The sequence below is a fragment of the Rhodococcus sp. PvR044 genome (genome assembly GCF_040548995.1).
GTDB lineage: Bacteria > Actinomycetota > Actinomycetes > Mycobacteriales > Mycobacteriaceae > Rhodococcus_G > Rhodococcus_G oryzae.
In genome coordinates this window covers 228,197-284,474 of sequence record NZ_JBEPSX010000004.1, presented here as the reverse complement: position 1 = coordinate 284,474, position 56,278 = coordinate 228,197, and the positions used below count along the sequence as shown (strand labels likewise).

General features: G+C 69.3%; 55 protein-coding genes and 2 pseudogenes (2 of these 57 cut by a window edge). 26 read left to right on the top strand and 31 right to left on the bottom strand.

Annotation, left to right across the window (positions count from 1 at the left end; translation table 11 throughout):
* From ABIC28_RS12245 to ABIC28_RS12230, 4 genes are all read left to right on the top strand, one after another.
* Positions 1-1,087, top strand: the 3' portion of a protein-coding gene (locus tag ABIC28_RS12245; RefSeq protein WP_354579208.1) for a PH domain-containing protein. Its footprint begins 374 nt before the window's first position; 1,087 of the gene's 1,461 nt are visible here — the last part of the coding sequence; its start codon lies beyond the left edge, outside the window; its stop codon occupies positions 1,085-1,087.
* A gap of 33 nt (positions 1,088-1,120) precedes the next feature.
* Positions 1,121-4,132, top strand: coding sequence for an alpha-mannosidase (locus tag ABIC28_RS12240; protein WP_354579054.1), 3,012 nt, complete (start codon positions 1,121-1,123; stop codon positions 4,130-4,132).
* 98 nt (positions 4,133-4,230) lie between these two features.
* Positions 4,231-5,229 carry an esterase/lipase family protein gene (locus tag ABIC28_RS12235; protein WP_307861277.1) on the top strand — a complete coding sequence of 333 codons (999 nt, stop codon included), beginning with the start codon at positions 4,231-4,233 and terminating at the stop codon, positions 5,227-5,229.
* Between the two features lie 61 nt (positions 5,230-5,290).
* Positions 5,291-5,983 (top strand): uracil-DNA glycosylase, encoded by a 693-nt coding sequence (locus ABIC28_RS12230; RefSeq protein ID WP_245221638.1) that lies wholly within the window; start codon positions 5,291-5,293, stop codon positions 5,981-5,983.
* 28 nt (positions 5,984-6,011) lie between these two features.
* Here the strand turns inward: ABIC28_RS12230 and ABIC28_RS12225 are convergent, their stop codons facing one another.
* The 6 genes from ABIC28_RS12225 to typA form a co-directional block, all read right to left on the bottom strand.
* Entirely contained in the window at positions 6,012-6,431 is a 420-nt protein-coding gene (locus ABIC28_RS12225; protein WP_354579052.1) for a hypothetical protein, read from the bottom strand.
* 23 nt (positions 6,432-6,454) lie between these two features.
* Positions 6,455-6,613 (bottom strand): hypothetical protein, encoded by a 159-nt coding sequence (locus tag ABIC28_RS12220; protein ID WP_179800604.1) that lies wholly within the window; start codon positions 6,611-6,613, stop codon positions 6,455-6,457.
* 108 nt (positions 6,614-6,721) lie between these two features.
* Complete coding sequence (gene gad, locus ABIC28_RS12215; protein ID WP_269589390.1) at positions 6,722-8,098, bottom strand: glutamate decarboxylase; 1,377 nt, start codon at positions 8,096-8,098, stop codon at positions 6,722-6,724.
* Positions 8,099-8,245: 147 nt separating this feature from the next.
* Positions 8,246-9,124 (bottom strand): N-acetyl-1-D-myo-inositol-2-amino-2-deoxy-alpha-D-glucopyranoside deacetylase, encoded by an 879-nt coding sequence (gene mshB, locus ABIC28_RS12210; protein WP_354579049.1) that lies wholly within the window; start codon positions 9,122-9,124, stop codon positions 8,246-8,248.
* A complete protein-coding gene (locus ABIC28_RS12205; RefSeq protein ID WP_097212628.1) occupies positions 9,121-10,827 on the bottom strand; it encodes an ABC transporter family substrate-binding protein in 1,707 nt (568 codons plus the stop codon). The genes mshB and ABIC28_RS12205 overlap by 4 nt, the downstream gene beginning before the upstream one ends.
* Before the next feature lie 159 nt (positions 10,828-10,986).
* On the bottom strand, positions 10,987-12,894 hold the full coding sequence (typA, locus tag ABIC28_RS12200; RefSeq protein WP_097212562.1) for a translational GTPase TypA: 1,908 nt from the start codon (positions 12,892-12,894) through the stop codon (positions 10,987-10,989).
* 329 nt (positions 12,895-13,223) lie between these two features.
* Between typA and ABIC28_RS12195 the strand changes: the two genes are divergently transcribed.
* On the top strand, positions 13,224-13,400 hold the full coding sequence (locus ABIC28_RS12195) for a hypothetical protein (RefSeq protein ID WP_097212563.1): 177 nt from the start codon (positions 13,224-13,226) through the stop codon (positions 13,398-13,400).
* A gap of 27 nt (positions 13,401-13,427) precedes the next feature.
* Here ABIC28_RS12195 and ABIC28_RS12190 read toward each other — a convergent pair whose 3' ends face one another.
* A complete protein-coding gene (locus ABIC28_RS12190; RefSeq protein WP_354579046.1) occupies positions 13,428-14,621 on the bottom strand; it encodes a lipase family protein in 1,194 nt (397 codons plus the stop codon).
* Between the two features lie 118 nt (positions 14,622-14,739).
* A complete protein-coding gene (locus tag ABIC28_RS12185; RefSeq protein WP_097212565.1) occupies positions 14,740-15,156 on the bottom strand; it encodes a (deoxy)nucleoside triphosphate pyrophosphohydrolase in 417 nt (138 codons plus the stop codon).
* A 15-nt stretch (positions 15,157-15,171) separates the two neighbouring features.
* Here ABIC28_RS12185 and ABIC28_RS12180 point away from each other — a divergent pair, with 15 nt between their 5' ends.
* The gene (locus ABIC28_RS12180) at positions 15,172-15,462 is read left to right on the top strand and encodes a 4a-hydroxytetrahydrobiopterin dehydratase (RefSeq protein WP_097212630.1); all 291 of its coding nucleotides are present in this window, start codon (positions 15,172-15,174) and stop codon (positions 15,460-15,462) included.
* On the opposite strand, the gene ABIC28_RS12175 is transcribed toward ABIC28_RS12180, so the two are convergent.
* On the bottom strand, positions 15,404-16,666 hold the full coding sequence (locus ABIC28_RS12175) for a mannosyltransferase (RefSeq protein ID WP_097212629.1): 1,263 nt from the start codon (positions 16,664-16,666) through the stop codon (positions 15,404-15,406). The genes ABIC28_RS12180 and ABIC28_RS12175 overlap by 59 nt on opposite strands.
* 361 nt (positions 16,667-17,027) lie before the next feature.
* Here ABIC28_RS12175 and ABIC28_RS12170 point away from each other — a divergent pair, with 361 nt between their 5' ends.
* From ABIC28_RS12170 to ABIC28_RS12160, 3 genes are all read left to right on the top strand, one after another.
* Positions 17,028-17,786, top strand: coding sequence for an Rv1157c family protein (locus ABIC28_RS12170; RefSeq protein ID WP_097212566.1), 759 nt, complete (start codon positions 17,028-17,030; stop codon positions 17,784-17,786).
* An 81-nt stretch (positions 17,787-17,867) separates the two neighbouring features.
* Positions 17,868-18,203, top strand: coding sequence for a hypothetical protein (locus tag ABIC28_RS12165; protein WP_097212567.1), 336 nt, complete (start codon positions 17,868-17,870; stop codon positions 18,201-18,203).
* 48 nt (positions 18,204-18,251) lie between these two features.
* A complete protein-coding gene (locus ABIC28_RS12160; RefSeq protein WP_420030242.1) occupies positions 18,252-18,779 on the top strand; it encodes a nuclear transport factor 2 family protein in 528 nt (175 codons plus the stop codon).
* 172 nt (positions 18,780-18,951) lie between these two features.
* On the opposite strand, the gene ABIC28_RS12155 is transcribed toward ABIC28_RS12160, so the two are convergent.
* Entirely contained in the window at positions 18,952-20,193 is a 1,242-nt protein-coding gene (locus tag ABIC28_RS12155) for an MFS transporter (RefSeq protein WP_354579042.1), read from the bottom strand.
* Positions 20,194-20,275: 82 nt separating this feature from the next.
* On the opposite strand from ABIC28_RS12155, the gene ABIC28_RS12150 reads away from it, so the two are divergent.
* A complete protein-coding gene (locus ABIC28_RS12150; protein ID WP_143548482.1) occupies positions 20,276-20,761 on the top strand; it encodes a hypothetical protein in 486 nt (161 codons plus the stop codon).
* Between the two features lie 49 nt (positions 20,762-20,810).
* Here the strand turns inward: ABIC28_RS12150 and ABIC28_RS12145 are convergent, their stop codons facing one another.
* Complete coding sequence (locus ABIC28_RS12145) at positions 20,811-21,536, bottom strand: DUF1906 domain-containing protein (RefSeq protein ID WP_097212571.1); 726 nt, start codon at positions 21,534-21,536, stop codon at positions 20,811-20,813.
* Positions 21,537-21,780: 244 nt separating this feature from the next.
* On the opposite strand from ABIC28_RS12145, the gene ABIC28_RS12140 reads away from it, so the two are divergent.
* The 3 genes from ABIC28_RS12140 (at position 21,781) to ABIC28_RS12130 (ending at position 23,736) form a co-directional block, all read left to right on the top strand.
* Positions 21,781-22,023 carry a maltose regulon activator MalT gene (locus ABIC28_RS12140; RefSeq protein ID WP_269589396.1) on the top strand — a complete coding sequence of 81 codons (243 nt, stop codon included), beginning with the start codon at positions 21,781-21,783 and terminating at the stop codon, positions 22,021-22,023.
* Between the two features lie 149 nt (positions 22,024-22,172).
* The gene (locus ABIC28_RS12135; RefSeq protein WP_269589397.1) at positions 22,173-22,544 is read left to right on the top strand and encodes a PLD nuclease N-terminal domain-containing protein; all 372 of its coding nucleotides are present in this window, start codon (positions 22,173-22,175) and stop codon (positions 22,542-22,544) included.
* 55 nt (positions 22,545-22,599) lie between these two features.
* Positions 22,600-23,736 carry an NADH:flavin oxidoreductase gene (locus tag ABIC28_RS12130; protein WP_354579039.1) on the top strand — a complete coding sequence of 379 codons (1,137 nt, stop codon included), beginning with the start codon at positions 22,600-22,602 and terminating at the stop codon, positions 23,734-23,736.
* A 77-nt stretch (positions 23,737-23,813) separates the two neighbouring features.
* On the opposite strand, the gene ABIC28_RS12125 is transcribed toward ABIC28_RS12130, so the two are convergent.
* From ABIC28_RS12125 to ABIC28_RS12110, 4 genes and pseudogenes are all read right to left on the bottom strand, one after another.
* Positions 23,814-24,761: a putative antibiotic biosynthesis monooxygenase gene (locus ABIC28_RS12125; RefSeq protein WP_097212574.1), complete on the bottom strand. Its 948-nt coding sequence runs from the start codon at positions 24,759-24,761 to the stop codon at positions 23,814-23,816.
* Positions 24,758-25,375, bottom strand: a complete 618-nt coding sequence (locus ABIC28_RS12120) for a CBS domain-containing protein (RefSeq protein WP_354579205.1) — start codon at positions 25,373-25,375, stop codon at positions 24,758-24,760. Before ABIC28_RS12120 ends, ABIC28_RS12125 begins: the two co-directional genes overlap by 4 nt.
* A gap of 51 nt (positions 25,376-25,426) precedes the next feature.
* Positions 25,427-26,830, bottom strand: a pseudogene (locus ABIC28_RS12115) (chloride channel protein); the annotation flags it as partial.
* Positions 26,831-26,895: 65 nt separating this feature from the next.
* On the bottom strand, positions 26,896-27,612 hold the full coding sequence (locus ABIC28_RS12110) for a CPBP family intramembrane glutamic endopeptidase (RefSeq protein ID WP_269589399.1): 717 nt from the start codon (positions 27,610-27,612) through the stop codon (positions 26,896-26,898).
* Positions 27,613-27,731: 119 nt separating this feature from the next.
* Here ABIC28_RS12110 and ABIC28_RS12105 point away from each other — a divergent pair, with 119 nt between their 5' ends.
* Both ABIC28_RS12105 and ABIC28_RS12100 read left to right on the top strand, forming a co-directional pair.
* Positions 27,732-29,429, top strand: a complete 1,698-nt coding sequence (locus ABIC28_RS12105) for a fumarate hydratase (protein ID WP_354579203.1) — start codon at positions 27,732-27,734, stop codon at positions 29,427-29,429.
* A gap of 165 nt (positions 29,430-29,594) precedes the next feature.
* On the top strand, positions 29,595-30,215 hold the full coding sequence (locus ABIC28_RS12100; protein WP_354579036.1) for a hypothetical protein: 621 nt from the start codon (positions 29,595-29,597) through the stop codon (positions 30,213-30,215).
* 16 nt (positions 30,216-30,231) lie between these two features.
* Here the strand turns inward: ABIC28_RS12100 and ABIC28_RS12095 are convergent, their stop codons facing one another.
* From ABIC28_RS12095 to ABIC28_RS12075, 5 genes are all read right to left on the bottom strand, one after another.
* Positions 30,232-31,587, bottom strand: a complete 1,356-nt coding sequence (locus tag ABIC28_RS12095; protein ID WP_097212577.1) for an MFS transporter — start codon at positions 31,585-31,587, stop codon at positions 30,232-30,234.
* 34 nt (positions 31,588-31,621) lie between these two features.
* Positions 31,622-31,972, bottom strand: coding sequence for a hypothetical protein (locus ABIC28_RS12090; RefSeq protein ID WP_097212578.1), 351 nt, complete (start codon positions 31,970-31,972; stop codon positions 31,622-31,624).
* An 86-nt stretch (positions 31,973-32,058) separates the two neighbouring features.
* The gene (gene htpG, locus ABIC28_RS12085; protein WP_097212634.1) at positions 32,059-33,987 is read right to left on the bottom strand and encodes a molecular chaperone HtpG; all 1,929 of its coding nucleotides are present in this window, start codon (positions 33,985-33,987) and stop codon (positions 32,059-32,061) included.
* A 308-nt stretch (positions 33,988-34,295) separates the two neighbouring features.
* A complete protein-coding gene (locus ABIC28_RS12080; protein ID WP_097212579.1) occupies positions 34,296-35,696 on the bottom strand; it encodes a WS/DGAT domain-containing protein in 1,401 nt (466 codons plus the stop codon).
* 68 nt (positions 35,697-35,764) lie between these two features.
* Positions 35,765-36,241 carry an SRPBCC family protein gene (locus ABIC28_RS12075; RefSeq protein WP_354579033.1) on the bottom strand — a complete coding sequence of 159 codons (477 nt, stop codon included), beginning with the start codon at positions 36,239-36,241 and terminating at the stop codon, positions 35,765-35,767.
* A gap of 167 nt (positions 36,242-36,408) precedes the next feature.
* On the opposite strand from ABIC28_RS12075, the gene ABIC28_RS12070 reads away from it, so the two are divergent.
* Positions 36,409-36,783, top strand: coding sequence for a helix-turn-helix domain-containing protein (locus ABIC28_RS12070; RefSeq protein WP_354579031.1), 375 nt, complete (start codon positions 36,409-36,411; stop codon positions 36,781-36,783).
* 16 nt (positions 36,784-36,799) lie between these two features.
* On the opposite strand, the gene ABIC28_RS12065 is transcribed toward ABIC28_RS12070, so the two are convergent.
* The 4 genes from ABIC28_RS12065 to ABIC28_RS12050 all read right to left on the bottom strand — a co-directional run bounded on the left by ABIC28_RS12065 (position 36,800) and on the right by ABIC28_RS12050 (position 38,912).
* The gene (locus ABIC28_RS12065) at positions 36,800-37,396 is read right to left on the bottom strand and encodes an ATP-dependent Clp protease proteolytic subunit (protein WP_354579029.1); all 597 of its coding nucleotides are present in this window, start codon (positions 37,394-37,396) and stop codon (positions 36,800-36,802) included.
* Positions 37,397-37,398: 2 nt separating this feature from the next.
* Entirely contained in the window at positions 37,399-38,001 is a 603-nt protein-coding gene (locus tag ABIC28_RS12060; protein ID WP_097212582.1) for a ClpP family protease, read from the bottom strand.
* Positions 38,002-38,075: 74 nt separating this feature from the next.
* Complete coding sequence (locus tag ABIC28_RS12055) at positions 38,076-38,663, bottom strand: methyltransferase family protein (RefSeq protein ID WP_354579027.1); 588 nt, start codon at positions 38,661-38,663, stop codon at positions 38,076-38,078.
* Positions 38,664-38,699: 36 nt separating this feature from the next.
* The gene (locus ABIC28_RS12050) at positions 38,700-38,912 is read right to left on the bottom strand and encodes a DUF4287 domain-containing protein (protein ID WP_097212584.1); all 213 of its coding nucleotides are present in this window, start codon (positions 38,910-38,912) and stop codon (positions 38,700-38,702) included.
* Positions 38,913-38,988: 76 nt separating this feature from the next.
* Between ABIC28_RS12050 and ABIC28_RS12045 the strand changes: the two genes are divergently transcribed.
* Together ABIC28_RS12045 and ABIC28_RS12040 are read left to right on the top strand one after the other, a co-directional pair.
* Complete coding sequence (locus ABIC28_RS12045) at positions 38,989-39,315, top strand: ArsR/SmtB family transcription factor (RefSeq protein ID WP_097212585.1); 327 nt, start codon at positions 38,989-38,991, stop codon at positions 39,313-39,315.
* 2 nt (positions 39,316-39,317) lie between these two features.
* Positions 39,318-39,803: an SRPBCC domain-containing protein gene (locus tag ABIC28_RS12040; RefSeq protein ID WP_097212586.1), complete on the top strand. Its 486-nt coding sequence runs from the start codon at positions 39,318-39,320 to the stop codon at positions 39,801-39,803.
* Between the two features lie 10 nt (positions 39,804-39,813).
* Here the strand turns inward: ABIC28_RS12040 and ABIC28_RS12035 are convergent, their stop codons facing one another.
* Positions 39,814-40,179: a VOC family protein gene (locus ABIC28_RS12035; protein ID WP_269589404.1), complete on the bottom strand. Its 366-nt coding sequence runs from the start codon at positions 40,177-40,179 to the stop codon at positions 39,814-39,816.
* Positions 40,180-40,272: 93 nt separating this feature from the next.
* Here ABIC28_RS12035 and ABIC28_RS12030 point away from each other — a divergent pair, with 93 nt between their 5' ends.
* Positions 40,273-41,145 carry a PE-PPE domain-containing protein gene (locus ABIC28_RS12030; RefSeq protein WP_097212588.1) on the top strand — a complete coding sequence of 291 codons (873 nt, stop codon included), beginning with the start codon at positions 40,273-40,275 and terminating at the stop codon, positions 41,143-41,145.
* Between the two features lie 25 nt (positions 41,146-41,170).
* On the opposite strand, the gene ABIC28_RS12025 is transcribed toward ABIC28_RS12030, so the two are convergent.
* On the bottom strand, positions 41,171-41,425 hold the full coding sequence (locus tag ABIC28_RS12025; protein WP_179800606.1) for a hypothetical protein: 255 nt from the start codon (positions 41,423-41,425) through the stop codon (positions 41,171-41,173).
* Between the two features lie 177 nt (positions 41,426-41,602).
* On the opposite strand from ABIC28_RS12025, the gene ABIC28_RS12020 reads away from it, so the two are divergent.
* Positions 41,603-42,001 carry a hypothetical protein gene (locus ABIC28_RS12020; protein ID WP_179800612.1) on the top strand — a complete coding sequence of 133 codons (399 nt, stop codon included), beginning with the start codon at positions 41,603-41,605 and terminating at the stop codon, positions 41,999-42,001.
* A 130-nt stretch (positions 42,002-42,131) separates the two neighbouring features.
* On the top strand, positions 42,132-42,266 hold the full coding sequence (locus ABIC28_RS12015) for a hypothetical protein (protein ID WP_257017544.1): 135 nt from the start codon (positions 42,132-42,134) through the stop codon (positions 42,264-42,266).
* A 112-nt stretch (positions 42,267-42,378) separates the two neighbouring features.
* Here the strand turns inward: ABIC28_RS12015 and ABIC28_RS12010 are convergent, their stop codons facing one another.
* A complete protein-coding gene (locus tag ABIC28_RS12010) occupies positions 42,379-44,076 on the bottom strand; it encodes an alkaline phosphatase D family protein (protein ID WP_269589407.1) in 1,698 nt (565 codons plus the stop codon).
* A 136-nt stretch (positions 44,077-44,212) separates the two neighbouring features.
* On the opposite strand from ABIC28_RS12010, the gene ABIC28_RS12005 reads away from it, so the two are divergent.
* Both ABIC28_RS12005 and ABIC28_RS12000 read left to right on the top strand, forming a co-directional pair.
* Positions 44,213-45,013: an IclR family transcriptional regulator gene (locus ABIC28_RS12005; RefSeq protein ID WP_097212592.1), complete on the top strand. Its 801-nt coding sequence runs from the start codon at positions 44,213-44,215 to the stop codon at positions 45,011-45,013.
* A 100-nt stretch (positions 45,014-45,113) separates the two neighbouring features.
* Positions 45,114-48,455 (top strand): annotated as a pseudogene (locus ABIC28_RS12000) (NAD-glutamate dehydrogenase); the annotation flags it as partial.
* A 51-nt stretch (positions 48,456-48,506) separates the two neighbouring features.
* On the opposite strand, the gene hutC reads toward ABIC28_RS12000, so the two are convergent.
* On the bottom strand, positions 48,507-49,280 hold the full coding sequence (gene hutC / locus ABIC28_RS11995) for a histidine utilization transcriptional repressor HutC (protein ID WP_097212594.1): 774 nt from the start codon (positions 49,278-49,280) through the stop codon (positions 48,507-48,509).
* 175 nt (positions 49,281-49,455) lie between these two features.
* Between hutC and hutU the strand changes: the two genes are divergently transcribed.
* The 3 genes from hutU to hutG are packed head-to-tail and all read left to right on the top strand — an operon-like array spanning position 49,456 to position 53,284.
* The gene (gene hutU, locus ABIC28_RS11990) at positions 49,456-51,126 is read left to right on the top strand and encodes a urocanate hydratase (RefSeq protein ID WP_097212595.1); all 1,671 of its coding nucleotides are present in this window, start codon (positions 49,456-49,458) and stop codon (positions 51,124-51,126) included.
* A 2-nt stretch (positions 51,127-51,128) separates the two neighbouring features.
* Positions 51,129-52,325, top strand: coding sequence for an imidazolonepropionase (gene hutI, locus ABIC28_RS11985; protein WP_097212596.1), 1,197 nt, complete (start codon positions 51,129-51,131; stop codon positions 52,323-52,325).
* Positions 52,322-53,284, top strand: a complete 963-nt coding sequence (hutG, locus tag ABIC28_RS11980; protein ID WP_354579020.1) for a formimidoylglutamase — start codon at positions 52,322-52,324, stop codon at positions 53,282-53,284. Before hutI ends, hutG begins: the two co-directional genes overlap by 4 nt.
* A 96-nt stretch (positions 53,285-53,380) precedes the next feature.
* Here the strand turns inward: hutG and ABIC28_RS11975 are convergent, their stop codons facing one another.
* The 3 genes from ABIC28_RS11975 to ABIC28_RS11965 form a co-directional block, all read right to left on the bottom strand.
* Complete coding sequence (locus ABIC28_RS11975; protein ID WP_354579018.1) at positions 53,381-53,896, bottom strand: HutD family protein; 516 nt, start codon at positions 53,894-53,896, stop codon at positions 53,381-53,383.
* Between the two features lie 68 nt (positions 53,897-53,964).
* A complete protein-coding gene (gene hutH, locus ABIC28_RS11970; RefSeq protein WP_354579016.1) occupies positions 53,965-55,551 on the bottom strand; it encodes a histidine ammonia-lyase in 1,587 nt (528 codons plus the stop codon).
* A gap of 49 nt (positions 55,552-55,600) precedes the next feature.
* A protein-coding gene (locus ABIC28_RS11965) for an amino acid permease (protein WP_097212600.1) crosses the window boundary here: on the bottom strand, positions 55,601-56,278 show its end. Its footprint extends 717 nt past the window's final position; 678 of the gene's 1,395 nt are visible here — the last part of the coding sequence; its start codon lies off the right edge, out of view; the stop codon is at positions 55,601-55,603.

Sequence of the window (56,278 nt, the reverse complement as noted above, 5' to 3'; positions counted from 1 at the left end):
CGCCCTGCGCGCGGCCCTGCTGGCCGGCCACCGGGAACCGGCGGCGCCCGTCGATGCCGAGGCGGCGCAGCTGGGAGCGGACGCGGGTACCCCGCGCCGAGAAACGGAGATCGCGCACTGGACACCCGCCTGGGTCCGCTACGCACCGTTCTCCGTCACCGGGGTGCTGACGGTGGCCGCCGCGATCGGCCTCGCCTTCCAATACGGGCTCGGCAAGCGGATCGCCGATTCCTCGGCGGTGAGTCGAGGAGTCGACTCCATGCAGCACCTGGGCATCGCCGCCGCCGTCGCGCTCGGGCTGGTCGCGCTCATCGTCGTGGCGAGCGGGCTCTCCTGCGTGCGCTACCTCATCGCGTTCGGCAACCTCCGGGTCACCGACAACGGCAAGGTGCTGCACGTCAGCCACGGCCTGCTCAAGATCAGGCAGACCACCCTGGACAGGGCCCGGCTGCGCGGGACCTCGCTGCGCGAGCCGCTGCTGCTGCGGGCCGCGGGCGGCGCCCACCTCGACGCGATCATGACCGGGATCAGCTCCGGCAAGGGACAGTCCACCCTGCTGATGCCGCAGGCGCCGCGGGCCGAGGCCGAGCGGGTGGCGGCCGTCGTCCTTGGTGGCGACCACTCCCCCGTGGAACTCGCCCCACACGGCCCGGCCGCCAGACGCCGCCGGCACACCCGGGCACTGCTCCCGGTGGCAGCGCTGGCCGTTGCGACCGCGGTCGCGACGGCGATGGGGGTGCCGCTGGGGTGGCAGGCGTGGGCCGGCCTCGCGGCCCTGGCCGCGGCCGCCACCGCGCTGGCCTGGGACCGCTATCGGGGCCTCGGTCACGCCACGCCGCCCGGATGGCTCATCACCCGCAGCGGCTCGCTGGACCGCAGTCGGGCCAGCCTCGAGGCCGACGGCATCATCGGATGGACCGTGCGGCAGAGCTGGTTCCAGCGGCGCGCCGGCGTCGCCACCGTGGTGGCGGCCACCCCGGCCGGGGCAGGCCACTACGAGGTCCTCGATCTGCCCGCCGACCGCGCCTGGGCCCTGATCGAGACGGTGACCCCTGGCGCGGGGGACATCTGGACCCGCGACACCTGAGCCGATCCCCTCATCGACGCACGGAGGACACCGATGCACGACGATCGCGAAATCGTGGAGGAGCGGCTGCGGCGGTTCGTCGATCAGCGGCTCGGCGGGGCGCTCTACCGGGACACCGTCCCGGCCGAGCTCACGGCGTGGCAGGTGCCGGGCGAGCCGGTGCCTGTCACGGAGGCACTGAGGCAGGAGTTCGCGCCCATCGCGATCGGGACCCGCTGGGGCAGGCCGTGGGGGACGATGTGGCTCCACGTGACCGGGCGCGTGCCGGATCGCTGGCGGGGCCTGGGCGACGACGTCGAGGTGGAGCTGGTGGTCGACCCCGGCTTCACTGGCGGCCCCGGCTTCAACGCCGAGGCGCTCGCCTACCGCCCCGACGGCACCGTCATCAAGGCGATCTCCCCGTTCAACACCCATCTTCCGGTTGATCCGCACCGGCCGGTCGACCTCTACCTCGAGCTGGCCGCGAATCCCGATGTGGCACGGAGTTTCGGCTTCCAGCCCACCACCCTCGGCGACCTGGACACCGCGGGCGAGGAACCGATCTACCAGCTCCGCCAGGTCGACTTCGCGCTTCGCGACCGCACGGTGTGGGAGCTGACCCAGGACATCGCGGCGCTCAGCGGCCTGATGCATGCGCTGCCGTTCGACCTGCCACGCAGGCACGAGATCCTGCGCGCCCTCGAGCGGATGCTCGACACCGTCGACCCGGACGACATCGCGAGCACCGCCGCCGCCGGCCGCGAGCAACTGCGCGAGGTGCTGGCGCGACCGGCCTACGCCAGCGCGCACAACCTGATCGCCGTCGGGCACGCGCACATCGACTCGGCCTGGCTGTGGCCGGTGCGCGAGACCATCCGAAAGTGCGCCCGCACCTTCTCCAATGTCGTTGCGCTGATGGACGATCACCCGGACTTCCGGTTCGCCTGCTCGTCCGCGCAGCAGCTCGCCTGGGTCAGGGACGGCTATCCGGAGCTGTTCGAACGGATCCGAGACAAGGTCGCGGCCGGCCAGTTCGTCCCGGTCGGCGGCATGTGGGTGGAGGCCGACACCAACATGCCCGGCGGCGAGGCCATGGCGCGGCAGTTCGTTGCGGGCAAGCGGTTCTTCCTCGACGAGTTCGGCGTCGACACCCGAGAGGTCTGGCTGCCCGATTCGTTCGGCTATTCGGCCGCGCTGCCCCAGTTGGTCCGCCTGTCGGGGTCGCAGTACTTCCTCACCCAGAAGATCTCCTGGAACAAGACGAACCGGATGCCGCACCACACCTTTCGATGGGAGGGCATCGACGGCACCCAGGTCTTCACCCACTTCCCCCCGGTGGACAAGTACAACTCGGACCTGTCCGGACACGACCTCGGTCACGCCCAGCGCAACTACCGGGAGCAGGGCGCGGGGACGGTGTCCCTTGTCCCGTTCGGGTGGGGCGACGGCGGCGGCGGGCCGACCCGCGAGATGCTGGCCGCGGCCGAGCGGACCCGTTCGCTCGAGGGCTCACCCACCGTCACGCTGGACTCGCCCGCGAACTTCTTCCGCCGGGCGGAGGCCGAGTACCCCACTCCGCCCGTGTGGTCCGGCGAGCTGTATCTGGAGCTGCACCGCGGGACCTACACCTCGCAGGCCAGGACCAAGCAGGGCAACCGGCGCAGCGAGCACCTCCTGCGCGAGGCGGAACTGTGGGCGACCACGGCCGCCGTGCGGGCCGGCGCGCACTATCCGTACGACGAGCTCGAGCGGCTCTGGCATCTGGTGCTGCTGCAACAGTTCCACGACATCCTGCCGGGCAGCTCCATCGCGTGGGTGCACCGCGACGCCGAACGCAACTACGCCGCCGTCGCGGCCGGTCTGGAGGAGATCATCGCCGACGCGGCGGGAGCACTGACCGGAGCGGGCTCGGCGACCCTCACCCTCAACGCGAGCCCCCAGGCGCGCGACGGTGTGCCCGCGCTCGGCATCGCGACCGCCGTCCCCGAGGCCGCCCCCACCCGGATCACCGGGCGCGGCAAGGGTTTTGTCCTCGACAACGGCCTCGTCCGGGTCACGATCGACCGCGACGGCCTGATCACCTCGCTGACCGATGCCGACACCGGACGCGACGCCATCGCGCCCGGCGCGGTCGGCAACCTGCTCCAGCTGCACCGGGACGTGCCGAACCAGTGGGACGCCTGGGACATCGACGAGTTCTATCGCCACACGGTGACCGACCTGCGGGATCCCGACTCCGTCGATCGTGACGGCGACTCCGTTGTGGTGCGCAGGTCGTTCGGGGACTCGACAATCGTGCAGCGGCTCGAGCTCGCCGCAGGCGCCCGCGCGCTGGAGATCAGCAACGAGATCGACTGGCACGAACGGCAGAAGCTGCTCAAGCTGGCCTTCCCGTTCGACGTGCACGCCGACCGCAGCGCCGCGGAGACACAGTTCGGCCACGTCTTCCGGCCGACGCACTCCAACACGTCCTGGGACTTCGCGAAGTTCGAGATCTGCGCGCACCGCTGGGTGCACGTCGGTGAGCCCGGGTACGGCGTCGCGGTGGCCAACGACGCCACCTACGGCCACGACATCGGACGCTCCGCCCGGCAGGACGGCGGCAGCACCACGACGGTGCGTCTGTCGCTAGTGCGCGCGCCGCTGTACCCCGACCCGACCTCCGATCAGGGCGCACACACGTTGCGGGTCTCCGTCCGGCCGGGTGCCACGATCGGCGACGCCGTCGCCGAGGGCTATCGGATCAACCTGCCGCCGCGCACGATCACGGGCGGCGCGCCGGTCGAACCGCTCCTGCGGGTGTCGAATCCCGCGGTGGTGGTGGAGGCCGTCAAGCTCGCCGAGGACCGCGGCGGCGACGTCGTGGTCCGGCTGTACGAATCCACCGGCGCCAGATCGACCGCGCTGATCGACGTGGACTTCCCGCACGCGGGCGTCGAGACGGTCGACCTGCTCGAACGGCCGGTGGCCGCCCCCACCGGCGCGACGGTCGACGGCGACGCGATCACGGTGACGCTGAGGCCGTTCCAGGTGCTGACGCTCAGAGTGCGAGCGGCGGCAGACTGACCGAAGAGGGCATTCTCCTGCGCCGACCCCGTCGGGGGTGTTACAGATGACGGCTGCACTGTCTCGCATTTCCCGCACCCAGCCCCAGGAGTACTCATGTGAACGACCGGCTCCGCGCGGTCGCGACGAGCGTCGCAACCGTCGCACTGTTCGCCCTCACCACCGCGATCCTCCCGTCGGCGACGGCGTCCGCCCAGTCCTCGATGACGGGTTCGGCCGCGGAGCCCGAACAGGGACTGCTCGCGGGCGCGAACGACTGGGAATGTGAGCCGTCGCCGGAGCACCCTCGACCGGTCGTGCTCGTGCACGGCACCGGCAGGAGCATGCAGGAGAGCTGGGGCAACACGGAGAACCCGAGCGACCAGGGCCCGCTGATCAAGCCGCTCAAGGACGATGGGTACTGCGTCTTCGCGCTGAACTACGGCTTCGCCCCCTCACTCTTCCTCGGCCCGACCCCCATCCCGGCGGGCCGGGACTGGTGGGGACACGCGGCGATCGAGGACGCGGCCGTCGAACTGGCCGAGTTCGTCGACAAGGTTCGGACGGAAACCGGTTCCGCGCAGGTCGACGTCGTCGGGCACTCGCAGGGCGGCACCGTGACCCGGCAGTACCTCCGGTTCGCCGGCGGGGCGGACCAGCAGAACCCCGCGAACAGCAAGGTTCACACCCTGGTCATGCTCGCGCCGTCCACCCACGGGACGAGCTACCGCGACCAGTACCCGACCGTGGAGGCGGCCAGGGCAGCGGGCGCCTCGAAGTCCTCGCAGCAGCAGATCATCGGATCGGAATTCCTGGCCACACTCAACGCAGGCCAGGAGACGTTCCCGGGGATCGACTACACCGTCATCGCATCGAAAACGGACCGGACCATCACCCCGTACACGGGGTCGTTCCTCGACGCCGCCCCCGGACCGTCCCTCCGCAATGTGTACGTGCAGGACGAGTGCCAGAACCAGGACCTCTTTGTCGGGCACTCCAGGAAGAGCTTCGACACCGGCCCGAATCCGCAGGTCGGGCTCCTCGAACACCCCGCTCCGGTCTTCCTCGCGCGCAAGGCGCTCGATCCGAACCTCCAGGGCACGATTCCCTGCTCCTGACGGGCCCGGACCACGCGCGGGTACCGTCGGATCTGTGGAAGCCCATGCCACCCTCGCCGAGATGGACGGTGAGCTCGTCAACTGCAGACGCTGCCCGCGGCTCGTCGAGTGGCGCGAGCGCGTGGCCGTCGAGAAGCGGGCCGCGTTCCGCGACGAGACCTACTGGGGCAGGCCCGTTCCCGGGTTCGGGCCGGCCGATGCCGCGCTGTTGATCGTCGGGCTCGCCCCCGCCGCGCACGGCGGGAACCGGACCGGTCGGATGTTCACCGGTGACCGCAGTGGCGACGTGCTGTACGCGGCGCTGCACGCGGTCGGGCTGGCGAACCAACCGACCGCGGTCAGCCGCGACGACGGCCTGCGGCTGCGTGGGGTCAGGGTCACCGCACCCGTGCACTGCGCTCCCCCGGACAACAAGCCGACGCCCACCGAGCGGGACACCTGCCGCCGCTGGATCGACGAGGAACTGCGGCTGCTCTCGCCGACCCTGCGGTCGGTGGTCGTGCTCGGCGGATTCGGTTGGCAGGCACTGTTTCCCGCACTGACCGACGCCGGCTGGGCGGTACCGCGGCCGCGGCCGAAGTTCGGCCACGGCGCCCACATTGTCCTGCCCCCGACCGGTGACGGCAGCGCGCTGGAGGTGTTCGGATGCTTCCACGTCAGCCAGCAGAACACCTTCACCGGCAGGCTCACGCAGGCGATGGTCGAGGCGATGTTGTCCGACGCCGGTCGGGCTGCGGGGTTGCTGCCCCCGTAGCCGACACCCTCCTATTCGCCCGCCGCTCCTAGGCCCGGCGGGCGGAGTTGCCGCGCGCGACGGCGTCCTCGGAGGCGAACCTCAGCAGGAGCAGCCCGGCGGGCACCACCGCGAGTCCGAACAGCACCAGGGTCAGCGGGCTCGCGAGCAACAGGGCGTCCCCACCCGGACCGCCGAACATGCACAGCACGAAGCCGAGGAACCAGCCGACCAGCGGCAGCGCCGCCATCGATGCCCGGTCGGTGACGGTGCGGGCCCCGAGCACCAGCAACACGTTGACGACACCCGCGGCGAGCGCGCTGATCGGAAACGCCACCGAACCCAGGTAGGTGGGCAGGAAGAGCACGGCCAGCACGGCCGTGAGCGCGCCGTCGAACATCAGCAGGCCGAGAATCGCCGAGTCGAGGATGCGGCGCCCGGTCGGTGCGGGGCTGGTGCCGGATGTCATGGCACCAATCGTAGGCGGGGGCTTCAGCCCACCGGCGGGTAGCCGAGGAGCGTGAGCAGGTGACTCTGCATGTCGACGAAGTTGTACAGCGCGTTCATGTACATCTCGTGATGCTGTTCCGAGTAGGGGCGCAGCGAATCCACGAATGCCACGATCGCGTTCTGAACACTCCAGTTGTACATCGACATCCTTCCGTCAGCCCGACCCGGCTATGACCCACATCACAGTCTAATCGGATTGGGGTCGGCCGTCACAGCCGACCCCATGCCTCGGGAGGAACCCGAACCCCGTCAGTGATGGAACCCTTCCCGCGCCTCGTCGGACGGCGTGCCCCCGGCCAGCCGCGCCAGCGATCGACGGATGTCCTCGGCCAGCAGGGAGATCACATCGCGGGAGATCCCGTGCCGAACCAGGACCCGCTGGATGACTGTCTCCTGCCGGTTCGCGGGCAACGGGTACGAGGGCACCTGCCAGCCGCGCCTCCGCAGCTCATCGCTGAGGTCGTACAGCGAGAAGCCCGCCGTCGCCGGGTCGGTCAGGGTGTAGGACACCGCGGGCAGCCCGCCGGTCCCGTCGTAGAGCAGGGTGAACGGCCCCATCGTCTTGATCTCCTCGGCGAGGGCCTGGGCGGTTTCGGCACACGTCTGCTGGATCATGCGATAGCCCTCGCGGCCGAGGCGCAGCAACAGGTAGTACTGGGCGACGATCTCGCCGCCCGGCCGGGAGAAGTTGAGCGCGAAGGTCGGCATGTCGCCGCCGAGATAACTCACCCGGAACACCAGGTCCTCGGGCAGCAGGTCCGCCGACCGCCACACCACCCAGCCGACCCCCAGCGGGGCCAGTCCGTACTTGTGACCGGAGGTGTTGATGGAGGCCACTCGCGGGATACGGAAGTCCCACACCAACTCCGGCTGCACGAACGGGGCGATGAATCCCCCGCTGGCCGCGTCGACGTGAACGGGCACATCCAGCCCGGTGTCCGCCATGATCGCGTCCAGCTCCGCCGCGATCTCCTCGACGGGCTCGTAGTCGCAGGTGTAGGTCACGCCGAGGATCGCGACGACACCGATGGTGTTCTCGTCGACGTACTCCCGCAATTGGTGCGGACGTATCCCCGTCGCGCCGGGCTCGAGCGGGATCTGGCGCAGTTCCACGTCGAAGTACCGGGCGAACTTGTCCCAGCAGATCTGCACCGGCCCGCACACCAGGTTCGGGCGGTCGGTGGGCTTGCCCTCCGCCTGCCGCCGCTCGCGCCAGCGCCATTTGAGGGCCAGCCCACCGAGCATGGCGGCCTCGCTCGATCCGGTCGTGGAGCAGCCCATGGTGTCGCGTCCGGAGGGTGAGTTCCAGAGGTCCGCCAGCATGTGCACACACCGGGACTCGATCTCCGCGGTCTGCGGGTACTCGTCCTTGTCGATCATGTTCTTGTCGAGGCAGTCGTTCATCAGCCGGTGGACCTCGTCCTCCGACCAGGTCGAGCAGAACGTCGCGAGGTTCTGCGAGGAGTTGCCGTCCAGCTGGAGTTCGCTGTGGATCAGTGCGTAGGCGATCCGCGGGTCCGACGCTTCTTTCGGCATCTGGTACTTCGGCAACACTTCTCGGCTGAGCGGCGTCGAGTAGATGTCTTGGGCGTCCCCGCCCCTGTCGGTGACCCTGTGCAACGCCATCGGGCTGATCCCTTCGTGATCCGGAAATCGACAATCGATCTGGATACAACGTGCGAGAAACTCAGGTACGACTGATGAAGCACACCGAGGGTAACCCGGATCGGGTCACCCCGTGGGGCGACTGGAAGCCTTCGGGGCGGCCGCGTGCTAGAAAGCGATGCTGGAGAACAGGTCCCGCTCGCGCCCGTCGGCGTCGACCGCACCGCGGGCGCCGCGCGCCAGAACGTAGTGTTCCTCGGCCAGGATCGGCTGCGCCACGTTGTTCGACAGCGCGTACTCCGAGCCGGTCTCCGACACCGTCACCTGCGTCGCGTGCGCGGTCAGCGCCGACCGCTTGGCCTCGAGCACAGCCCGCACGTCCACCGCGGCGGTCACCGTCTCGTCGAGCACACAGGGCAACTCCCCCGGCTCCGGAATCCGCCACGACGACGGGATCTCGGTGATGCACTCGATCCCCTGTGCCAACGAGTTCGCCTCGGTGACAGTCCAATACACCTTCGTCGGCTCCCAGGGCCGACCCGCAGCCGGATACATATCGGTGCCCGCGGCCAACGCCGCTGCCATCGTGAAGCGGTGCGCCTGGATGTGATCGGGGTGGCCGTAGCCGCCGTCCGGGTCGTAGCAGACCACCACGTGCGGACGGACCTCCCGGATCACCGCGACCAGAGCCTCGACCGCCTCCTCGGGGTCCGCGTTCACGAACGCGCGCGGGTTGGCGGCTGACGGGGTGCCGATCATGCCGGAATCCCGCCAGCGACCCGCCCCGCCCAGGAACCTGGGGCCGTCGACGCCCAGCGCCGCGAGCGCCTCGGTCAACTCGAGGATGCGGTAGCCGCCGAGCTGATCGGCCCGGTCCGCGACGAGGCCCGCCCACCGCTCACCGATCACCTCGCCCTCCTCGCCGAGCGTGCAGGTCAGCACGGTCACCCGCGCGCCCTCGGCGGCGTACCGCGCGATGGTGCCCCCGGTGGTGAGGGTCTCGTCGTCGGGATGGGCGTGCACCAGCAGCAGTCGACGTTCGCTCACTGCGGGCTCCTTGACCAGCCGGCGGCATCGGCGAAGATGCCGACCTGGATCGCGCCGGTCAGCGAAACACCCTGGACGCCCGGCCCGGCCGCGACCACGGTCGTGTCCTGCAGGACGGGCAGCACGGCGGCGAGATCCCACAGCTTCGGCTCGGCCTGAGCGATCACGTGTCCGACGTCCGCGGTTCCGCGGAGCGCCTCGTCGATGCCCGCCTGCAGGGCCGCGTCACAGAGTCCCGACAGATTGCTCGGGGCAAGCGGATCGGGCACGACGTCGGGCTCGGCGTCCGTCGACTCGCCTGCGCCGGACGGTGCCGGGGCCGCAGGCGGGGGGCAGGCGAACCGGGAGGCCATCGAGGTCGCCGGGTCGGAGCCCGCGCGCGCCCAGCCGACCACGGCGTCGACCTCGCCCTCGACGAGCGACTTGCCGTACAGCTCGTCCGGCCTCATCGTCGTCACCGAGGCATCGACCCCGGCGCCGCGGAGCTGGTCGGCCGCCGTGTTCGCGACCGCGATGGCGGAGTCGTCGCCCTCCGGCGCACCGATCACCAGGGCCAGCTGATCGCCGTCCTTCGCGGTCCTGGCCGTCGCCGTCTCACCGGGGCCGTCGACGAGGGTGTGAACCCAGCCCGCCTCGGCGAGCAACCCGAGCGCCTGCTCGCGGCTCGGCGCGGGCGGCGCGGTCGGGACGTAGCCCGGATCGGACGGCGCCAGCACCTGGGCCCGGGCCGGCGTCGCGTTCGCGCCGGTCGGGGTGCCTACGGAGGCCAGCAGGTCGGGGCTGAGCAGCCCCATCAGACCGCGACGCAGCCGCTGGTCGGCGAGCGCGGGGACCCTGCCGTTCAAGGTCAGCTCCAGTACCCGGGGCGCGGGGGTGACGGCGGCGCGCACCGAGGGGATCGCGGCCAACTGAGCCTGCAGCGGGCCGCTGCCCCGCACCTGCGCGACCTGGGCGTCACCGGAACGGATCGAGTCCGCCAACTGCGCGGACGAACCACCGCGACGCATGAGGATCTGGTCGGGGGTCGCGGGCTTGCCCCAGAACCGGTCGTTGCGTTCGAGCAGGATCTCGTCGCGGCCGCGGTCGATGGACTTGATGTGGAAGTCGGCGCCGGACACCGGGATGTTCTCCGCCAGTCCGCGGGTGAACCCGCCCGGCGAGTCCTTCACCAGGTGCGAGGGCAGCAGGTCCGTGAACAACTCCCGCCACGCCGGATACGGCGAGCTCATCGTGACGGTGACGGTCTTGCCGCCGCCCGAGGAGCCGATGTCGGTGATGAGGCCGTAGCCGGCCGGGTCGACGACGCCGGGCTGGCTGATCATCTGCCGCCACAGGTAGCGGAAGTCCTCGGCGGCGATCGGCGCGCTGTCGGACCACTGCGCCTCGTTGCGGAGCTGGTACGTGACCGTGAAGGGATTCTGGGAGGTGACGTCCGCGGAGATCAGCAGGGACTCGTCGGGGAGCCAGTCCGTGCCGCCGGGCCGGGTCGGGCTGGGGACCGGACGGAAGGCGCTCGGCAACACCATCGAGCTGACCGCCGACGTGACCGGCGACTGGTCGGAGAGCAGGTGCGGATTGAAGCCGAGGCCCACGTCGTCGATCGCGACAACGACGGTGTTCTTGGTGGGCACCGCCGTCGTCGGCTTGGGACTGTCGGTGCTCTCCACCGGCGGCGGCGGGTTCGCGGTGCAGCCCGCCAGCATCAGGCCGGCGACAAGGGCTGTCGCGATCGGCAGGATCTGTCGGGTTCGTCGTCCCGCTCGATGCACTCGCACGTCCCTTTCGATCTACGGCTGTAAACGCCTGTGCGCGGCTGACGGGTCCGCAGACTCGTCAACCGCGCACAGGCGCGAAGCGCAACTCTACAGCGCGGCCTTGTCGCGGGACTTGCTGCGCGAGCGCTCGCGGGCGCGGTCGGTCTGCGACAGGTGCACCTTGCGGACGCGGACCACCTCGGGGGTGACCTCGACGCACTCGTCGCCTGCACAGAACTCCATGGCGCCCTCGAGCTCGAGCTTGATCGGCTTGGCCAGGGTCTCCATCACGTCGGCGGAGGACTGACGCATATTGGTCAGCTTCTTCTCGCGGGTGACGTTGATGTCGAGGTCTTCCTGACGCGGGTTGATGCCCACGACCATGCCCTCGTAGGTGTCCGCGCCGGGCTCGACGAAGAAGGTGCCGCGGTCGGCGAGCTGGATCATCGCGAACGGGGTCACCGAGCCGGTGCGGTCGGAGACGAGCGAACCGGTGTGGCGCGCGCGGATCTCTCCCGCCCACGGCGCGTAGCCGTGGAAGACGGCGTTGGCGATGCCGGTGCCGCGGGTCTCGGTGAGGAAGTCGGTGCGGAAACCGATCAGGCCACGCGAGGGGACGATGAACTCCATGCGGACCCAGCCGGCACCGTGGTTGGCCATCTGGACCATCTTGCCCTTGCGGTTCGCCAGGAGCTGGGTGATGGCGCCGAGGTACTCCTCGGGGCTGTCGATGGTGAGCTCCTCGAAGGGCTCGTGCACCTTGCCGTCGACCTGGCGGGTGACCACCTGCGGCTTGCCGACGGTCATCTCGAAGCCCTCGCGGCGCATCTGCTCGACCAGGATGGCCAGCGCGAGCTCACCACGACCCTGCACCTCCCATGCGTCCGGGCGACCGATGTCGAGGACCTTGAGCGAGACGTTGCCGACGAGCTCCTGATCGAGACGCGACTTGATCATGCGGGCGGTCAGCTTGTGGCCGCTGACCCGGCCGACGAGCGGCGAGGTGTTGGTGCCGATGGTGACCGAGATGGCGGGCTGGTCGACGGTGATCCGCGGCAGCGCGACCGGGTTCTCCAGGTCGGCGAGGGTGTCGCCGATCATGATGTCGGGGAAGCCGGCGACCGCGACGATGTCACCGGCGACGGCGACCTCTCCGGGCTGACGCTCGACGCCGACGGTCTGCAGCAGCTCGGTGATCTTGGTCTTGGTGACGACGGGCTCGCCGTCGACCTCGCGCATCCAGGAGACGGTCTGGCCCTTGCGGAGCTCGCCGTTGTGGATGCGGACCAGGGCCAGGCGGCCGAGGAAGGCGGAGGCGTCGAGGTTGGTGACGTGCGCCTGCAGCGGCGCGTCGACGGTGCCCTTGGGTGCCGGGACGTTCTCCATCAGGACCTCGAACAGCGCGTCGAGGTTCTCGGCGTCGGGGGCCTGGCCGTTCTCGGGCTGGACCTTGCTGGCCTTGCCCTCACGGCCGGAGGCGTAGAGCACCGGCAGGTCGAGGGCGAGCTCGGCTGCCTCGGCGGCCTCGTCGTCCAGATCGGACGCCAGGTCGAGGAGCAGGTCGTGGCTCTCGGAGACGACCTCCTCGATGCGGGCGTCGGGACGGTCGGTCTTGTTGACGACGAGGATGACGGGCAGCGAGGCGGCGAGCGCCTTGCGGAGCACGAAACGGGTCTGCGGCAGCGGGCCCTCGGAGGCGTCGACGAGCAGCACAACGCCGTCCACCATGGACAGGCCGCGCTCCACCTCGCCACCGAAGTCGGCGTGGCCGGGGGTGTCGATCACGTTGATGACCGTGATCGAACCGTCCTCGTTGTGCTTATGCACGGCGGTGTTCTTCGCGAGGATGGTGATGCCCTTTTCGCGCTCCAGGTCACCGGAGTCCATCACGCGGTCGACCAGTTCGGCACGCTCGGCGAAGGCGCCGGACTGCCGGAGCATGGCGTCGACGAGGGTGGTCTTGCCATGGTCGACGTGTGCGACGATGGCAACATTGCGGAAGGTGGTGCTGGGCACGCTGCGGTCTCCTGGCTGGCTTGATTCAGCCACGCGAAACCTAGGCTCGCACGGCTCGGGCGGCCGCGTCGCGAATGCGAATCCATCAGCACAGGACGACCTGTGCAGGCATTGCGGCCAGCTAGATACTACCCGCCCGCGGCAATTCCGCCGAAAACGAGTTGTGAATCACCCTGGATCTGCTACTCGGTCAACCACAAGGACCGAGCGAGCGGGCCGCCGAGCCCGACCGCGGCACGCGCCTGCGCCGGGCCGATTCGTGAGGGCAAGCTAACCTCGGGTAGGCCGGGACGATCCGGTATCCGACCGGGCAGGAGGGCCGAGCCGACATGGGCAAGGTCAAGGCGAAGAAGGTCTCGAGCCTCAAGCCGAAGAAGAAGTGCTGCCGCAGCAAGACGCGGTGCCTCAAGTGTCCCGTCGTCATCATGCGGATGAAGAAACTCGAGAACGAGGGCGTCACGGGCAAGGACCTGAAGAAGGGGCTCAAGAAGGCACGCGCCTCCTGAGCCCCTCCCCGTCGCGCGTCGCCCGGATCAGCAGTTCGGCGTTGTCGGACGGCCGACGACGCGGTCGTCGAGCCACTTGTAGGCGGGCGGCATCCCGACAAAGGCCCCACCGACATGATCGACGCCAAGTCCGGGGGCGTACTGGACGTCGACCCCGCGGTTGCAGTACTCACGGACCACTCCGGTCATCCCCCGGTCCGGGATCAGCACGTCCTTGGTGTCATGGAAGACGAACAGCGGCATGCCCGGCGTGGCGGCGGTGCGTGCCAGCGAGTTCTCCTCGATGGCGGCCTCGACGCTCGGGATGGTGAGGATGTCGCCCACCTTCGAGCACTGGGCGAGGCTGATGCCCTTGGTCTTGCCGAGCAGGTCCGTCAGGCACCCGTCGGTGAGCGTATTGGCGAACTCGATCCCCTCTGGGGTGAGGTATTCCTGCGGCCTGACCTTGTCCGGGAACTCCCTCGACAACCCGAGCAGGGTGCCCCAGGCGGTGAAACCGACGGCCGGCTGCTTCTCGCTCAGCCCGGCCAGGTCGCCGGGGACCCCGCCCTCGGCGACACCGATGACATTGAGTTCCGGCGCGTAGGTGGACTTCTGTTCGGCCGCCCATGCGGTCGCGTGCCCGCCGCCCGAGTAGCCGTACATGACGACCGGTGACTGCGAGAGCCCAAGCGGCTCAAAGCGTTGCGCGGCACGAATGCCGTCGAGCACGCCGTGTGCGGTCTGTCGTCCGGCGATCCAGGCCATCTCGGGGCCCTGGTAGTCGGAGGCGACGACCGCATAGCCGAGCGCGAGCATCGGCGAGATGAGGGCCAGGTCCTGGGACTTTCCCGCGGGCAGGGTCACCGAGGGGTTGCACGCCAGACCGAGGGCGTCCATCGCCTGCTGCTGGGAGAGCAGCGGGCGGGCCCCCGGTCCGGTCCACGGGCGATCGGGGACCATCACCGTCGCCGTCGTGGTCACCGGCACCCCGAACGAATCGGTGGTGCGGTAGAGCAGCTGGGTGGTCTTGACCACCGGCCACGGAGTGTTCGCCGGGAAGCGGACCTCCACCGGACGGCTGCGGATCACGTCCCCTTTCGCGTACCCCGACAGATCGGCCGGCCCCTGGAACCAATTGTCCGCCAACGGCGTCGGACCGGGCAGCGGTTCGGCGGCCGCCGCGGGGGGCACCCCCAGTGTCAGCGCGGCGGCACAGGCCGCCACCAAGCCGAGGATCACCCCATGGCTGACGCCTCCCCCTCGATACGCCGATGATCAGTACCAGCGTGGCACGGAAACGGCTGGGGACAACGGGTTTCCGGGCGCGACACGCGATGGAGGCGGCCTGCCGCCACAACTATTCCGCGTGCAGCACCGCCATCAACTCCGCCAGCCACGCCCTGTCGTTCGGCACCAGATCGGCGGCGGCGAGCTCCGGCCCGGTCACCCAGCGCACCGCGGAATGTTCCAACGCGGTCGGGGTCCCGTCACACAGCGACACCAGGTAGGCGCGCAGGACCATGCCCTTCGGCAGCGGCACGTCCACCCCGATCCGGTCGCCGACCACGGTGTCGACACCCAGTTCCTCGCGGAGCTCGCGGCGCAGGCCCTGCGCCGGGGTCTCCCCCGGCTCGATCTTTCCGCCGGGCAGCTCCCACATGCCTGCCAGTTCCGGCGGCGCGACCCGCTGCGCGAGCAACAGCCGACCGCCGGCGATGATCGCCGCCGCCGCGACCTCTCGCACCGCATTCGTTTCCGCCCGGGCTTCATGCATGGCACCATCATTGTCATGGCCGAGTTGCTGTCGGACGCCGAGGTCGAAGCCGCGCTGGGATCGCTCCCCGATTGGCAGCGGGCGGGCGCCTCGATCACCCGAACACTGAAGTGCCCGACCTTTCCAGCCGCCATCGCGCTGGTCGATCGGGTCGCGGCGGCCGCCGAGAGCCGCGATCACCACCCGGACATCGACATCCGCTGGCGCACGCTCACCTTCACCTGCGCCACCCACTCCATGGGCGGGATCACCGATCTGGACGTGGGCCTTGCGCGGGAGATCGATCGTCTGGCTGCCGAGGGCTGAGCCGTCCGGCGTAGATCACCCAGGCGTAGAACGCGACGGCGCCCACGACGTTCACGGCGCCCAGCCAGGCCAGCACGGCTGGCCTCGAGATCAGCCAGATCGAGTCCTGGAAGAAGGACAGCACCCACGGCACCCCGATGATGGTCGACGCCAGCCAGCAGCCGGCCAGGATCTTCGACCCCAGCCGCTCCGCCAGCGGTCCGTGTACGAGCCAGATCAGCATCGGGATCAGCCACACCCAGTGGTGCGACCACGAGATCGGCGAGATCAACAGCCCGAAGAGCTGCACCACGACGAGGGTGCCGAGCCTGTCGTCGGCCCCGAGCGCCCGCCAGGCGAAGAAGGCGAGCAGTGCCGCGACCGCCACCGCCACCAGCCACGGCCAGCCGCTCTCGACGTCATGGCCGAGTACTCGGCTCAACGCACCGCGCGCCGACTGGTTCCACACCGACCCGACCGGGCCGATGCGGGATGCATCGCCGAGCAGGTGTTCGAAGTACTCGCGCGCCGACGGGCCGATCGTGAGGTAGCTGACCGCCACCGTCAGCCCGAACGCCACCGCGGAGAAGACGGCGGCCTTCCATCGCCTTCGCGCCACGAAATACAGGCCGGTGATCGCGGGCGTGAGCTTGATGCCCGCAATGAAGCCGACCAGCCCGCCCGCGATCCACCACCGGGTGCTGCGGACGGCGACCATGGCGCCGAGCACCAGGAACACGTTGACCTGCCCGTAATCGAGCGTGGTACGAACCGGCTCGGTCCAGATCCCGACGGCGGTCCAGGTCAGCGCGACCGCGGTCCAGCGGGGTTCCCTCGCCGCCGCGCCGTAGATCAGTTCCAGGCTGATCCGGATCACGAGGAACAGCGCCGCGATGGTGAGCAGCGTCCAGCACACCCCCACCACCGGGAAGGGCAGATAGTGCAGTGGGAAGAACACCAGCGCCGCGAACGGCGGGTATGTGAACGGGAGCGGAAAGTCCGGGGTCAGCTCGGCGTAGGTGAAGTCGTAGAGGTTGTCGCTGAGCAGCGCGGCCGAGCCGTCCACATATACGTGCAGATCGACCAGGTTCATGCCGTTCGGGCTCAGGAACACCCATGCCATCCGCACCGCGACGGAGACCGCCAGCAGCAGCGGGGCGAAGCGAAGGATCGACGCCGACCGGCTATCGGTGCGAGCATCCCGAGTCTGGGGTGCGGGTGGCATCTCGGACACGTCTCGCGTTCTCCCGTGTGGTGTGGGCCGACGGGTGGAACCCGAAGCGTTCGACAGCGAGCCTAACGGCAGCCGCGGCGGCCGCTGAACCTCCCCGAAAATTGTGGATAACAGTTGCATCAACAATCTCAATTTTCACTCTAGTCACACGATATGGTCACCGGGCAAGCATCATCCGGCCAGCATTGCCATAGACTCCCGACCCAGAGTCACTCTCGGGTGACAAAGAAATAACAGGGTTGTCTCGGCAAGCGCTGTACAACCGCCTGATGGCCTGCATAGAGTGGCCCCTCGTTACCGCTGGGGGCCTGCAGGCCAACCGACGCTTGAAGAAAATAAGGATGGGACGACTGTGCTTCGTACGCGAGGACCGCGCAGAACGATCACCGCGCTAGCGATAGCCGCGGCCGCTGCCTTGGCTGCTCCGACCAACGCTGTGGCGCAGCCCGCGCCCGTGCTCCCCGAGGGCCTCAACATCGAGGCTCTGGCCTCGCTGGCACCGGCCATCATCGGTGCCGCGGCAGGCCCGTCCGACATCGCAGGCGGACCGCAGGCAGACCTGCTCGCCCAGGCGCGCACGCTGCTCGAGTCCTCCAACCTGCCCGAGTCGACGAAGGCGACCCTCTCCAAGGTCATCACCTTCCTCGACGGCAGTGGCGGCGGCGGACCGGAGCTCCCGCCGGAGAGCGGCCCCGTGATCGCCCAGTTCCTCTACCCGACCCTCGGCAAGGGCTGCATCTCGGCCACCGCCGACTCGGTGGGTACCGCGCTGGCCGTCCCCGGCCCCGCGCACCTGCCCCCTCCGGGACCGAAGGCCGGCCAGGCCGGGTTCGTCTTCACCGCGCTGGGCACCAAGAAGCCCGCCGACGTGCAGCCGGTCCCGCTCACCGTCAGCTGGGTCAACATCGACAACCAGAAGTCGGCGACCCAGAACCTGACGTCCGAGTCGAAGATCAACCCGGACGGACCGGCCACCCTGTCCGCCATCGCCGACACCGGTCGCGGCCGCGTTCTCGCGGTGATCTCCGGCTCCCTCACCACCCAGGCCGAGGGCGCCGCACCGATCACCTGCAGCTTCCTGCCGACCGTCGGAATGGTTGTCGTTCCGTAAGTCACCAGCCATCCCAGAAGGGCCCTTTCGCATCGCGAAGGGGCCCTTCTGCTTTGTCCGGCCCTGTGGTAAACCTCAGCGATGGCCTCCGTACCGCACTCGGTGAAGTCCGTGCACTCGCGACGCTCGATCCTGTCCATCCGATCCGAGGGCTCCATCCTCTCGATCGGCTCGGCCTACTCGATTCTCTCGATCGGCAGCGTCGGCTCGATCCTCTCGATAGGCTCCATCGGCTCGGCCGGTTCCGCCCTGTCCACCGGCTCGTTCGGCAGCCTGGGTTCGGCGCTGTCCGGACTGTCGAAGTGGTCGGTGCTGTCCTGGCGTGCCGACGCCACCAGCCCGAGCGACCGCCCGCTGCACGTGCTGGCGGAAGAGCCCGGACTCGCGGTGTCGCCGATGTCGCACACCCAGACCTGAGCTGCATCAACCAGAAACAGACAGCCGCACAACACGATTCGACGGAGGATGCACGTGACCGAGGCGGACAAGACCGATAACCGGACGTGGACGAGGGCTGAACTGGAGTCGGCCTTCGAGGGCTACCAGCGCACGGTTGAGAAGGCCACCGCGACGGGCGACTGGAACCTCTTCGCCGACATGTTCACCGAGGACGCCACCTACATCGAGCACGCCTACGGGAACTTCAGTGGCCGGGAACAGATCCGGGAGTGGGTGGTGCGGACGATGACGAGCTTCCCCGGCAGCCACATGACGGAGTTCCCCGCGGCCTGGCACACGATCGACGAGGAGCGCGGCTGGGTGATCTGCGAGATCCGCAATCCGATGCGTGATCCCGGCGACGGCACGCTCCACGAGGCCTCGAACCTGACGATCCTGCACTACGCGGGCGACGGGCTGTGGTCCTGCGAGGAAGACGTCTACAACCCGATGAAGTTCCTGAAGATGGCCAAGAAATGGTGCCGCGCCGCGGAGTCGTCCGGAGGACTTCCGGACGAGGCCCGCCAGTGGCTCTCCGCGGTGGGCGGCGCCTAGGGCGCGTCGCGCACTAGGGGTTCTGCGGTTCCTGAGGGGCCACGGATCCGCTCGACACGCGGTCGTAGATGTTCGCCGCGAGGGCGTACACGATGTTGATGAGTTGTTCCACGTCTGTCCTCTCTCGAATGGTTCCGCTGACGCTACCGGCAGCGGGCCCGACCTGCGATGCTCACACGCGGTCGTGTCGGCCGGCCCGCGCGGCCGCGACCCATAGCTTGGCCACGTACCCCGCCAATCCGATCGCCATGCCCACCACCGCGACGGCGGTGAACCCGGCCGCCGGTCCGGCACGGTCGACCATCGCACCGGCAAGGGGCGAACCGACCGCGCCGCCGAGAGTGAACGAGGTCCCCTGCCAACCCATAGCCTCGCCCCTCCGGTCCTCCGGAACCAGGTCCGCGATCGCCTCGCCCGTCGCCGCCATCACCGGCGCGCAGAACAGCCCGGCCGGGATGGCGAGGGCCGCCAGTGTGAAGGTCGAGGTGGCGAAGGCCATCGGGAGCGTGAACAGGCCGAGTAGGAACAGCAGCAGCGCCGGGCTCACGGGGCGATGCATCGCGCCATAGATCAGCCCGCCCACGATCGACGACGCGCACCAGAAGAAGAACACGACACCGAGGGACTGCACCTCCCCGCTCGCCCGCAGCGCGGCCAGGATGCCGACGTCCGTGCCCGCCAGGATCAAGGTGGCTCCCGCCGAGGCGGCGAACACGCCGACGGCGGCGGCGGTGAGCCAGCCGGGGCGCGTCGCGGCGCTGAGAGTGGCGGCCGTCGCGTCGTCAACCGCGGGTGCGACCGCCGCCTCGGCTCCTGCCGCGACGGCGGGGGTCTCACTGCGGGTCGGCGGGTTGAACCACATCAGGAACAGACCGGCCACCACGACGGACACGCCTATCGCGATGAGGGTGTACCGGGTGCTGAAGTGAGTGCCGAGGAATACCCCTGTCGCCGGGCCGACGATGAACACCAGCTCGGTGCCGATCGAGTCGAGGGCGTACGCGGTCCGCCGATCCGCCTCGCCGACCAGCACGCTGATGCTCTGGCGGACCACCGTGAAGATCGGCAGTGCGAAGGCCCCGCAGACGAAGGCGACCGGGATCAGTGCCTCGTAGGGCACGAAGGCGGCGATCGGCCACAGCACGCCCTCGGCGATCACGGAGGGCAGCAGGGTTCTTCGCAGCCCGATCCGGTCGATCAGCCTGCCGCGCCAGGGCGAGCCGACCGCGATGCCGATGGTCAGCGCCGCCGCCGCGAGTCCCGCGGCCGCGTATCCCCTGCCGAGGGTCTGCACGACGTGCAGGGTGAGGATCAGCCCGGCCGCGGAGTGCGGCAGCCGCGCGATCATCCCGACCAGGATCAGCCTGCGCACCGGCCGACGTGCCAGCAGTGCGGCGTAGCGACCGATACCCATGCGAGAAGTCTGTCATCGAGTCGTGATCGGACTGCGCTCGTCTTGCGCCGAATCCCCCGCCGTCGCGGCTAGGCTCGACCGCATGAGAAAAGCAGCTGCAGTGCTCGCCGCCTCCACCGCCGCCCTCGCGCTCGCCCTCACCGGCTGTAGTTCCGACGAAGCCACCGACAACACCCAGACCGCCAAGGACAAGGCATCGGCCGCGATGTCGTCCGCCGCAGGCGCCGCGGGAAGCGCCATGACCTCCGCCGCCAACGCCGCTGAGGGCGCCATGTCCTCGGCGAACGCCGCGGCCAGCACCGCCGTCTCGAAGGCCAAGGGCGCCCTCGACAGCGCGAAGGTCGCGACCTTCACCGCCGCGTTCAAGGTCGCCAATCCCGATCTAGCAGCGGGCCGCGACGACGACGCCATCGAAGACATCCTGGCGCAAACCTGCGCCGACATCGACGCAGGCCAGTCCGAGCAGGAGATCGTCGCCGGCCTCGAGACCAGGGCCGAGAACAACGGCGTCAAGGCCACCCCGGACCAGGCACAGCAGATCTACAACATCGCCAAGCCGGCCTGCTGACCGCCCCAGCACTCCGCCGCGCCCCGCATCGCAGGGGCGCGGCGTTCGGTCAGGCCAGCGACCACTGGCCGTAGTCGGCCTTGAGGATCGCGTTGAGGTCGATGCCGACACCGTCGACGGCTCGCTTGTCGATCTCGTACTGGTGCAGATGCGCCTCGGGATGCACGAAACCCGACGGCGTGCCCCAGTTGTGCTGCCAGTAGAACGCGCCCAGGCCCTCGGCCACCAGCAGGTCGAGGGTCGGGGAGTTCGCGTAGACGCCCGTGTTCTCGTGCCCGACAACCGATTCCCAACCCTGGATGTACGGGGCGATCAGCTCGGTGAAGTCGTCCTCGCTCGGGTTGTCGTCGATGGACGCGTAGATCGGCCGGTTCTCCGGACCGCCCGCGGCCAGGTGCAGCTCGAGACCGCGCTCGGCATGCTCCACGCCCGCATCGAACCCGCCGCGCCAGTCCGCGGTGTCCGCCTTGCCGAACTGGTAGCAGGAGACGACCTCCAGCCCGGACTCGGCGAGTGCTGTCGCCTCCGCCTCCAGCATCGGCTTGCCCTCCATCCACTCCGCCCCTGGCCGACGGTCCGAGACGTAACGGATGGCCCCGACGTGTCCGGCGGCGAGGATGGCCTCCGCGGACGGAACCCCGCCCGCGTAGTCGATCAGGGTGCCGAGGTTCGGAGAGGCCTGCGCGAGCAGGGAATTGGATCCGAGCGCCGTGACGCCAAGAGCGGCGGATCCGGCGGCCACGTACTTGAAGAGTTCTCGACGGGAAACCTGCACGACGCCCTCACATCACTGATTGCTGTCGTCACCGGCACGCCCCGACTGCCGACGAGGGGCCACGGTGACCTGGGTGGTTCGGCCATTCCATCACAATCACTCTGGTGTCGCCAGTCACATTAGTATCTCTAGCAACACCTGTTGCGGCGTCGCCGCAGCGTATCGGCCCTTCGACGCCGAATCGGGACGCCCGCCCGGTGCCGATCGGCGGTAACGTCTGACCTGTCCGCACAACTTCTCCCGGATGGGACTCGAGGTCATGGGCAATCAGACGTGGTGGGTCATCGCGCCCGAGAGTGGATTCGCGTTCGAGCAGCGCGCCAACGGCGACATGGTGGTGGTCGACGAATCCGCGGCCGAGGAACACGTCCTGCACGGCTATGAGTGGATGCACGTCAAACACCCCGATGCCACCGAGCAGCGAATCAAGGTCCACGGTGAGGGCCCGCCGCCCTTCGGTAAGTGGATCGTCCTCGACGAGGAATGACCGGGATCACAATCTGAGCAAAGCTCACGAATCGGCGCCCTCAACACATATTCTCCCCGCGGGGGTCATCCCGGCACCGTAGCCATGCGCGCGCGGCCGGGTGACGCGGCGCAACAGGGCGCCGTGCTGGACTGGGGAGGATATTTTTCATGCCGTACGCGGCTTTCGGACTCGTCATGATGGCGCTGTGGATCTTCTGCATCGTCGACGTGCTCACCTGCGAGGACCACGAGGTACGCCACCTTCCCCGGATCGGCTGGATCCTGATCGTGCTGTTGATCCCGACGGTCGGCTCCCTGCTGTGGCTGATCCTCGGCCGCCCGCAGGGCGCGCGACCGCAGCGCGGGCGACCGCACCCGTCCGCCTACAGCGAGTACGACCGCCCCGGCAGGCAGCTCCCGCAGAATCCCGACGACGACGAGGCCTTCCTGCGGCAGTGCCGAGAGCGTGCCGAGGAACAGCGCCGGATCGGCAAGCAGCAGCGGATCGAACGCGAGAGCCGTGAGCGCGACCTCGACTAGCGGGGCGTCTACCACCCCTGGAATAAGTTGCGCCTGCACGTAGTTACCCAGGGTCATGACCGAATCACACGTCCCCCTGCCCGTCGACGGACTCTTCGAACCGTTCGCGGTCAAGTCCCTGAACCTGAAGAACCGTTTCGCGATGGCTCCGATGACCCGGGGCTTCTCGCCGGACGGGATCCCGGGCGCGGACGTGGCGGAGTACTACCGTCGCCGCGCCGCGGGTGGGGTCGGCCTCATCATCACCGAGGGGACCTACATCCCTGACCCGGCCGCGGGCCCGCACACCCGGGTACCCCACCTCTACGGCACCGAGAGCCTGGCCGGCTGGCGCGGCGTCGTCGACGCCGTGCACACGGAGGGCGGCGCGATCATCCCGCAGCTCTGGCACCTCGGGGTCGAGCGCGGGGAGTCCCCCCGCCTCAACCCGGAGGCGACCACCGTCAGCCCGTCCGGCCTCGCGCTCGACGGTTCCCCGAGCGGTCGGGCGCTGACGACCGGCGACCTCGACGAACTCCGCGAGGCCTGGGTCGCGGCCGCGGTCAACGCGAAGGACGTCGGATTCGACGGCATCGAGCTGCACGGTGCGCACGGCTACCTGCTCGACGAGTTCCTCTGGGCGGGCACCAACCGGCGCTCGGACGGTTACGGGGGCTCGCTGCAGTCGCGGACCCGGTTCCCCTCCGAGGTGGTGGCGGCCATCCGCGCGGCGGTCGGCGAGGAGTTCGCGATCGTCTACCGCTTCTCCCAGTGGAAGTCGAACCACTACGACGCGCGGATCGCGCAGTCGCCCGCGGAGCTCGAGCAGGTTCTCGACCCGCTGGTCGCCGCCGGTGTCGACGTGCTGCACGCGTCCACCCGCAGGCACTGGGAACCCGCGTTCGCCGAACTCGAAGGCTCGGACGGGAAGCGCGGCCTGGCCGGGTGGACGAAGAAGCTGTCCGGGCTGCCGACCATCACGGTCGGCTCGGTCGGACTCGACAAGGTGTTCACCACGGCGTTCTCCCCCGACGGCGCCTCGAATACCGTCGGCATCGACCGCGTGCTCCAGCAGTACGAGAATCAGGAGTTCGACCTCGTCGCCGTCGGACGGGCGCTGCTCGCCGACCCGGAGTGGGTCAACAAGCTGCAGGAAGGACGCATCGACGAGCACGTGCCGTACGCCAACGAGCACCGCGAGGTGCTGCGCTGAGCTAGGAAGCCACGAACGGGCGGTTTCCCGCTCCGTCACTCGACGGAAGTCCGGGAAACCGCCCGTTCGTCGGACGCTCAGTCCATGTAGTCCCAGAACTGCAGCCAGTGCACCGTTGCGAACGTGGTCAGCGTCGCCGTGTAGACCACCGCGACCGCGACCGCGCCGATCAGCCCCACGCGCGGCCCCGCGCCGTCCACGGGATCGAGCCAGCGCCGGAACCACCGGGTGACCGCGGGCATCAGCAGCCAGGTCATCAACCCGACGCTGACGATCTGGCTGAGCCACATCGACAGCCAGGGCGGCAGGCCCCACTCGTTCAGCACCGGCCCAAGGAATCGCGAGAGCGTCATCACGGTCGGGTACAGCACGAGCAGGATCAGCATCGCCGTGCGCCACTGCGGCGTGATCCGCGTCGTGCCGTCCTGCACCCGCAGGATCGACCCGAACGGCGTGCTCCGCGCGACCACCGAGAAGTCCTCCGACAACTGCGATCGGAGCTCCGGGAGCGCCTCCGTGCGCTCCTTCGAGCGCATCCAGGCCGCCAGCTGGCGGTCGGTGCGGAACCGGAGCACCGACATCCAGGTGCCCGCACCCACCGGCCGCAGCACCGTGGTGCCCTCGAACCCCGAGAAGGTGGCGATCAACGCGGACAGTCGCACCTGCGTCGCCTCGAAGGCCCCTTCGCGCCCCGGCGACACCGGGTGTTCGAAGACCGCGGTTCCTGGCGGCAGACAACCCTCGAGCAGGATCAGATCCGAGCTCGCGCGCCGGAATCCCAAGCTCTCCCCCGCCGCGATCAGCCCCGCCCGGCCGGCCGAGTCCAGCCAGCGGTGCAGGTGCTCCTCGGAATCGAATGTCACCGACACCGCCCAGTCCAGTTCGGGCGCCTCGTACGCGGCCACCCTGGCATCGACGAAGCCGTCCGCGTCCCGCGCGGCGACGCCCATGCCGTCGGCCCACCCGGCGAAACCGCCGGCGTCGGGCGTCCGGTGGAACACCGTGACGGCGGTCGCGGCGCTCATCGGTCGCCTCCCGCGGAGTCGCCCTCGACCAGTCGGCGGACCGACGCGCTCTGTTCGGGCGGAACCAGGACGGTGACGAGATCGCCTGCGCGCAGTCGGGTCGCGGCGGTGCCGGGGACCACCGCGTCGCCGCGCCGCACCGAGACCACCAGCGACCCCGCGGGAAGGGCCCTGTCCGCCAGCCGTTTTCCCAGGACGGGCGAGTCTTCGGCCGCGCGCACGTCCAGCACCTCGACATGCGTCCCGACCCGCTCCACCCGCCGCTGCTCGGCCAGGACCTCCATCCGATAGCCGTGGACGACGTCCGGCACCCCGACGATGCCGCACACCCGCCTCTGCCCGTCGAGCACGGTCAGCCGCCGGGCCTCGTCCGGCATCGCCTCCAGCGCCTCGTCGAGGTTCGCGGTGACGTCGACCGTCGGCGCCCCCGCATCGGCGCGCCGCGCGAGGATCGCATCCGGCGCCGCGGCCGCGAGTCCCGACGGCGAGACCGCGCCGATGAAACGCCCCTCGCCGTCGACGACGGGCGCCCCCGGCACTCCCGCCTCCCTCAATCGCGCCAGCGCGTCGGCGACGTCGGTGCCGCCGTCGAGGACCAGCCGCGGGGGCGACATCGCCTCACCGACGCCGACCCGGCCCAGCAGCGGCATCCCCGCCGTCAACCGCGCCGCGCGGGCGTCCTCGCGGGTGCCCAGCTGGGCCCGGTAGATCGTCTCACCGGAGTGACGCACGATGAGGTAGGCCAGCCCGACCGCGACCATCGCGGGCGTGAGAATGGTGAGGCTGCCGGTCATCTCGGCGACCATCAGCATCACCGCAATCGGCGCGCGGGCGATGCTGCCGAAGCAGGCCATCATCCCGACGATGACGAACGGCGCGGGCGAATCCGGGACCGCGGGCGCGATCGGTTCGAGGAGCCGCCACACCGCCGCGCCGATGAAGGCGCCGATCACCATGCCGGGCCCGAAGATGCCCCCCGATCCTCCGGTGCCGATCGAGAGCGAGGTGGCCAGGATCTTCGCGAACGGCAGCACCAGCACCACCCATAGCGGGATCGCCAGCAGACCCGTCCGGTCCAGCGGCTGCTGCACCCAGCCGTATCCGCTGCCGAGCACCTCGGGCAACGCAAGGGCCGTCAGGCCGACCAGGAGTCCGCCGATCGCCGGCTTGAGGATCCGGCTGCAGCGCACCCGGTCCGATATCGCGACGGTGCCGTAGAACGTCCTGCTGTAGAGCAGGCCGACGAGCCCCCCGAGCACGCCGATGGCCGCGAACCACACCAGCTGCAGGGGATCGTCGAACCGGTAGTCGGACGCCGCGTAGCCGAACAGCGGCGCGAAGCCCAGCAGGGACCCGTAGACGGTGTAGCCGACGATCGAGGTGACCAGCCCCGGGATCACCGCGTCGAACTCGAAGTCGTCCCGGTAGGCGATCGACCCGGCGAGCAGGGCGCCGCCGAGCGGGGCCCCGAAGGTCGCGCCGATGCCGGATCCGATGCCGACCGCGACCGCGACCCGGCCGTCCTTCGGCGACAGGTCGAGGGTGCGCGCGAGCAGGGAGCCGAACCCGGCGGAGATCTGGGCGGTCGGGCCCTCGCGGCCACCGGACCCGCCCGAGCCGATCATGATCGCCGAGGCGACGAGCTTCACCAGCACCGCTCTCATGCGGATCATCCGCGGGTTCCGGTGGATCGCCTCGATGGCCGCGTCGGTCCCGTGTCCCTGCGCCTCGGGGGCGAAGGTGAACACGATGACCCCGGAGGCCAGCCCACCCAGGCAGACGACGATCGGGATGGCCCACGGGCGGGGCGAGTCGCCGCTGCCCGTGCCGCCGCCGTCCCCCGCGGCCTCCGGCGGCGTGTAGCCGCCGAGCATTCCGAGCAGCAGGTGGGTGGCCTCGGAGAGCACGAGAGAAAAGACCACGGCACCGAGCCCCGCGATGATGCCGATGGCGGTGCCGAGCACCAGCCATTTCTTCAGGTAACTCGCGTGCTTCACCCAGCGACCCGCGGTGGTCCCGGCCGAGCGCAGCCCTGTCGCCGCGAGAAGCCGGCGATCGCCGGCCGTCATACTCGGCAAGCGTAGTCAGCGTCGACGCGCGCCGACGGCTGTTTGACCTGGGTGTCGGCCCGAGGTCAGGCCACGGACATCTGCCACACCACGGCGGCGGCGAGCGCGCCTGCCCCGTTCAACGACCAGTGCAGCGCGATCGGTGCGATGAGGCTGCCGCTGCGGCTGCGCAGCCAGGTGAAGACGAATCCCGCCGCGGCGGTGGCGAGCACCGCGCCCGCGATCCCGAGCACCTGCCCCCACACCCCACCGCCGAGGATCCCGGTGAGCCCACGGTTCCCGCTCGTCAGCCCGAGCGAGGACGCGATGTGCCACAGGCCGAACAGCAGCGACCCCGCGGCGAACACCCCGCGCGCACCCCAGGCGCGATCCAGGGTGCCGTGCAGCACCCCCCGGAACGCCAGTTCCTCCGGGATCACGGTCTGCAACGGGATGACGATCATCGACGCGATCAGGGCGCCCGAGATGGTGGCGTAGCGATCGGCCATGAAGAACGGCCGGGTGATCGGGAGCAGTGCCCCGATCGCGACGACCGCGACGACCACCCCGACCGCGGCGAGCGCGTAGAGCGACCCCGTGCGCCAGTGCCGCCGCGACAGTCCCAGCTCAGACCAGCCCAGACCCCGGCGGCGAGTCATGGCGACCAGCACGATCGCGGCGATCGGCACGGTGGCGATGCTCGCCCAGGCGTTGGTGAAGTGCGCGATCAGATTGGTTCCCACCAGGACCAGCACCACGACGGCGACGTCGAGGTAAGCGTGGAGCCTGGGGTGGGTGTGCATCTCGTCAAGTGTACGGACCGCCCGCGCGGGCGACGGGCTCGTTCCCGCCCCCGGATCGGGGCGCGGGAGCAGCGCCGCTAGCCTGAACGTGCTTCCACGCCCCGTGTACAGGAGAGATGATGGCCGACTTCCTCTATGAGGACCTGCTGCCGATCGGTGACGACAACACCGAGTACCGGCTGCTGACCACCGAGGGGGTGTCCACCGCCCTGGGACCGGACGGGCGCACCTTCCTGAACGTCGAGCCCGAGGCGCTGCGGCTGCTCACCGAGACCGCATTGCACGACATCTCGCACTACCTGCGCACCGATCACCTGACGCAGCTCGCGAGCATCCTCGACGACCCGGAGGCCTCGAACAACGACAAGTTCGTTGCGCTCGACCTGCTCAAGAACGCGAACATCGCCGCGGCGGGCGTGCTGCCGATGTGCCAGGACACCGGCACCGCCATCGTCATGGGCAAGCGCGGCCAGCAGGTCCTCACGCCCGGGGACGACGAGCAGGCCATCTCGCGGGGCGTGTACGACGCCTTCACCAAGCTGAACCTGCGGTACTCGCAGATGGCCCCGGTGACCATGTGGGAGGAGAAGAACACCGGCAGCAACCTGCCCGCGCAGGTCGAGCTGTACGCGGACACGGCCAAGGGGCACGAGAACTCGTACAAGTTCCTGTTCATGGCCAAGGGCGGCGGCAGCGCCAACAAGTCCTACCTGTTCCAGGAGACGAAGGCGATCCTGAACCCGGACTCGATGATGCAGTTCCTCGAGGCCAAGATCCGCTCGATCGGTACCGCGGCCTGCCCGCCGTACCACCTCGCGATCGTCGTCGGCGGCACGTCCGCCGAGTTCGCCCTCAAGACGGCCAAGTACGCGTCCGCGCACTACCTCGACGAGCTGCCCTCCGAGGGCGCGATCACCGGCCGCGGTTTCCGTGACCACGAGCTCGAGAAGAAGGTCTTCGAGCTCACCCAGAAGATCGGCATCGGCGCGCAGTTCGGCGGCAAGTACTTCTGCCACGACGTCCGCGTCGTCCGGCTCCCCCGCCACGGTGCGTCGCTGCCCGTCGCGATCGCCGTCTCCTGCTCGGCGGACCGCCAGGCGAAGGCGAAGATCACCCCCGAGGGCATCTTCCTCGAGCAGCTCGAGTTCAACCCGGGCCGGTTCCTGCCCGAGGTCACCGACACCCAGCTCGACGCCGAGACCGACGGCATCTCGGGCACCGGCAAGGGCGCCGCGGTCAAGATCGACCTCACCAAGCCGATGCCCGAGATCCTCGCGGAGCTGTCCAAGCACCCGGTCAAGACCCGGCTGTCGCTGACCGGTCCACTGGTCGTCGCGCGCGACATCGCGCACGCGAAGATCAAGGAACGTCTCGACGCGGGCGAGGAGATGCCGCAGTACCTCAAGGACCACCCGGTGTACTACGCCGGTCCGGCCAAGACCCCCGAGGGTCTCGCGTCCGGCTCGTTCGGCCCCACCACGGCCGGCCGGATGGACTCGTACGTCGAGCAGTTCCAGGCGGCGGGCGGCTCGATGGTGATGCTGGCCAAGGGCAACCGGTCCAAGCAGGTCACCGACGCCTGCGACGCGCACGGCGGCTTCTACCTCGGTTCCATCGGCGGCCCCGCGGCGCGGCTGGCGCTCGACTGCATCAAGAAGGTCGAGGTCATCGAGTACGAGGAGCTCGGCATGGAGGCGGTCTGGAAGATCGACGTCGAGGACTTCCCTGCCTTCATCGTGGTCGACGACAAGGGCAACGACTTCTTCGCACACACCGGTGAGGTCACCCTGACGGTGGGCAAGCGTCCCGGCCTGTGAGCTGAGACGACACGACCCGAGGCCCGGCGGAGCACACGCTCCCCCGGGCCTTTGTCGTTGCGATCCCCCATTGCCATGCGCACCCGGTGGGAGGAGGGTGAGGCATGGAGGGGGGTTGACCGGTGGCGCCCGCCGGGTGCTGCCTCGAGAACAAGGAGGTGGATCGTGTTTGCACGCTCAACCACTATCCAGGCCCACCCGTCGTTCATCGACGCGGGAATCAAACATATTCGCGACACGGTGATGCCTGCACTCGCCGAACTCGAGGGCTGCGCGGGACTGTCCCTGCTGGTCGACCACGACAGCGGACGCTGCATCGCCACCAGCTCCTGGATGGACGAGGAGTCGCTGCGCAGGAGCGAGGGGCCCGTCCTGCAGCTTCGCGACGAGGCCGCAAAGGCCTTCAACGGCACCACCACGGTCGAACGCTGGGACATCGCGATCCTGCACCGCGACCACCATTCGAGCCACGGCGCGTGTGTGCGGGCGGTGTGGCTCAAGCTCGAGCCGGGCCGGATGGACCACGCCATCGACGTCTACAAGATGGTGTCCATGCCAGCGATGGAGGACCTCGAGGGGTTCTGCAGCGCCAGCCTGCTCGTCGACCACGCGGCGGGACGTGCGGTGTCCTCGGTGACCTTCGACAGCCACGAGGCGATGGACAACAATCGCGAGCTGGCCCAGGAGATCCGAGCAGCAGCGGTCCGCGAGATGGGCAGCGAGATCCTCGAGGTGTGCGAATTCGAACTGGCGATCGCCCACCTGCACGTGCCGGAGATGGCCTGAGAGGAGGCCGGGTTCGTCAGCGCTCGGCCAGCGCCTGACCCTTGAGTTCGGGCAGCGCGAGGGTCGCGGCCGCGGCGAACCCGAAGGACACCGCGAACACCCCGAACACCAGTCCGTTGCCGCCGCCGGTCAGTAGCCACGGCACGATCAGCGGCGCGATGATGGACGCGATCCGTCCGAACGCAGCCGCCGCGCCGGTGCCGGCTCCGCGCACCGTCGTGGGGTAGAGCTCCGGACCGATCGCGTACAGCGCGCCCCACGCGCCGAGATTGAAGAACGACAACGCCATACCCGCCGCGACGATCTGCGTCGGTGAGTCCGCCAACCCGAACAAGCCCGCCGCGATCGCGGATCCGAGGAGGAAGGTCGCCAGGGTCCCGCGGCGACCCCACGCCTCGATCAGCCAGGCCGCCATCGCATACCCGGGCAGCTGGGCGAGCGTGATGACCAGCGTGTACTGAAAGGACTTCACCAGGTCGAAGCCCTGCGCGAGCAGCAGGCTCGGCAGCCAGATGAAGGCGCCGTAGTAGGACAGGTTGATGCAGAACCAGATCGCCCACAGTGCGCCCGTCCGCCTGCGCAGCCGCGGCGACCAGATCGACTCGACGACGGTGTCGTCGGCGGGCGGATCCGGTCGCCCCGGCCGGGGCTCGGTCGCGGTGTCGGGCGCGGTCCCCTGCGCCCGGCGGATCGGCGGCGACTCTTCGAAGGACCGCACGGCCGCCTCGGCCTCGGCATACCTGCCGCGGCCCTCGAGGAAGCGCACCGATTCGGGCAGGCCCAACCGAACCACCACCGCGTAGGCGGTCGGCACGATGCCGACCGCAAGCGCCCAGCGCCAGCCGTCGTCGGAGAGCGGGATCAGGAAGTAGCCGATCAGGGCGGCCAGGATCCAGCCCACCGCCCAGAACGCCTCGAGCGCAACCACCATGCGGCCCCGCTGCTTTCGCGGCGCGTACTCGCTGACCAGGGTCGACGCGACCGGCAGCTCGGCGCCCAGCCCGAGCCCGACCACGAAGCGGAGCGCGATGAGCACCGCCAGCGAGCCCGCGAGCGCGGTGGCACCGGTGGCGAGCCCGTAGACGAGCAGGGTCGCCGCGAAGACCTGCCTGCGGCCGATCCGGTCCGCGAGCAGCCCACCGACGCTGGCCCCGATGGCCATCCCGACGAAGCCGATCGAACCGACCCAGGACAGCTGTGTCTTGCTCAGGTCCCAATGCACGGCCAACGCGGCCATCACAAACGAGATGAGGCCGACGTCCATCGCGTCGAGCGCCCAGCCGACACCGGAACCGACCAGCAACCTGCCGTGCCGACGGGTGAACGGGAGCTCGTCGAGTCGCTCTGTGCGGGTTCTGGTTTCGGGTCTCACCGAGATGGCCTACCTGGGGCCGCGCTTGCCCCGGCTACGTCCAGAGCGCGGCGATCAGAGCGGTGATGATCGCGAGCACCCCGGCCGCGTGCGCCAGGTTCGGGTTCGCCTCGCCCCGCTTCTGCTTGGCGCGACCGATCTCGGCGAGCGCGACGATCACGAGCGAGAGCACCAGCTTGGTCGCGATCTTGGCGGTGATGTACTCCTTGTCCAGCGCACCCTCGCCGATCCCGACGATGATCAGTCCGGTCAGGAACTGGACCCGGGCGCCCCACACCATGACCTCGGATACCCGCGGCTCCGCCAGCACGGCGAAGTAGCCACCGACGATGGCGGCCATACCGAGCAGGTGGATGGCGACGAAGACGTTGTATACGACAGACATACCCGCACTGTATCCGCAGGAACGCAGGAGCGCCGCGCCGATTCGCTATCCCACGAGATCGGCGCGGCGCGTCGGCGCCCGCGGGTCTAGACCGTTCGGGCCAGTCGGTCGGCGAGCATGCCGGTGAACCGCGCGGGGTCGTCGAGCTCGCCGCCCTCGGCTAGCAGCGCCATCCCGTAGAGCAATTCGGCGGTCTCCGCCAGCGCCGGATCGTCGGCGCGGTCGGCCTGGGCCGTCCGCAGCGCCGCCACGAGCGGATGCTCCGGGTTGAGCTCGAGGATCCGCTTGGTGGGCGGGAGCACCTGCCCCGAGGCGCGGTACATCTTCTCCAGGGTCGGCGACATGCTGAACGCGTCACCGACGATGCAGGCCGGGGAGGTGGTCAACCGGGTGGACAGCCGCACCTGCTTGACCTGCTCGTTGAGTGCCTCTGCCATCCAGGTGAGCAGGCCCTCGAAGTCCTTCTCCTTTTCCTCGCGCTCGGACTCGTTGGCCTTCTTGTCTTCCTCGGTGTCGAGGTCGACCTCGCCCTTGGCGATGGACTGGAAGACCTTGCCCTCGTATTCGGGCACCGCGCCGACCCACATCTCGTCCACGGGATCGGTCAGCAGCAGCACCTCGAGGCCGCGGGCGCGGAACGCCTCCATGTGCGGCGAGCTCTCGAGCAGCTGCCGCGTCTCGCCCGTCGCGTAGTAGATCTGCTCCTGCCCGTCCTTCATGCGCGCCAGGTAGTCGTCCAGGGTGGTCGGCTCGTCCTCGCTGTGGGTGGACGCGAACGACGAGATGCCCAGCAGCGCATCGCGATTGTCCGTGTCGGACAGCAGGCCCTCCTTGAGCACGCGACCGAACTGGGTCCACAGGGTGCGGTAGTCCTCGGGGCGTTCGGTCTGGATGTCCTTGATGGTGGACAGCACCTTCTTGGTGAGCCTGCGCCGGATGGCCCGGATCTGGCGGTCCTGCTGCAAGATCTCTCGTGAGACGTTGAGCGAGAGGTCCTGTGCGTCCACCACGCCCTTGACGAAGCGCAGGTACTCGGGGATCAGCTGGTCGCAGTCGTCCATGATGAACACGCGCTTGACGTAGAGCTGCACACCGGTCTTGGCGTCGCGCTGGAAGAGGTCGAACGGCGCGTGGGTGGGGATGAACAGCAGCGCCTGGTACTCGAAGGTGCCCTCCGCCTTCATCGCGATGGTCTCGAGCGGCTCGTCCCATGCGTGCGCGATGTGCCGGTAGAACTCCTGGTACTCCTCGTCGGAGACCTCGTCCTTCGAACGCGCCCACAGCGCCTTCATCGAGTTGATCGTCTCGGACTCGACGGTCACCGTCGCCTCCGCGCCGTCCTCGCCGGGCACGCTGCGCGCGACGTCCATCCGGATCGGCCACGCGATGAAGTCGGAGTAGCGCTTGACCAGTTCCTTGATCTTGTACTCGGACGTGTAGTCGTGCAGGTGATCCTCGGCGTCCTCGGGCTTGAGGTGCAGGGTCACGGAGCTGCCCTGCGGCGCGTCGTCGACCGTCTCGATCGTGTACGTGCCCTCGCCGCTCGACTCCCAGCGAGTCGCCTGGCTCTCGCCCGCGCGGCGGGTCAGCAAGGTGACCTTGTCGGCCACCATGAAGGTCGAGTAGAAGCCGATGCCGAACTGCCCGATCAGCTCCTCACTCGCCGCCGCGTCTTTGGCCTCACGCAGCTTGCGACGCAGATCCGCGGTGCCGGAGCGGGCCAGCGTGCCGATCAGGTCCACGACCTCCTCGCGGGACATGCCGATGCCGTTGTCGCGGACGGTCAGCGTGCGCGCCTGCTTGTCCACCTCTATCTCGATGTGCAGATCCGAGGTGTCCACGTCGAGGTCCTTGTCGCGGAACGCCTCGAGGCGAAGCTTGTCCAGCGCATCCGAGGCGTTGGAGACCAGCTCGCGGAGGAAGGAGTCCTTGTTCGAGTAGACCGAGTGGACCATCAGATCCAGCAGCTGACGGGTTTCCGCCTGGAACTCGAGCTGCTCGATGTGCGCGTTCAATCCGATTCCCTTCGACAGCCGAGGCCTCGACATCGGGGCCTCAGACACCAGATTCGTCGTCGGAATATTACGCCGACACCGAGGCGGCCCGTCCGGGCCTCGGGATAAGTCCGGACTGTCCCGGACATGCGTGAGGCCCGGTGGAGCGCACGCTCCACCGGGCCTCACGAGAGGTTGGGTGTGGCCCTTACGGTCCGACGGCCAGCAGGGTGGCCAGGTTCGCGGCCTCGGCCGGTCCGACGTAGGGAACCAGCGCATCATAAATGTAGGTCGACATCTGGGTACTCCTTCGATGACTCGTCGAGTCGTCACTGCTCTGCCGGAGCTTCCGACACCGAATGCAGGGTATCCGGGGACGGCGCGGCTCGCCACCCGATTGGCCCGAATGCGGCGCTGACCTCGTCTATCGCCTCGTGCAGCATGGTCTCGTAGGCGTCGAGGTCGGCCAGTACGGACGGACTGGTGCTGACGCCGATCGTGACGGTCTCACCGATGCCGTGTACTCCATGTGTCAGGCCCATGAACTGGGACAACGCCGGGAAGCCGGCAGTGAAACGCACCGGTCCGCCGCCGAGGGACAGATCGGCCGGACCCCGGTCGACGCTGGAGACCACGGTGTTGCCGGTGACGGTGTCGGGGATCGCGCCGAAATCGAACTGCTCGACGCCCCACCGCACCAGCGGCCCAGGAACCGAGCGCAGCGCGCGGTCCGCGGCCGCCGCGGCCGGGTGCTCGCCGCGGGTCCGGCGGGTTGCCAGCGACGCGGCGATCGCCGCGGCACGGTCCCGCAGATCGGCGACGCCGGGATGCAGATCGACCGCGACGTTGCGGAAGTGGTTTCGCGACCGCGCCTGCCCGGGTTTGGCGACCGTCACCTCCGCGGCGAGGTCTGCAGGCACCGCGCTCCCCTGCGCCCGCAGGTACCGGGTCAGCGCCAGCGAGATCGCGGTCATCGCCCCGACCGTGACGGTGACGCCGGGCCCGCGCAGGTCCGCGGCGTCGCGAACCACCATCCGCACCGACCGGCGCTCGTCCGGCCGGGCGTTGGTCGGACCCTTGGGGAGGCTCGGCGGCTGCGGCGGCAACACCCCCGTGGCGGTGTCGCGCTCGAGGTCGCGATGGGTCCGGTGGGCGGGCACCGCGGCGGCCAGGAGGGCGGCCAGCTGCGCCGGGAGTCGGGCGGCGGCCAGCGTGAGCGCCAAGGCCGGTCGCCACGGCGCGGGGCTCGGCGCCCGCCGCACCGCAGCGTCCTGCCCACCGAACAGGGCTCGGGCCAGCGTCGAGGCGCCTCGCCCGTCGGCCAGGGCGTGCGCGACCTGCAGCACCGCAACCACCGCGGGTGCGTCGCCGCACCGCGGCGCCCCGTGCGCGACCGCGAAAAGGTGCAGCCGCCATGGCGATTCGCGCGAGTCCAGGCGTTCGGTCAGCAGCCCCCCCACGGCCAGCAGGCAGTCCGGCCAGCTCTCGAGCGGCTCATGGGCCACCACGTGGTCGGGTCCGACGTCCATCGGGACCCAGTGCGGGTAGTCGGCGTGGAACGGGACCTCGCGAACCTTGAGCCGCAGGTCCGGGACGAGCGCGGCGCGCGCGAGGAGCGAGCCGCGCATCGCGGCCGTCGAGTCGGCCGGGTCCTCGAAGCAGTAGAGCAGGAACTGGTCGCTGTGGATCTTGGTAGAGATCCAGTACGTCTGCGCATCAGGGGGACTCATCCGCGGCACCGACGGAAGGTATCACCGACCGACCGCCGCCGATGCGCCCGCCGTGGCCGGCCCGGGAGCTATCCGGCCTCGGCGAGGGCCTTCAGCTTGGCCAGGCCCTTCTCGAAGTCCTTGCCCACCATCTTGTCCATGCTGAAGATGAACCCGAAGACCTTGAAGAACCAGGTCTTCTTGCCGGTCATCCGCCAGCGGACCGTTGTGCCGTCACCGCTGGGCTCCAGCAGGAAGGTGATGACGTTCTCGGCCTTGAACGGCTTGAGGAACGTCAGGTCCAGCACCACCTTCTGCCCGGGGACCGACTCGGTGATGGCCATCGACCCCGAACCGGCCTTGCGGTTGCCCGACCAGGTGTACGTGGCGCCGACCCCGCGGTCGGCCCCGCCGTAGGTGCGGGTCATGGTGGGGTCGAGCACCTCCCAGGGCGACCACTCGGGCCAGCGGCGGAAGTCCTCGATCAGGCCGTGCAGGGTGGTCGGGCTCGCGGCGACGTCGATGGAGCGTTCCACGAGGAAACTCTCCGTGCTCTCGGGTGCCATTGCGGTCTCCGTTTCCGTTGCGCCCGACGGCCGGGCTCTCGCCGAATTGTCCACCCAGGAACGGACGGTCGCCACTGACACCACGCGTGGCGCCCGAACGCGTCGCCGGGTCAGCCCTCAGCGAACAACCGCGCCTCTCGCCGCGGCCCGGTGGCAGGCTTGCGGTCATGACAGCTGCGGACCGGCCGGTCGTCGTCGACATCGCCACCAGGCGACGCGAGGGCCGACGCCCGGACCGCGACGACCGACCCGCTCCCCTACTGCGCAAGGTCTACGGCGAGATCCTGCGGGACGAGCGCCGCGATCAGGACCGCACCCTCGACGACGTCGCGCGCACGGTGGGCATGTCCAAGCAGTACCTCTCCGAGATGGAGCGCGGACGCAAGGAGCCGTCGTCGGAGATGCTGCGCTCGGTGTGCGACGCGCTCGGCATGCCGCTGGAGAACCTGCTGGCCAGGGGCGTGCGGCGACTGTCGGCCCCGCGACGCACCGGTCAGCACACGGTGACCGGTCCGCCGCGGGTGGAGCTGATGGCCGCCTGATCGGCGGCGCCGTCCGCTACGCCGCGTCCCTGGAGACGATGATCTGGTCCGCGAGGCCGTAGTCGAGTGCCTCCTGGGCGGTGAAGATCCGGTCCCGGTCGGTGTCCCTGCGCAGTCGTGCCACGTCCTGACCGGTGTGCACGCTGAGGATCTCCTCGGTCTGCGACCGGACCCGCAGCACCTCCGCGGCCTGCAGGGCGAGATCGGAGATGGTGCCCTGTCCCTGCGCGGACGGTTGATGCAGCAACACCCGTGAATGCGCGAGCACATGCCTGCGCCCCGGCGCGCCCGCGGCGAGCAGCACCGCTGAGGCGGACGCGGCCTGGCCCATGCAATAGGTGGCCACCGTGGGGCGCAGGAACTGCATGGTGTCGTAGATGGCGAGCATCGCGGTGGTCGACCCGCCCGGCGAGTTTATGTACAGGCCGATCTCCCGATCCGGCGCATCTGCCTCGAGGTGCAGCAGCTGCGCCATCACCACATTCGCCACACCGTCATCGATCTCGGTACCCAGGAAGATGATCCGTTCGTTGAGCAGTCGGCTGAACACGTCGAAGGATCGTTCGCCCGCCGGGGTCCGCTCGATGACGCTGGGAATCGCGTACTGCGCCATGACTACAGCCCCATCCGTCCTGCGGTCGCGAACGGCGCGATCTGCGCGAACGATCCGACCACGTGATCGACCATCCCGTACTCGCGGGCCTGCTCGGGGGTGAACCAGCGGTCCCGGTCGCTGTCGGCGGCGATCTCCTCGACCGTGCGGCCGGTCTCGGCCGCGAGGATCTCCTCCGACTGCCGCTTCATGTACTCCCAGTTGTCGGCCTGGATGGCGATGTCCATCGCCGTGCCGCCGATGCCTGCAGACGGCTGGTGCATCATGATCCGGCTGTGCGCCAGGCTTATCCGCTTCCCGTGGGTGCCGGAGGCGAGCAGCACCTGGCCCATGCTCGCAGCGAACCCCAGCGCGACGGTCACCACGTCGTTGGGGATGAGCTTCATGGTGTCGTAGATGGCGAGCCCGGCCAGCACGGAGCCGCCGGGTGAGTTGATGTAGACGACGACGTCACGCTCGGCGTCGGCCGTGGCGAGCAGCACCATCTCGGCGCAGGCCCGCTCGGCCATCTCGTCGTTCACCTCACCGGTCAGCATCACGGTGCGCTGCCGGAACAGTCGATCGGTGAGTTGGTCTCGGTAGGTCAGGGCTGGTGTCGTGGTCATGGATTCCGTTGTATCCGCTTGGCGCGGTGGCGAATCGATTTGTCTGCCGAGGGCAGACGGATCCGGTGGGGCGCCTAGAACACGAACGGGATCAGCCTCTTGGTCCGGCGCATGTACTGCCGGTACGGGTCGCCGAGCCCCTCGGCCAGCGTCCGCTCCTCGTGCGGGATCCGCACCACGTAGCCGAGCACGAGCCCCAGCACCGCGAGGGGTGCGAGCCAGTTGGTGTACGCGATGGTGAACCCAAGGGCGCAGATCAGCGCGCCGGTGTACGAGGGGTGCCGGATCCACCGGTACAGGCCGGTGTCCACCACCGTCTGACCGGGCGCGACCTGGACCCTGAACGTGAAGGCGGCTCCGAGTTCGTACACCGCACGCAGGCGCATGCCCTGACCCGCGGCCGCGATCGCCAGGCCCGCAAAGAAATACCAGGCCGCGCCGGTGGTGATCACCGTCGACGTGACGAGCAGGCTGATCACCAGCCCACCGGCGTAGGCGGACAGCAGCCCCAGCCCGACCGCGAGCCCGCTGCGCGCGTCCTGGTCCCGCTCGGCGCTACCGGGCCGGGTACGCCCGATCCAGAACTCCGAGAACACAAATGCCGTGAACGCCGCCGCGAGGATCGCTCCTGCGGCGGGGTCGGACGCGAACAGCGGGAGCACGGCGCCGCCTCCTCCTCCTTCGCGTCCGCGGCCGGTCTAGCCGGCCGCGTCCTCGTCGAGGGTGTACTTGACCAGGGCGTTGGCGTGTCCATGGCCCATCTCGTGCTCGGCCTTGAGCCAGTCGACGAGCTCCTTGTGCTTGGTCAGATCCGAGGACCGGATCATGGTCTGCCACTCCGCGATCGGCCGGCCGTACTTCTTCTCGATCGACGGAAAGTAGGACGCCGGACCCTTCACTGCCTCAGTCATGAATGGGACGCTACCGCCAAGGGTCTCGCCATTCCCACCATTGACACCGCCAGACCTGCGGGCAATACTGAACTAGATGGTTCAGTATTCACGGCTCGACGCCTCGTTCGCGGCGCTCTCGGATCCCACCCGACGCGGGATCCTCGAACACCTCGGCCGGACGGACGCCACGGTCAGCGAGCTGGCGGAGCGCTTCGAGATGACCCTCACCGGCATCACGAAGCACCTGCGCCTCCTCGAGGAAGCCGGCATGGTCGTGACCGAGAAGCGCGGCCGCGTGCGCCACTGCCGACTCGGCACGAACCCGTTCGACCGCGAGCTCGCCTGGATCCGGGGTCACCAACTCGAGATCGAGGGCCGCCTGGACCGTCTCGGACAGTTCCTCAACCGCATGGAGGAGTAACGATGACCACGCAACACACCCCCGCCGCCGCGACCGTGTCCACCCCCGGCGACCGCGACATCCATGTCGAACGCGTCTTCAACGCCACCCGCGACCGGGTCTGGGCCGCGTACACCGAACCCGAGCAACTCGCCCAGTGGTGGGGCCGCGGGAACCCGCTCGACGTCGAGCGCTGGGACTTCGAGCGCGGCGGCCACTGGCGGTTGGTCGAGCACCACGAGGGCGGAACCGACGGCTTCGAGGGACGCTTCCGGGAGATCACCCCGAAGGAGCGGTTGGTCTACTCCTTCGAGTGGGACGGCATGCCCGCGCACCCGTGCATCGATTCCGTCGAGTTCGTCGACCTGGGCGACGGCCGCACCAAGGTCGTCATCGACAGCCAGTTCTTCACCGCCGCCGAGCGCGACGGCATGCTGCAGTCCGGCATGGAGGGCGGCATGAACGACAGCTACGCGGCGCTCGATGCGCTGCTCGCGAAGGCCGGCTGAACGCCCCCGCTCAGTCGTTCAGGCACAGGCAGAAGTAGTGCCCGGCCGGATCCCGGAACACCGCGAAGTCCGGGTGGTCCGCCGGTCCCTCGACGAGCTCCGCGCCGAGGCCGAGCACCCACCTCGTGGACGCATCCATGTCGTCGATCCGCAGGTCGAGGTGCACCCGCACTCCCTCCGCCGGCCAGTCGGCCGGGACGAAGTCGGGCGCGAGCTGGAACGCCAGCCGGAGCGCGCCCGGACCCTGCAGGACCACCCAGTGGTCGTCCGACCGCGTGACCCCCCATCCGAGCACCGCGCCGTAGAAGGCGGCCAACGCGCCCGGATCGGGACAGTCCAGGACGGTGTACTCCATACCGATGGCGGGACGGGTCATGACCTCGACCCTAAGCCGCGCCGGACCCCGATTGCCAGGATCTTCTCAGGCGTCCCTGAACGGATCCTTACCCGGAGCGGGCATCGTGGACTCATGTCGCAGATAACCGTGCTCGCCGTCGGTGGCACCGGGGAGTCGCACCCCGACGACCGCCGCACAGAGGTGTCCGGGCTGCTGCGCGAGGTCACCGACACGCTCGACGGCCGCTTCGTCGCACGCTGGGTCGGCTACCCCGCCTCGTACGGCCCCGTCGCCGTCGGCGGGCTCAGCTACCGGCAGAGCACCGCCGTCGGCGTGCGCAGGGTGATCGAGGCGGTTGCGGAGACCGACGGCCCGGTGATGCTGATCGGCTACTCGCAGGGCTGCACGGTGATCCGCGAGGTGCTGGGGCACATCGCCGCCGGAGACCTGACCGCGGGCGGTATCGCCGCGGTCGGGCTGATCTCCGACCCCGAGCAGCCGGACGGCGCTGTGCCGGGCTGCCGCGGGCACGGCGTCGCCGGGCCGGGGCCCGCGACACCGGACTCGATCCCCGTCCTCTGGGTCGGACACCCCGAAGACATGATCTGCAATGCCAGCGACGACAGCTTCGTTCGCGACATCGCGGACCTCACGCGCTGGATGTCGCTCCGGGAACCCAGCACGTGGCTGGGCAAGCTATGGGAGTTGCTCCGGAACAACAGCTTCCAGAACGCGACCAAGACCCGCCTGAGCGTCAGGCAGTGGCGCACGGACCTGCGGCGCCTGCGCACCGCCGCACTCGAGGTGCTCGGCTACCTGCCCGCACGCATGACCTGGGGCCGCGTGCGAATGAGCAATCCGCGGGGCGGTCGGCACGTCGCCTATGCCACCGAACCGCTCGACGCGGGCGGGCTCACCGGGTGCCAGGTGCTTGCGCAGTGGATCCAGGTGCAGGCGACGTTCGGGGCTCGGTACACGCGTCGCGCGCCGACCCGTGTCGCGTGAGCACTCATCTCGCTGTGGATCTGGGTCAGGCGGGCTCGGGCGCGAGGTCGTCGACGTCGGGGAACCGCTTCAGCAGCCTGGCGATCATGCGGTGCATCTCGTACATGCGCCGATCCAGCGCCCCTGCTCTGACGAGTAGTTCGGCCTGACGGTCGAGGTTGCCGGAGCGCCGGGCGAGGACCGCGTCGGCCTCGGCGGTTTCGATACCTGCCGCAAGGTCTTCGACCTCCCGACGGAGCATGACCAGGAACATCCGAGCCTGCGCTTGTTGCATCGGCATCGATCGGGACCTCCCTCGTGCTGGCGGCCCACTCCGGCCTTACGGCAGTGTCTCCGGACACTCCGGCCCCGTCAACATGCGGACCGTCCAGTACGCGCGCGATACGGTGGGTCGTGTCAGGGTCGGGCCCTCTAGCGTTGCAGGAGATCTGTTGTGAAGCTCGCTCGCAAGCTCGGTATGTGTGCCATCTCTGTCGCCGCGTTGGGGTTGTCGACCGCGGGGGTTGCGGCGGCGGCTCCGGTGACCGTTCCGTTTCAGGTGAATCCGTCCCCATACGGGAATCCGAACGGGAGCTTCGACGCTCCCGCGGCTCGATGCGCGGCGGTGGTCGGCGCCCAGCCCGGATCCGTGGTGATCACCGGCGGGAATCCGGGAGGCTGGGGCTGCCCGCTCTCCTCGCAGGTGCAGTGGATGAACCTGTCGTCCGGCGCGACCGGCACCACCCAGTTGTCGGACGGTCTGAACGGGATCCCGGCCGCGGCGACGGTGAACACCGGGATCGGTCAGGTCGTCGTCGTTGTCAACCCGGTGGCCGGGATCGTCACTCCCGGTTTCGCCACGTTCCACGTGCCGTGACGTCGGGACTCTTGGGAGAGGCTGCCTGACACCGGAATTCGGCCTCACCACGGGGCCGCTACCGGTAAGGTCGGCCCGCGGCGACACCGTCGCCGGACATTGTCAGCGTTATACGAGGAGCGTGGGGGACATGGGTTCAATCGAAATCATGAATTGGCTTCAGGCGGGTGCGAATGCAGGCGATCCGATCAGGGGACCGCTCTACGTCGCTGCGTTCGTGATCGGCGGGCTGTACAGCGTGCTCTTCGAAGGCGCCATCATCTGACGGACGTGAGAGGAAGCGGGTCGGGCCGTCTGCGCTGACAACCCGCCTCCAAATGCGCAATGGCCCCGCCTCACGGCGGGGCCTTTGCGCATTTGTCACCTGTCGAGGCGGGTCACAGGGTCTCGATCACCGACTGCCCGGCCGGGGTGCGCAGCGCTTTCGTCGTCTCCACTCCCGAGTTCGGGTTCAGCTTGTCCACCGTCCGGAACTGGAAGCGCGCCTCGCTCGCGTCGACCTCGAGGACGCCGTACCCGTGGCTGACCATGTCGGCGTGCTTGACGTGCGGGTTCTTGTCCCGCCGGTTGACCTCCTCGGCGCGCGCCCCGCCGGTGTTGTCACTGCTGCTGGTGTAGCCGCCGTCCGCGGTGTTGGCGGAGGTGACGGACGGGACGACGAATTCGACACCCGCGCGCCGGGTCCCGGGCGCGTTGGCCTGGGCGCCGCTCGGCGTGCCCGGCGCGAACCCGGTGTCCCAGAGCTCGCCCGCCCAGCCGTCGTGGTCGTCGCCGGTGACCAGGACCAGGTTGTCCACCGACTGGGCCGCGGTGGACAGGATCTCCGCTCGCTCGGCGCCGTAGCCGTCCCAGGTGTCCATGTAGGCCCGGGTGCCGTTGTCCGCCACCACCATGCCCATCATCATGTTCGCGTTCGCCACCACCTTCCAGCGGGCGTCCGACCTGGTCATGCCGTCGAGCAGCCATTGTTTCTGCGTCGAGCCCAGCATGGTCCGGCCCGCCGCGTCGGCCTCGGCGCACACGATGTGGTCCAGGGAGTCGCCGCAGGCCTGCCGGTCCCGGTACTGCCGGGTGTCGGGCGCGAACAGCTCCACCGTCTTGCCCACCCGCAGCGAGCGGTACGTGCGCGTCGGGTCGTTGGCGAAACGGGGAACCGGCATGTGCTCGAACCACGACTGCCACGCCCACTGCTTCTTCTGCTGGAACCCGACCGCGCCCTCGATGGGCGAGATCACCGGGAACGTCCAGCCGTCCTTGCTGTAGTTGTTGCGGAACTCGTGGTCGTCCCAGATCGGGATGAACGCGTGCTGACTGTGCATCTGCCGCAGGTTCGCGTCGGTGCGGTACTGGCGGTACTTGTCCCGCATGGCGTCGATGGTCTGCGGGAACGGGTTGGTCGTGACGCCCCGGACGCCCGGCTTGGTGAACTCGTACACGTAGTCGCCGAGGCACACGACGAAGTCGAGGTCCTCCTCGGCGAGATGCCGGTGCGCCGCGTAGTAGCCCTCCTCGAAGCCCTGGCAGGTGAACCAGCCGATGCGGACCGGCTCGTTGGAATCGGCCGGCCGCAGCGTCCGGAACCGACCGACGGGCGACTCGCCTCCGTTACCCCGGAACTGGTAGTAGTAGGTCTCCCCCGGAGCCAGTCCGTTCACATCGAAATGCACTGTGCCGTCGGCGTCTTCACGTACCTGAACCCGTTCGGCGAGCACCGGGCTCGACAGGTCCTCCCGCCTCGAGACGACCAACGCCAATTCACCGCCCGCGCCGCTACTACCGGCACTTCCGCCGGCACTGCCACCGACACTGCCGCCGCCGAGGCTGCCGGTCTCGAGGCTGCCGGTACCCCCCGCCGCGCCGACGCGCGTCCACAACGTCGCGCCGTCGGTGCGCGGCACCCCGGCCATGACTCCGTTGCCGAACTCGGGGTTGCGTATCAGCCCAGCCCCGACATCGGGGGCCTGGCGGAGGACGGGGGTGGCGTTCGCCGCGGCGGGCAGCAGGGTCGCGCCGCCGAGCACGGACAGGCCGGCCAGGAAGGCGCGGCGGGAAACGTTGGTGGGCGGAAAAGACACAAGCCACCTCAGGTGCGGTAGGGACAAATTCCAGATGACCCTAGACGTACACGAACCGTTCCGCTGTCGTTTCCCCGCCGTTCATCGGCCCGCGTCGCGGTGACGTTCCGACGACGCCGCTGGCAGAATCAGCTGGGTGGTCAAGCCAGCGGGTTCCAGCGCATCGCCTGCGGTCGGACGTGCCCTCGACATCCTGGTGCGACTCGCGGAGCGCCCGGGTCCGGTGCAAGCGGCCGCCCTCGCCCGCGACCTGGATCTACCCCGTTCGTCCGTCTACCACATCCTGTCGGTGCTGGTAGAGCGCGGATTCGTGGTGTACGTGCCCGGCGAGCAGGCGTACGGGCTCGGGGTGACGTCATTCGAGATCGGCTCGGCGTACCTGCGCCACGAACCACTCGAGCGGCTCGCGCAGCCGATCCTGCACCGGCTGGCCATGCAGCTCGGACAGGCCGTGCACCTGGGGATCCTGCACGGCAACGAGACCGTCTATCTCCTCAAGGAACGCCCCACGTCCGGACCCGCGGCCGAGGTCTCACTGATCACCGACATCGGGGTGCGGCTCCCCGCGCACCTGACCGCCAATGGGCGCGCCATCCTCGCGGCCCTGCCCGACGCCCAGGTCAAGGCGCTGTACTCCCGGCGCGGGGACTTCATCACACGGACCGGACTCGGCCCGCGGACGCTGACCGAACTGCGACGCACCCTCACCGATGCACGCTCGCGCGGGTGGGCAGAGGAGGTGGACCTGGTGACGACGGGCCTGCGGTCGGTGGGCACCGCCGTCTTCGATCACAACGGCCGTGCCGTCGCGGCCCTGAGCACCACCTGGCGCAAGCAGTTGGCCTATCCCGAACCGGATGCCGTTGGCCAGACCCTGATGACCGGCGCGGAGCGTCTGACCTCGCACATCTCGGGCCACGTCCCCTCCCCACGCTGAGCTGGCGGTAGCCACGATTCGACCCTTGTGAGGCAGCTCACAGAGTTGTATAGTCCTGTATATACAACTGCTGCCGCACGAGGAGAAGCCGACGATGACGCAGGCCTGGGACGACGACTTCCGCGACCGGATGGCGGATCCGGTATTGGCGAAGTCCTACATCGAATCCCTGCCGGAGGCCTACAAGCACGACTTCGACCCCGCGCGCGCCGCCGCGGACGTCACCCGGATCGAGGCGCTGCGGACCGATTCGTTCGAGGTTGCCCTTCACCCGCCGACGGGCGCGGCCAGGGGACAACTGCGCCTCACGCTCTACATCGACGGAGAGGCCGTCTCGCTCAGCCGCATCCTCCCCGTGATCCAGTCCCTCGGTGTCGAGGTGCTCGACGAGCGGCCCTACCCGATGAGCGACTCGGCCGGCAGTCCGTGCTGGATCTACGACTTCGGCCTCACCCTCGACGTCGATCCCGTTCCGGCCGACACCGGCATGGCTGCCCGTTCCACCGAGGCCTTCGCCGCCGCATGGCGTGGTGACGCCGAGGTCGACACGTTCAATCACCTGGTACTGCGCGCGGGGCTGACCTGGCGACAGGCGTCGATGCTCCGGGCGTACGCAAAGTACCTGCGGCAGGCCGGTTTCCCGTACAGCCAGGTGCGGATCGCGGAGGTCCTCACCGCACACCCCGAGTCCGCACGGTTGCTGGTCGAGCTGTTCGAGGCCCGCTTCGACCCGGCGACGAACGACGAGGGCATCGAGAAGGCGTTGACCTGCCGCCTCGACGATGCGCTCGGCAGTGTGGTCAGCCTCGACGAGGACCGCATCCTGCGGGCCTTCACCAACCTCATCCGAAACACCCTGCGCACCAACTATTTCGCCCACGGCGGCACCTCGCCGTTGCTCTCGTTCAAGTTCGATCCGCAACGGATCGACGAGCTCCCCCACCCCCGACCACGATTCGAGATCTACGTCTGCTCACCACGAGTAGAAGGCGTGCATCTGCGGTTCGGCGCCGTTGCCCGCGGCGGCCTCCGATGGTCGGACCGCAAGGAGGACTTCCGCACCGAGGTGCTCGGACTGGTCAAGGCGCAGGCGGTGAAGAACGCGGTCATCGTGCCGGTCGGCGCCAAGGGCGGCTTCGTCGTGAAACAGCCGCCCGCACCGACGGGCATCGACGCGACCGATCGCGACGCGAACCTGGCCGAGGGCATCGCGTGCTACCGGCAGTTCATCGCCGGCCTGCTCGACGTCACCGACAACATCGACCCGGCCACCGGCTCGGTCGTTCCCGCCCGCGACGCAGTCCGCCACGACGCGGACGACACCTATCTCGTCGTCGCCGCGGACAAGGGCACCGCCACCTTCTCCGATATCGCCAACGAGGTCGCCGCCGAGTACGGATTCTGGCTCGGCGACGCGTTCGCCTCCGGCGGATCGGTCGGCTACGACCACAAGGCGATGGGCATCACCGCACGCGGCGCCTGGGAAAGCGTGCAGCGTCACTTCCGCGAGATGGGCCGCAACACCCAGAGTGAAGACTTCACGGTCGTCGGCATCGGTGACATGAGCGGCGACGTGTTCGGCAACGGCATGCTGCTCAGCGAGCACATCAGACTGGTCGCCGCCTTCGACCACCGTCACATATTTCTCGACCCCGCGCCGGACGCGGCGACGTCGTTTGCGGAACGCAGTCGACTGTTCGGCCTGCCCCGCTCCTCCTGGGCGGACTACGACCCCGGGCTGATCAGCCCCGGCGGCGGGGTGTGGGCGCGCTCGGTGAAGTCGGTCCCGGTCAGCCCCGAGGTGCGGGGCGCTCTCGGTCTCTCCGACGGCGTCACCGCGCTCGCTCCCGCCGAACTGATCGACGCGATCCTGCGCGCCCCGGTGGACCTGATGTGGAACGGCGGCGTCGGCACCTACGTCAAGGCCTCCACCGAATCCCACGCCGAGGTGGGAGACAAGGCCAACGACGGGGTCCGCATCGACGGGCGCGACCTACGCGCCCGCGTCGTCGCGGAGGGTGGGAATCTGGGGCTGACCCCGCTCGGTCGCATCGAGTTCGCCCGCGCCGGAGGCCGCATCAACACAGACGCGTTGGACAACTCGGCAGGCGTCGACTGCTCCGACCGCGAGGTCAACATCAAGATCCTGCTCGCAGGCATGGTCGCGTCCGGCCACCTCGCTGCCGGTGAACGGGACGCGCTGATGCGGTCGATGACCGATGAGGTGAGCCGACTCGTACTGGCAGACAACCGCTCCCAGAATCGGATCCTCGGTGTGAGCCGATCCACTGCCGCCTCCGCGCTCGGCGTCCACGCCCGGATGATCGCAAGGCTGGAGAACGAACGCGGACTCGTCCGCGCGCTCGAGGCGCTACCGGACAAGCGCGAGCTGTCTCGGCGCGCACAGGACGGCCAGGGGCTGACCTCTCCGGAACTGGCCACCCTCATGGCGCACGTCAAGCTCGCCGTCAAGGACGAACTGCTGGCCGGTGACCTGCCGGACGATCCTGCGCTGCGCGACCGGCTGCGTGCGTACTTCCCGGACGCCGTGCGGAACCGATTCGGCGACCACCTGGACTCACACCGGCTACGCCGCGAGATTGTCGCGACGATGTTGACGAACGACGTGATCGACCACGGCGGAATCACTTTCGCGTTCCGCCTCGCGGAGGACTCGGCGGCGATCGGATCCGACGCCGTGCGCGCCCATGTCGCGTCGGCCCGGATCTTCGACCTGAACCGATTGTGGGCGGACATCGCGGAGAGCGGGCTGCCGACGGACGTCACCGATGCCCTGGTGGTCGACACCCAGCGGGTGCTGGACCGGGCCTCGCGCTGGCTGCTGGCCAACCGGCCGCAGCCCCTCGACATCGGCGCCGAGGTCGAACGATTCGCGCCCCGACTCGTCCGGCACGCGCACCTGGTCCCGGACTGGCTTCGCGGACAAGAGCTTGCCGACCTGCACGCGCGGGTCGCCGCGTCGGTCGACGCCGGTGTCCCGCACGATCTGGCGGCCCGCGTTCACCTGCTGCTCGATCAGTTCGGCCTGCTCGACATCATCGAGGTGGCCGACGTCAGCGGCCGGGACGTGCCGGACGTCGCAGAGCTGTACTACGCACTGAGCCAACATCTCGGCGCCGTGCATCTGTTGCAGTCGGTGTCGAGACTGTCGTACGACAACCGATGGAACTCCCTTGCCCGCCTTGCGATGCGGGACGAGCTCTACGGCTCCCTGCGGGCGCTGTGCCTGGACCTACTCGGGAACCCGGCGAGCGCAGGAGAATCCACGGCGGAGATGATCGGACGCTGGGAGGTGCGGAACTCCACCCGCATCCTGCGGGCACGATCGACCCTCGACGCGATCTTCGAGAACTCGTCCGTCGATGTCGCGGCCATGTCCGTTGCGGTGCGCCAGATCCGGAGCCTGGTCGGTAGCGTCTGAGCCGATCGCCGCCGGTGCGAGCGGCCGCGGCTCACCGCGGCCGCTCCGGGTTCACTGCGTCTCGAAGGTGCCCTCGAGCCGGTAGCGGGAGCCGGGGTGCACGAGTCGCGCGGTACTCACCAACCGCCCCTCGGACCAGGTGCGCCGGTGAATGAGCAGGCACGGCTCGGCCTCGTCGATCCCCAGGAGCCGGCACTCCTCCGCGGTCGCGAGCACCGACTCGACCACGTGCTCACCACGGCCGAGCGGCGCGACCGACATCAGGTAGTTGTTGGGTGTCTGAGCGGTGAAGTCCTGATCGAGATACTCGGGTGCGATCTCCGGGCTGACGTGGCGGTCCTCGACCTGGATTGCCAGGTCGTCCTCGAAATGCACCAACCGCGAATGGAACACCGGGCTCCCGTCCGGCACCCCCAACTGGTGCGCGACGATCGCTTCGGCAGGCTCGGCGCGGAGCAGGTCCACCTCGCTGCGATGCCGGTGTCCCCTGTGCGTCACCTCGTCGGCGATGTTGCGCACCTCGAAAAGCGCTGAGCTGACCTTTCTTTCGGCGACGAAGGTGCCGACGCCCATGAGTCGCACGACAAGCCCGTCGGCGCTCAGTTCGCGCAACGCCCGGTTGACGGTCATTCGAGACAACCCGAGCGAGTTGACGAGTTGATTCTCCGACGGCAGCTGGTCTCCCTCAGGCCAACGGCCCGACACGATCTGCTCCGCGATGAGATTCTTGACCCGTTGATATGCGGGCGCGGATTCGTGCCCGCGGGCCCTGTAGAGCGACGCCACGTCCGACTCGTCGATCGCCACCCTCGCCACCGTCCACATCCCGCCCGTTCGAGGGCATCTCGTTTCCGCCCAGTCTATCGGCCCGCTGCTCGCCGCCGGATCGGACTCGCCAACGGCAACGTGTCTCGTATCCGAGAATCATCGAAGGAGGCACTGTTCCGCGTAGCGCCGAGGATGTGTCATGGGGTCACACAACATCGTCAGGAGACCCAGGATGACCAATCACTCCCCCACCGGACCCCGGCCGGTCCGGGCACCGCGCGGCACCGAGCTGACCTGCCTCGGCTGGCAGCAGGAGGGCGCCCTGCGCATGCTCATGAACAACCTCGACCCGGAGGTCGCGGAGCGTCCCGACGACCTGGTCGTCTACGGCGGCACCGGCAAGGCCGCGCGCAACTGGGAGGCCTATGACGCCCTCGTCCGCACGCTGCAGACACTGAAGTCCGACGAGACGATGCTCGTGCAGTCCGGCAAGCCCGTCGGGGTCTTCCGCACCAACGAGTGGGCTCCGCGAGTCCTGCTCGCCAACTCCAACCTGGTCGGCGACTGGGCGAACTGGGAGCAGTTCCGCAAGCTCGAGGCCGAGGGCCTGATGATGTACGGCCAGATGACGGCCGGCTCCTGGATCTACATCGGCAGCCAGGGCATCCTGCAGGGCACCTACGAGACCTTCGGCGCGGTGGCGCGCAAGAGGTTCGGGGGGACCCTCGCCGGGACCATCACCCTGACCGCAGGTGTGGGCGGCATGGGCGGAGCGCAGCCGCTCGCGGTCACCATGAACGACGGCGTCGCCATCTGCGTCGACGTCGACCCGACCCGCATCGACCGCCGGATCGCGCACGGCTACCTCGACACCAAGGCCGAGAGCATCGACGCCGCCCTCGCGCTGGCCGTCGAGATGCGCGATGCCCGCAAGCCGCTGTCCATCGGCTTGGTCGGCAACGCCGCCGAGGTCTTCCCGGCCCTGCTCGCGATGGGCGCCCCGATCGACATCGTCACCGACCAGACTTCCGCCCACGATCCGTTGTCCTACCTGCCGGTCGGAATCGCGCTCGAGGACTGGCAGAAGATGGCCGAGAAGGACGCCGAACACTTCACCGCCGAGGCCCAGAAGTCGATGGCCGCACATGTCGAGGCGATGGTCGGATTCATGGACGCGGGCGCCGAGGTCTTCGACTACGGCAACTCGATCCGCGACGAGGCCCGAAAGGGCGGCTACGACCGGGCATTCGAGTTCCCCGGGTTCGTTCCCGCCTACATCCGTCCGCTCTTCGAGGAGGGCCTCGGCCCGTTCCGGTGGGCGGCCCTCTCCGGCGACCCCAAGGACATCGAGGCCACCGACCGCGCGATTCTCGAGCTCTTCCCCGAGAACGAGCACCTCAAGCGCTGGATCACCATGGCGGGCGAGAAGGTTCATTTCGAGGGCCTGCCCGCCCGCATCTGCTGGCTCGGGTACGGCGACCGCCACAAGGCCGGTGTGAAGTTCAACGAGATGGTGGCCTCCGGGGAACTCTCCGCGCCGCTCGCCATCGGCCGCGACCATCTCGACTCCGGATCGGTCGCCTCGCCGTACCGGGAGACCGAGGCCATGGCCGACGGTTCCGACGCCGTTGCCGACTGGCCGCTGCTGAATGCCCTCGTCAACACCGCTTCCGGCGCGTCCTGGGTGTCCATCCACCACGGCGGCGGCGTCGGGATGGGCCGGTCCATCCACGCCGGTCAGGTGTGCATCGCAGACGGCACCGAGATGGCCGCGCAGAAGCTGGAGCGGGTGCTCACCAACGACCCCGGCATGGGTGTCATCCGGCACGCCGACGCAGGATACGAGCACGCGACCCAGGTCGCGGCCGAGCGCGGCGTTCGCATCCCGATGCAGGAGGCGTAAACGTGTACGACGCACCCGGGCAGGACGGCCGGTGGACCGTCATCGACAACATCGGCACCCTGGTCACCAATGACCCCGAGTCCGGTGCAGGCCCGCTCGGCCTGATCCACGACGCCGCGGTGGTCCTCGGGGACGGGCTCGTCCAGTGGGTGGGCCCCCGTTCCCGGATCCCGGAGGGCAGTGCCGGATCCCGGTACGACCTCCGGGGCCGGGCCGCCCTGCCCGGGTTCGTCGACAGTCACGCCCATCTCGTCTTCGGCGGCGAACGTGCCGAGGAGTTCGAGGCGCGGATGACGGGCGCCCCGTACGGAGCGGGCGGCATCCGCACCACCATCGCCGCCACGAGGGCCGCCTCGGACGCCGAACTGGGCGCGAACGTGGCGCGGCTCGTCGCCGAGTCGCTGCACTCGGGCACCACCACGATCGAGACGAAATCCGGCTACGGGCAGTCGGTTCCCGATGAGTTGCGCAGCCTCGAGGTCGCCTCCGCACACACCACGGAGCGGACCCTGCTCGCCGCGCATGTCACACCGCCGGAGTTCGCGGGTCGCAGCGACGACTACGTGCGGATGGTTGTCGACGAGATGATCCCCAAGTGTGCGCCGCACGCGAAGTGGATCGATGTGTTCTGCGAGGAGGGCGCGTTCGACGCCGACCAGTCGCGGGCCGTACTCGAGGCCGGCATCGCCGCCGGGCTCACCCCGCGGGTGCACGGCAATCAGCTCAGCTACGGCGCAGGCGTTCAGTTGGCGGTCGAGCTGAAGGCCGCGTCCGTCGACCACGTCACCTATACCACCGACGCCGATGTCGAGGCGCTCGCGGCCGGTGGCACCGTCGCCACGCTCCTGCCAGGAGCCGACTTCTCCACGCGCAACAAGTACCCCGACGCTCGGGCCCTTCTCGATGCCGGCGTCACCGTTGCGCTTGCCGCGGACTGCAATCCCGGAACCTGCTACACCACCAGTATTCCCTTCTGCATCGCGCTGGCGGTGCGGGAGATGCACATGAGCCCGGCCGAGGCTGTGTGGGCCGCGACGGCCGGCGGTGCCGCGGCGTTGCAGCGCACCGACATCGGGCACATCCGGGTCGGCGCGCGAGCCGATCTGATCGCACTGGACGCCCCGTCCCATCTGCACCTGGCCTACCGGCCCGGGGTGGCGCTGGTGCGCGAGATCTGGAAGGACGGATACCGACGATGACCACCGTGGACCTTGCCCCCACAGCCTGGTCGGGACGCGACGACGGACCCGGCGCCGAACACCTGCGTTGGCACGGCGCCGTCGCAGCGTTCGAGGACCGAACCGATTCCGGTGCAGGCGTTCTCATCGGGTTCCGCAGCGACGAGGGGGTGCGCCGCAACAAGGGCCGCCGGGGCGCCGCCGACGGCCCGGCGGCGCTGCGCCGGGCGCTCGCGTCGATGTCGCTCGCCACCCCGGTGCGGTTGTTCGACGCCGGTGACGTCGAGGTCGTCGGCGAGGATCTCGAAGGCGGCCAGGACAGGCTCGGCTCGGCCGTCACCGGCCTGCTCGACGCCGGGAGCCTCGTCACCGTCCTCGGCGGCGGGCACGAGGTGGCCTACGGCAGTTATCTCGGAATCGCGAATTCGGCGGCCGTCGCATCAGGCGCACGCCTGGGCGTGCTCAACCTCGACGCACATTTCGACCTGCGGAGCGACCCGCGGCCGAGCTCCGGAACTCCTTTCCGGCAGATGGCCGACCGCGAAACCGCGCTGGGCCGAGCCCTCGACTACGCGGTGCTCGGCATCGCGCAACCCAGCAACACCGCGGCGCTCTTCGCGACGGCGGCCGAACTGGGCGTGCGGCACCTTCTCGACGACGACTGCACGGCGGCGAACCTGCCTGCCGTGGAGGCGTTCGTCGAGGACTTCCTCGACGCGGTCGACGTCCTGTACCTGACGATCGATCTCGACGTGCTGCCCGCCGCGGTCGCCCCGGGGGTCAGCGCCCCGGCCGCGTTCGGTGTTCCGCTCGAGGTGATCCAGCGGGTGTGTGATCTGGTGGCACGGAGCGGCAAGCTGCGGCTGCTCGATGTCGCGGAGCTGAATCCCGCTCTCGACGTGGACAACCGCACAGCGCGGACCGCGGCGCGACTGATCCACCGGATCGTCACCACCGCGCTGGCCACTCGGCTGCACTGAGCCCGACCCCTCATACGTCCTCGGCTCGACGCGAGCGCCTGCCGCCGCGTCGAGCCGAGGATTTCCAGGTTTCGGGCCCGTCTGCCCGGCTCGAAACTACTGCGCCTCAGAGGGCGATATCGAAATGATCGCGCATCTTCCCTGACTCACCGACGGCATCGGTTCGCCGGGCGGCACGATCAGGGCCGCTTCGGTCACGAGATCGAGACAGATCCGGACCGAACCGGGATCGGGGATCTCGGCGGAACCGATGTCCACCGACATGTCGACCTCTCCCCGCCTCCCCATCACGTTGAGGGCCCGGGTACGGGACGATGCCCGCGATGCCGGCGCCCACTCGCCAGGAAAAGCCAAGGTGTGCAACGGCTCGACGACGTGGCGCACCACGGTGACCGCATCGGCCGAGCCCGGTAGGTCGACGAAGGGCGGCCCCGTGAGTTCGAGGGATACCGAGCCGAGAGGGGTGATCAATCGGTCGAACCCCTCGATGACCGAGAACCTCGACTCGAGTGGTTCCTCGGCGATGCTCACCCGCCACTGGCCGGTCGATGCAACCACCTGGGTGGTGCCTTGGCCGTTCTGCCAAGGCACCACCCTGCGGTCGACCGCCACGGTACGGAACGACGTTGTCCCGTAACCGGTTTCACCGGGCGTCCGATTCCTCATTCGAGCGGAGCGGGTCAGCTGAGCTTGCCGACCACGGACTCGGCGCTGTCGAGCAACGCCCCGGAGGCTGCCAGCTGGACCGCGGCCTCGATCTCCGGCGCCAGGTAGCGGTCCGTGCCCGGCCCCTGAACCTGCTCACGGATCGTGTCTCGCACGGCAGCGGTCGCAGGCGACGGCTCGAGCGGAGCCCGCAGATCCAGACCGCGTGCGGCGGTGAGCGCCTCGATCGCGAGCACCCGGGTGAGCCCGTCGACGGCCCGACGCAGCTTGCGAGCACCCGACCAGCCCATCGACACATGGTCCTCCTGCATGGCAGAGGAAGGGATCGAGTCGACGCTCGCGGGCGCCGCGAGCCGCTTGAGCTCGGAGACGATCGCGGCCTGGGTGTACTGCGCGATCATGTGCCCGCTGTCCACCCCCGGGTCGTCGGCCAGGAACGGCGGCAGCCCGTGGCTGCGCGCCTTGTCGAGGAAACGGTCGGTGCGGCGCTCACTCATGCTGGCCACATCCGCGACGACGATCGCGAGGAAGTCCAGCACGTAGGCGACCGGCGCCCCGTGGAAGTTGCCGTTGGACTCGACCCGGCCGTCGAGGGTCACCACCGGGTTGTCGACGGCGCTCGCCAGCTCGTACGAGGCCACCCGCTCGGCGTGCGCGAGCGTGTCGCGCGCGCCGCCCGCGACCTGAGGAGCGCACCGCAGCGAGTAGGCGTCCTGCACGACCGTGCAGTCGGGGGTGGCGTGGCTGGCTACGATTCCCGAGCCCGCGAGCACCCGGGTCATGTTCGAGGCAGCCATGGCCTGACCGGGGTGCGGGCGCAGGGCCTGCAGGTCCGCCGCGAACACCTTGTCCGTGCCGAGCAGCCCCTCGACGCTCATCGCCGCGGTGACATCAGCCAGGGAGAACAGCTTGCGCAGGTCATGGCAGGCCAGGACCAGCATGCCCAGCATGCCGTCGGTGCCGTTGATGAGGGCAAGGCCCTCCTTCTCCTTGAGCTCGACCGGCTCGATTCCGGCTGCGGCCAGCGCCTCGGCGGCCGGCATCAGCTCGCCGTCGGCGTCCCGCACGGTGCCCTCGCCGATCACGGCCAGCGCCACGTGCGCGAGCGGCGCCAGGTCGCCCGAGCAGCCGAGGCTGCCGTACTCGTGGACGACAGGGGTGACGCCCGCGGACAGCAGGGCCGCGTATACCTGAGCAACCTCGGGGCGGACGCCGGTCCGGCCGGTCGCGAGGGTGGACAGGCGCAGGAGCATCAGGGCGCGGATCACCTCGCGCTCCACCTCCGGACCGGATCCTGCGGCATGCGAGCGGATGAGGCTGCGCTGCAGCTGTGCCCGCAACTCCAACGGGATGTGCCGGGTGGCGAGCGCACCGAACCCGGTCGACACGCCGTACACCGGCTTCGGGTCCTCGGCGAGTGCCTGGATGCGGGTGCGGCTGGCCCCGATCGCCTCGAGCGCCTCCTCGGACAACCGCACCGGCGCACCGAACCGGGCGACGCGCACCAACTCATCCGGCGTCACGGCGCCGACTCCGACCACGACGGGTGCACTGTTGTCGATTGCGCGCTCTTCTGCGCGCGGGAGGGTGTTCGTGCTCATGGTTGTTCTCCGTTTCTAATGAGCGGTAGCGAAAATTCTTCGGGTTGGGTCAGGACGGCTGGTCGGCGAGTTCGGGCTCGGCAGGTAGCCGCTCGGGCCGCACCCACCGGAGGAAGGCGAGGGCGAGCAGCGCCAGCCAGACCGCGCCGACGATCAGCGCGACGCGGGTGTCGGCGTCGAAGGCGAGCACCGCGATCACGAACACCAGGAAGCCGATCGCGATCAGCTGCCCGTACGGCCAGAACGGCACCGGGAACTTCAGTGCGGCCACCTCGGCCGGATCCATCCGCTGCCGCGAGCGGTAGTGCGAGAGCAGGATCATCAGCCAGACGAAGATCGTCGCGAAGGTCGCGATCGACGCGATGACCAGGAACACCTTGTCCGGGATGAGGTAGTTGAGGAGCGCTCCGAAGAGCAGCGTGATGGTCATGATGACCACCGTCATCCAGGGCACCCCGTTGCGGGAGACCTTCCCCATCGACGCGGGGGCCTGACCACGCTGGGCCATCCCGAACATCATCCGTCCGGCGCCGAAGATGTCGCTGTTGATCGCGGAGAGCGCCGCCGTGATCACCACGATGTTCAGCACGGTCGCGGCGGGGCCGATGCCGAGGCCCTGGAAGATCTGCACGAAGGGGCTGCCCTCGGATCCGATCGACTGCCACGGGTTGATCGCCATGATCACGGCAAGCGTGAGCACGTAGAACAGAATGATGCGCACCGGGAC

Bases quoted from the DNA above. Each gene is read 5' to 3' on its own strand.
- ABIC28_RS12080 (WP_097212579.1), bottom strand. From the start codon at position 35,696: ATGAGTCCCCCTGATGCGCAGACGTACTGGATCTCTACCAAGATCCAC.
- ABIC28_RS12225 (WP_354579052.1), bottom strand. From the start codon at position 6,431: ATGACATCCGGCACCAGCCCCGCACCGACCGGGCGCCGCATCCTCGAC.
- ABIC28_RS12155 (WP_354579042.1), bottom strand. From the start codon at position 20,193: ATGGGTATCGGTCGCTACGCCGCACTGCTGGCACGTCGGCCGGTGCGC.
- ABIC28_RS12015 (WP_257017544.1), top strand. From the start codon at position 42,132: ATGGGTTCAATCGAAATCATGAATTGGCTTCAGGCGGGTGCGAATGCA.
- ABIC28_RS12140 (WP_269589396.1), top strand. From the start codon at position 21,781: ATGGGACTCGAGGTCATGGGCAATCAGACGTGGTGGGTCATCGCGCCC.
- ABIC28_RS12040 (WP_097212586.1), top strand. From the start codon at position 39,318: ATGACCACGCAACACACCCCCGCCGCCGCGACCGTGTCCACCCCCGGC.
- ABIC28_RS12165 (WP_097212567.1), top strand. From the start codon at position 17,868: ATGGCCTCCGTACCGCACTCGGTGAAGTCCGTGCACTCGCGACGCTCG.
- ABIC28_RS12160 (WP_420030242.1), top strand. From the start codon at position 18,252: ATGCACGTGACCGAGGCGGACAAGACCGATAACCGGACGTGGACGAGG.
- ABIC28_RS12135 (WP_269589397.1), top strand. From the start codon at position 22,173: ATGCCGTACGCGGCTTTCGGACTCGTCATGATGGCGCTGTGGATCTTC.
- ABIC28_RS12070 (WP_354579031.1), top strand. From the start codon at position 36,409: ATGACAGCTGCGGACCGGCCGGTCGTCGTCGACATCGCCACCAGGCGA.
- ABIC28_RS12180 (WP_097212630.1), top strand. From the start codon at position 15,172: ATGGCCGAGTTGCTGTCGGACGCCGAGGTCGAAGCCGCGCTGGGATCG.
- ABIC28_RS12030 (WP_097212588.1), top strand. From the start codon at position 40,273: ATGTCGCAGATAACCGTGCTCGCCGTCGGTGGCACCGGGGAGTCGCAC.
- ABIC28_RS12110 (WP_269589399.1), bottom strand. From the start codon at position 27,612: ATGCACACCCACCCCAGGCTCCACGCTTACCTCGACGTCGCCGTCGTG.
- hutG (WP_354579020.1), top strand. From the start codon at position 52,322: ATGACCACCGTGGACCTTGCCCCCACAGCCTGGTCGGGACGCGACGAC.
- hutC (WP_097212594.1), bottom strand. From the start codon at position 49,280: ATGTGGACGGTGGCGAGGGTGGCGATCGACGAGTCGGACGTGGCGTCG.
- hutU (WP_097212595.1), top strand. From the start codon at position 49,456: ATGACCAATCACTCCCCCACCGGACCCCGGCCGGTCCGGGCACCGCGC.
- ABIC28_RS12230 (WP_245221638.1), top strand. From the start codon at position 5,291: ATGGACGGTGAGCTCGTCAACTGCAGACGCTGCCCGCGGCTCGTCGAG.
- ABIC28_RS12195 (WP_097212563.1), top strand. From the start codon at position 13,224: ATGGGCAAGGTCAAGGCGAAGAAGGTCTCGAGCCTCAAGCCGAAGAAG.
- ABIC28_RS12050 (WP_097212584.1), bottom strand. From the start codon at position 38,912: ATGACTGAGGCAGTGAAGGGTCCGGCGTCCTACTTTCCGTCGATCGAG.
- ABIC28_RS12175 (WP_097212629.1), bottom strand. From the start codon at position 16,666: ATGCCACCCGCACCCCAGACTCGGGATGCTCGCACCGATAGCCGGTCG.
- ABIC28_RS12075 (WP_354579033.1), bottom strand. From the start codon at position 36,241: ATGGCACCCGAGAGCACGGAGAGTTTCCTCGTGGAACGCTCCATCGAC.
- ABIC28_RS12025 (WP_179800606.1), bottom strand. From the start codon at position 41,425: ATGCCGATGCAACAAGCGCAGGCTCGGATGTTCCTGGTCATGCTCCGT.
- ABIC28_RS12125 (WP_097212574.1), bottom strand. From the start codon at position 24,761: ATGAGCGCCGCGACCGCCGTCACGGTGTTCCACCGGACGCCCGACGCC.
- ABIC28_RS12065 (WP_354579029.1), bottom strand. From the start codon at position 37,396: ATGGCGCAGTACGCGATTCCCAGCGTCATCGAGCGGACCCCGGCGGGC.
- ABIC28_RS12205 (WP_097212628.1), bottom strand. From the start codon at position 10,827: ATGCTGGCGGGCTGCACCGCGAACCCGCCGCCGCCGGTGGAGAGCACC.
- ABIC28_RS12240 (WP_354579054.1), top strand. From the start codon at position 1,121: ATGCACGACGATCGCGAAATCGTGGAGGAGCGGCTGCGGCGGTTCGTC.
- ABIC28_RS12020 (WP_179800612.1), top strand. From the start codon at position 41,603: ATGTGTGCCATCTCTGTCGCCGCGTTGGGGTTGTCGACCGCGGGGGTT.
- hutH (WP_354579016.1), bottom strand. From the start codon at position 55,551: ATGAGCACGAACACCCTCCCGCGCGCAGAAGAGCGCGCAATCGACAAC.
- ABIC28_RS12105 (WP_354579203.1), top strand. From the start codon at position 27,732: ATGGCCGACTTCCTCTATGAGGACCTGCTGCCGATCGGTGACGACAAC.
- ABIC28_RS12220 (WP_179800604.1), bottom strand. From the start codon at position 6,613: ATGTACAACTGGAGTGTTCAGAACGCGATCGTGGCATTCGTGGATTCG.
- ABIC28_RS12130 (WP_354579039.1), top strand. From the start codon at position 22,600: ATGACCGAATCACACGTCCCCCTGCCCGTCGACGGACTCTTCGAACCG.
- ABIC28_RS12090 (WP_097212578.1), bottom strand. From the start codon at position 31,972: ATGTCTGTCGTATACAACGTCTTCGTCGCCATCCACCTGCTCGGTATG.
- ABIC28_RS12035 (WP_269589404.1), bottom strand. From the start codon at position 40,179: ATGACCCGTCCCGCCATCGGTATGGAGTACACCGTCCTGGACTGTCCC.
- ABIC28_RS12060 (WP_097212582.1), bottom strand. From the start codon at position 38,001: ATGACCACGACACCAGCCCTGACCTACCGAGACCAACTCACCGATCGA.
- ABIC28_RS12045 (WP_097212585.1), top strand. From the start codon at position 38,989: ATGGTTCAGTATTCACGGCTCGACGCCTCGTTCGCGGCGCTCTCGGAT.
- ABIC28_RS12150 (WP_143548482.1), top strand. From the start codon at position 20,276: ATGAGAAAAGCAGCTGCAGTGCTCGCCGCCTCCACCGCCGCCCTCGCG.
- ABIC28_RS12185 (WP_097212565.1), bottom strand. From the start codon at position 15,156: ATGCATGAAGCCCGGGCGGAAACGAATGCGGTGCGAGAGGTCGCGGCG.
- ABIC28_RS12120 (WP_354579205.1), bottom strand. From the start codon at position 25,375: ATGTCGCCCCCGCGGCTGGTCCTCGACGGCGGCACCGACGTCGCCGAC.
- gad (WP_269589390.1), bottom strand. From the start codon at position 8,098: ATGGCGTTGCACAGGGTCACCGACAGGGGCGGGGACGCCCAAGACATC.